Origin of the sequence: Arthrobacter gyeryongensis (genome assembly GCF_039543785.1) — a bacterium.
GTDB lineage: Bacteria > Actinomycetota > Actinomycetes > Actinomycetales > Micrococcaceae > Arthrobacter > Arthrobacter gyeryongensis.
Map to the genome: position 1 here is coordinate 1 of NZ_BAABKK010000035.1, position 56,899 is coordinate 56,899.

The 56,899-nt window shown below is 63.6% G+C and carries 52 protein-coding genes and 1 tRNA gene (1 of these 53 cut by a window edge); 34 read left to right on the top strand and 19 right to left on the bottom strand.

Translation table 11 applies throughout. The annotated features are described in order from the left end of the window. The first annotated feature begins 366 nt into the window (after positions 1-366). From ABEA18_RS22300 to ABEA18_RS22330, 7 genes are all read left to right on the top strand, one after another. Positions 367-443: transfer RNA gene (locus ABEA18_RS22300), tRNA-Met, on the top strand. 365 nt (positions 444-808) lie between these two features. Further along, entirely contained in the window at positions 809-1,084 is a 276-nt protein-coding gene (locus tag ABEA18_RS22305) for a hypothetical protein (RefSeq protein WP_345452875.1), read from the top strand. 111 nt (positions 1,085-1,195) lie between these two features. After that, positions 1,196-1,567, top strand: coding sequence for a VOC family protein (locus ABEA18_RS22310; protein WP_059387516.1), 372 nt, complete (start codon positions 1,196-1,198; stop codon positions 1,565-1,567). 184 nt (positions 1,568-1,751) lie between these two features. Continuing rightward, the gene (locus tag ABEA18_RS22315; RefSeq protein ID WP_345452877.1) at positions 1,752-2,519 is read left to right on the top strand and encodes an electron transfer flavoprotein subunit beta/FixA family protein; all 768 of its coding nucleotides are present in this window, start codon (positions 1,752-1,754) and stop codon (positions 2,517-2,519) included. 13 nt (positions 2,520-2,532) lie between these two features. Then, positions 2,533-3,504, top strand: a complete 972-nt coding sequence (locus ABEA18_RS22320) for an electron transfer flavoprotein subunit alpha/FixB family protein (protein ID WP_345452879.1) — start codon at positions 2,533-2,535, stop codon at positions 3,502-3,504. 90 nt (positions 3,505-3,594) lie between these two features. Then, a complete protein-coding gene (locus ABEA18_RS22325) occupies positions 3,595-4,527 on the top strand; it encodes a cytochrome b/b6 domain-containing protein (RefSeq protein ID WP_345452881.1) in 933 nt (310 codons plus the stop codon). 64 nt (positions 4,528-4,591) lie between these two features. Then, a complete protein-coding gene (locus ABEA18_RS22330) occupies positions 4,592-5,728 on the top strand; it encodes an acyl-CoA dehydrogenase family protein (protein WP_345452883.1) in 1,137 nt (378 codons plus the stop codon). Between the two features lie 58 nt (positions 5,729-5,786). Here the strand turns inward: ABEA18_RS22330 and ABEA18_RS22335 are convergent, their stop codons facing one another. Together ABEA18_RS22335 and ABEA18_RS22340 are read right to left on the bottom strand one after the other, a co-directional pair. After that, positions 5,787-6,575 carry a PspA/IM30 family protein gene (locus ABEA18_RS22335; RefSeq protein ID WP_236811951.1) on the bottom strand — a complete coding sequence of 263 codons (789 nt, stop codon included), beginning with the start codon at positions 6,573-6,575 and terminating at the stop codon, positions 5,787-5,789. A 101-nt stretch (positions 6,576-6,676) separates the two neighbouring features. Further along, on the bottom strand, positions 6,677-8,761 hold the full coding sequence (locus ABEA18_RS22340) for a TPM domain-containing protein (protein ID WP_345452886.1): 2,085 nt from the start codon (positions 8,759-8,761) through the stop codon (positions 6,677-6,679). A gap of 331 nt (positions 8,762-9,092) precedes the next feature. Here ABEA18_RS22340 and ABEA18_RS22345 point away from each other — a divergent pair, with 331 nt between their 5' ends. The 6 genes from ABEA18_RS22345 to ABEA18_RS22370 all read left to right on the top strand — a co-directional run bounded on the left by ABEA18_RS22345 (position 9,093) and on the right by ABEA18_RS22370 (position 15,586). Further along, positions 9,093-10,766, top strand: a complete 1,674-nt coding sequence (locus ABEA18_RS22345) for a S1C family serine protease (protein ID WP_345452888.1) — start codon at positions 9,093-9,095, stop codon at positions 10,764-10,766. A 276-nt stretch (positions 10,767-11,042) separates the two neighbouring features. Then, complete coding sequence (locus ABEA18_RS22350; RefSeq protein ID WP_345452890.1) at positions 11,043-11,843, top strand: electron transfer flavoprotein subunit beta/FixA family protein; 801 nt, start codon at positions 11,043-11,045, stop codon at positions 11,841-11,843. A 14-nt stretch (positions 11,844-11,857) separates the two neighbouring features. Next, positions 11,858-12,811 carry an electron transfer flavoprotein subunit alpha/FixB family protein gene (locus ABEA18_RS22355; protein WP_345452892.1) on the top strand — a complete coding sequence of 318 codons (954 nt, stop codon included), beginning with the start codon at positions 11,858-11,860 and terminating at the stop codon, positions 12,809-12,811. Positions 12,812-12,816: 5 nt separating this feature from the next. Continuing rightward, entirely contained in the window at positions 12,817-13,596 is a 780-nt protein-coding gene (locus tag ABEA18_RS22360) for a PIG-L deacetylase family protein (RefSeq protein WP_345452894.1), read from the top strand. Positions 13,597-13,670: 74 nt separating this feature from the next. Next, entirely contained in the window at positions 13,671-14,216 is a 546-nt protein-coding gene (locus ABEA18_RS22365; protein WP_345452896.1) for a gluconokinase, read from the top strand. Continuing rightward, the gene (locus ABEA18_RS22370; protein ID WP_345452897.1) at positions 14,213-15,586 is read left to right on the top strand and encodes a GntT/GntP/DsdX family permease; all 1,374 of its coding nucleotides are present in this window, start codon (positions 14,213-14,215) and stop codon (positions 15,584-15,586) included. Before ABEA18_RS22365 ends, ABEA18_RS22370 begins: the two co-directional genes overlap by 4 nt. 90 nt (positions 15,587-15,676) lie before the next feature. Here ABEA18_RS22370 and ABEA18_RS22375 read toward each other — a convergent pair whose 3' ends face one another. The 5 genes from ABEA18_RS22375 to ABEA18_RS22395 form a co-directional block, all read right to left on the bottom strand. Continuing rightward, on the bottom strand, positions 15,677-16,438 hold the full coding sequence (locus ABEA18_RS22375; RefSeq protein ID WP_345452898.1) for a MerR family transcriptional regulator: 762 nt from the start codon (positions 16,436-16,438) through the stop codon (positions 15,677-15,679). 79 nt (positions 16,439-16,517) lie between these two features. Then, entirely contained in the window at positions 16,518-17,396 is an 879-nt protein-coding gene (locus tag ABEA18_RS22380; protein WP_345452899.1) for an anti-sigma factor, read from the bottom strand. Position 17,397: 1 nt separating this feature from the next. Beyond that, positions 17,398-17,994: an ECF RNA polymerase sigma factor SigK gene (gene sigK, locus ABEA18_RS22385; RefSeq protein ID WP_345453091.1), complete on the bottom strand. Its 597-nt coding sequence runs from the start codon at positions 17,992-17,994 to the stop codon at positions 17,398-17,400. 232 nt (positions 17,995-18,226) lie between these two features. Further along, the gene (locus tag ABEA18_RS22390) at positions 18,227-18,694 is read right to left on the bottom strand and encodes a tRNA (cytidine(34)-2'-O)-methyltransferase (protein WP_345452900.1); all 468 of its coding nucleotides are present in this window, start codon (positions 18,692-18,694) and stop codon (positions 18,227-18,229) included. A gap of 44 nt (positions 18,695-18,738) precedes the next feature. Continuing rightward, a complete protein-coding gene (locus tag ABEA18_RS22395) occupies positions 18,739-19,698 on the bottom strand; it encodes a J domain-containing protein (protein WP_345453094.1) in 960 nt (319 codons plus the stop codon). A 150-nt stretch (positions 19,699-19,848) separates the two neighbouring features. On the opposite strand from ABEA18_RS22395, the gene ABEA18_RS22400 reads away from it, so the two are divergent. Continuing rightward, the gene (locus ABEA18_RS22400; RefSeq protein ID WP_345452901.1) at positions 19,849-20,814 is read left to right on the top strand and encodes a diacylglycerol/lipid kinase family protein; all 966 of its coding nucleotides are present in this window, start codon (positions 19,849-19,851) and stop codon (positions 20,812-20,814) included. Here the strand turns inward: ABEA18_RS22400 and ABEA18_RS22405 are convergent. Beyond that, on the bottom strand, positions 20,811-21,242 hold the full coding sequence (locus ABEA18_RS22405; RefSeq protein WP_345452903.1) for a hypothetical protein: 432 nt from the start codon (positions 21,240-21,242) through the stop codon (positions 20,811-20,813). The two genes, ABEA18_RS22400 and ABEA18_RS22405, sit on opposite strands and share 4 nt — an antisense overlap. Before the next feature lie 90 nt (positions 21,243-21,332). On the opposite strand from ABEA18_RS22405, the gene ABEA18_RS22410 reads away from it, so the two are divergent. Further along, the gene (locus ABEA18_RS22410; protein WP_345452905.1) at positions 21,333-21,998 is read left to right on the top strand and encodes a helix-turn-helix transcriptional regulator; all 666 of its coding nucleotides are present in this window, start codon (positions 21,333-21,335) and stop codon (positions 21,996-21,998) included. An 81-nt stretch (positions 21,999-22,079) separates the two neighbouring features. Further along, positions 22,080-23,348, top strand: coding sequence for a cysteine desulfurase family protein (locus tag ABEA18_RS22415; protein WP_345452907.1), 1,269 nt, complete (start codon positions 22,080-22,082; stop codon positions 23,346-23,348). Here ABEA18_RS22415 and ABEA18_RS22420 read toward each other — a convergent pair. Then, positions 23,327-24,565, bottom strand: coding sequence for an NAD(P)/FAD-dependent oxidoreductase (locus ABEA18_RS22420; protein WP_345452909.1), 1,239 nt, complete (start codon positions 24,563-24,565; stop codon positions 23,327-23,329). The two genes, ABEA18_RS22415 and ABEA18_RS22420, sit on opposite strands and share 22 nt — an antisense overlap. A 235-nt stretch (positions 24,566-24,800) precedes the next feature. Here ABEA18_RS22420 and mnmA point away from each other — a divergent pair, with 235 nt between their 5' ends. The 5 genes from mnmA (at position 24,801) to ABEA18_RS22445 (ending at position 31,754) form a co-directional block, all read left to right on the top strand. Continuing rightward, positions 24,801-25,922, top strand: a complete 1,122-nt coding sequence (gene mnmA, locus ABEA18_RS22425; RefSeq protein ID WP_425550567.1) for a tRNA 2-thiouridine(34) synthase MnmA — start codon at positions 24,801-24,803, stop codon at positions 25,920-25,922. A gap of 257 nt (positions 25,923-26,179) precedes the next feature. Next, positions 26,180-27,808: an ABC transporter substrate-binding protein gene (locus tag ABEA18_RS22430; protein ID WP_234748171.1), complete on the top strand. Its 1,629-nt coding sequence runs from the start codon at positions 26,180-26,182 to the stop codon at positions 27,806-27,808. 115 nt (positions 27,809-27,923) lie between these two features. Beyond that, on the top strand, positions 27,924-29,012 hold the full coding sequence (locus tag ABEA18_RS22435) for an ABC transporter permease (protein ID WP_306961067.1): 1,089 nt from the start codon (positions 27,924-27,926) through the stop codon (positions 29,010-29,012). A gap of 1 nt (position 29,013) precedes the next feature. Further along, the gene (locus ABEA18_RS22440; RefSeq protein ID WP_345452916.1) at positions 29,014-30,048 is read left to right on the top strand and encodes an ABC transporter permease; all 1,035 of its coding nucleotides are present in this window, start codon (positions 29,014-29,016) and stop codon (positions 30,046-30,048) included. Then, on the top strand, positions 30,045-31,754 hold the full coding sequence (locus tag ABEA18_RS22445) for an ABC transporter ATP-binding protein (RefSeq protein ID WP_345452918.1): 1,710 nt from the start codon (positions 30,045-30,047) through the stop codon (positions 31,752-31,754). Before ABEA18_RS22440 ends, ABEA18_RS22445 begins: the two co-directional genes overlap by 4 nt. An 81-nt stretch (positions 31,755-31,835) precedes the next feature. On the opposite strand, the gene ABEA18_RS22450 is transcribed toward ABEA18_RS22445, so the two are convergent. Next, the gene (locus tag ABEA18_RS22450; protein ID WP_345452920.1) at positions 31,836-32,495 is read right to left on the bottom strand and encodes an NADPH-dependent F420 reductase; all 660 of its coding nucleotides are present in this window, start codon (positions 32,493-32,495) and stop codon (positions 31,836-31,838) included. A 78-nt stretch (positions 32,496-32,573) separates the two neighbouring features. Here ABEA18_RS22450 and ABEA18_RS22455 point away from each other — a divergent pair, with 78 nt between their 5' ends. Together ABEA18_RS22455 and ABEA18_RS22460 are read left to right on the top strand one after the other, a co-directional pair. Beyond that, the gene (locus ABEA18_RS22455; protein WP_284754749.1) at positions 32,574-32,960 is read left to right on the top strand and encodes a chorismate mutase; all 387 of its coding nucleotides are present in this window, start codon (positions 32,574-32,576) and stop codon (positions 32,958-32,960) included. A 4-nt stretch (positions 32,961-32,964) separates the two neighbouring features. Continuing rightward, positions 32,965-34,002, top strand: coding sequence for a uroporphyrinogen decarboxylase/cobalamine-independent methonine synthase family protein (locus ABEA18_RS22460; RefSeq protein ID WP_345452923.1), 1,038 nt, complete (start codon positions 32,965-32,967; stop codon positions 34,000-34,002). A gap of 15 nt (positions 34,003-34,017) precedes the next feature. Here the strand turns inward: ABEA18_RS22460 and ABEA18_RS22465 are convergent, their stop codons facing one another. From ABEA18_RS22465 to ABEA18_RS22490, 6 genes are read right to left on the bottom strand one after another with little or no spacing between them, the layout of a single operon-like run. Next, positions 34,018-34,752, bottom strand: a complete 735-nt coding sequence (locus tag ABEA18_RS22465; protein WP_345452925.1) for a DUF4166 domain-containing protein — start codon at positions 34,750-34,752, stop codon at positions 34,018-34,020. Between the two features lie 56 nt (positions 34,753-34,808). Continuing rightward, positions 34,809-36,101 (bottom strand): DUF58 domain-containing protein, encoded by a 1,293-nt coding sequence (locus ABEA18_RS22470; protein WP_345452927.1) that lies wholly within the window; start codon positions 36,099-36,101, stop codon positions 34,809-34,811. Between the two features lie 55 nt (positions 36,102-36,156). Beyond that, positions 36,157-37,200: an AAA family ATPase gene (locus ABEA18_RS22475; RefSeq protein ID WP_345452930.1), complete on the bottom strand. Its 1,044-nt coding sequence runs from the start codon at positions 37,198-37,200 to the stop codon at positions 36,157-36,159. Between the two features lie 26 nt (positions 37,201-37,226). Further along, entirely contained in the window at positions 37,227-38,396 is a 1,170-nt protein-coding gene (locus ABEA18_RS22480) for a DUF4350 domain-containing protein (protein WP_345452933.1), read from the bottom strand. Next, positions 38,393-39,079, bottom strand: a complete 687-nt coding sequence (locus tag ABEA18_RS22485; protein WP_345452936.1) for a DUF4129 domain-containing protein — start codon at positions 39,077-39,079, stop codon at positions 38,393-38,395. The genes ABEA18_RS22480 and ABEA18_RS22485 overlap by 4 nt, the downstream gene beginning before the upstream one ends. After that, a complete protein-coding gene (locus ABEA18_RS22490) occupies positions 39,076-40,125 on the bottom strand; it encodes a DUF7847 domain-containing protein (RefSeq protein WP_345452939.1) in 1,050 nt (349 codons plus the stop codon). The genes ABEA18_RS22485 and ABEA18_RS22490 overlap by 4 nt, the downstream gene beginning before the upstream one ends. 392 nt (positions 40,126-40,517) lie before the next feature. Between ABEA18_RS22490 and mtrA the strand changes: the two genes are divergently transcribed. From mtrA to secA, 7 genes are all read left to right on the top strand, one after another. Then, positions 40,518-41,192, top strand: a complete 675-nt coding sequence (gene mtrA, locus ABEA18_RS22495) for an MtrAB system response regulator MtrA (protein ID WP_236811907.1) — start codon at positions 40,518-40,520, stop codon at positions 41,190-41,192. 103 nt (positions 41,193-41,295) lie between these two features. Then, positions 41,296-43,203, top strand: a complete 1,908-nt coding sequence (gene mtrB, locus ABEA18_RS22500) for an MtrAB system histidine kinase MtrB (RefSeq protein ID WP_425550568.1) — start codon at positions 41,296-41,298, stop codon at positions 43,201-43,203. Beyond that, positions 43,200-44,936, top strand: a complete 1,737-nt coding sequence (locus ABEA18_RS22505) for an LpqB family beta-propeller domain-containing protein (RefSeq protein WP_345452949.1) — start codon at positions 43,200-43,202, stop codon at positions 44,934-44,936. The genes mtrB and ABEA18_RS22505 overlap by 4 nt, the downstream gene beginning before the upstream one ends. Before the next feature lie 96 nt (positions 44,937-45,032). Beyond that, positions 45,033-45,974, top strand: coding sequence for a ComF family protein (locus ABEA18_RS22510; RefSeq protein WP_345452952.1), 942 nt, complete (start codon positions 45,033-45,035; stop codon positions 45,972-45,974). Positions 45,975-46,099: 125 nt separating this feature from the next. Beyond that, positions 46,100-46,825, top strand: coding sequence for a ribosome hibernation-promoting factor, HPF/YfiA family (hpf, locus tag ABEA18_RS22515; RefSeq protein WP_234748144.1), 726 nt, complete (start codon positions 46,100-46,102; stop codon positions 46,823-46,825). Positions 46,826-46,857: 32 nt separating this feature from the next. Then, positions 46,858-48,099, top strand: a complete 1,242-nt coding sequence (locus tag ABEA18_RS22520; protein WP_345452956.1) for a winged helix-turn-helix domain-containing protein — start codon at positions 46,858-46,860, stop codon at positions 48,097-48,099. Between the two features lie 134 nt (positions 48,100-48,233). Next, positions 48,234-50,978 carry a preprotein translocase subunit SecA gene (secA, locus tag ABEA18_RS22525; RefSeq protein ID WP_345452959.1) on the top strand — a complete coding sequence of 915 codons (2,745 nt, stop codon included), beginning with the start codon at positions 48,234-48,236 and terminating at the stop codon, positions 50,976-50,978. A 139-nt stretch (positions 50,979-51,117) separates the two neighbouring features. On the opposite strand, the gene ABEA18_RS22530 is transcribed toward secA, so the two are convergent. Beyond that, the gene (locus ABEA18_RS22530; protein WP_345452962.1) at positions 51,118-51,627 is read right to left on the bottom strand and encodes an Rv3235 family protein; all 510 of its coding nucleotides are present in this window, start codon (positions 51,625-51,627) and stop codon (positions 51,118-51,120) included. A gap of 68 nt (positions 51,628-51,695) precedes the next feature. Continuing rightward, positions 51,696-52,442, bottom strand: coding sequence for a LysM peptidoglycan-binding domain-containing protein (locus ABEA18_RS22535; RefSeq protein ID WP_345452965.1), 747 nt, complete (start codon positions 52,440-52,442; stop codon positions 51,696-51,698). Between the two features lie 182 nt (positions 52,443-52,624). Here ABEA18_RS22535 and ABEA18_RS22540 point away from each other — a divergent pair, with 182 nt between their 5' ends. Next, positions 52,625-53,197, top strand: a complete 573-nt coding sequence (locus ABEA18_RS22540; protein ID WP_345452967.1) for a hypothetical protein — start codon at positions 52,625-52,627, stop codon at positions 53,195-53,197. A 45-nt stretch (positions 53,198-53,242) separates the two neighbouring features. Here the strand turns inward: ABEA18_RS22540 and ABEA18_RS22545 are convergent, their stop codons facing one another. Beyond that, positions 53,243-53,458: a helix-turn-helix domain-containing protein gene (locus tag ABEA18_RS22545; RefSeq protein WP_059387549.1), complete on the bottom strand. Its 216-nt coding sequence runs from the start codon at positions 53,456-53,458 to the stop codon at positions 53,243-53,245. A gap of 153 nt (positions 53,459-53,611) precedes the next feature. On the opposite strand from ABEA18_RS22545, the gene ABEA18_RS22550 reads away from it, so the two are divergent. The 3 genes in view from ABEA18_RS22550 to ABEA18_RS22560 are tightly spaced (at most 57 nt apart) and all read left to right on the top strand, a layout consistent with a single transcriptional unit that may run on beyond the window. Continuing rightward, positions 53,612-54,256: an SAF domain-containing protein gene (locus ABEA18_RS22550; protein WP_345452971.1), complete on the top strand. Its 645-nt coding sequence runs from the start codon at positions 53,612-53,614 to the stop codon at positions 54,254-54,256. After that, on the top strand, positions 54,253-55,566 hold the full coding sequence (locus ABEA18_RS22555) for a CpaE/TadZ family protein (RefSeq protein WP_345452974.1): 1,314 nt from the start codon (positions 54,253-54,255) through the stop codon (positions 55,564-55,566). The genes ABEA18_RS22550 and ABEA18_RS22555 overlap by 4 nt, the downstream gene beginning before the upstream one ends. A 57-nt stretch (positions 55,567-55,623) precedes the next feature. Next, on the top strand, positions 55,624-56,899 hold the 5' end (the start) of the coding sequence (locus ABEA18_RS22560) for an NAD-glutamate dehydrogenase (protein ID WP_345452977.1). 3,578 nt of this gene lie beyond the right edge of the window; 1,276 of the gene's 4,854 nt are visible here — the first part of the coding sequence; it begins with the start codon at positions 55,624-55,626; its stop codon lies beyond the right edge, outside the window.

Below are 56,899 nucleotides of genomic sequence, written 5' to 3' on the forward strand. Positions count from 1 at the left end.
CCGTATGCGAGGCCCGCACGTACGGTGGTGTGAGAGGAGGGCCGGGAAACCCGGCCCTCCTACTCGATTTTCCGTCGATTCGTGGGTGGGGGGAGTGCGGGATCGATAGGGCGTGTGCCGGGTACGGCCGTGCCAGCTCCGTCCTGACCTTCTTTGAGCCTCCTCGGCGCCAGAATGACGCGACTCGCCGTGTCGTAAGCGCTTTCCGAAATCAAAGAAGGTCAGGACGGCGCCAAGTCCACGGGAGGATAACCACCCTCAAGGGCTGTTGCTCCTGCCCAAAGGTCCTGCAGAACCCAACGTGCCGCAGCCCACAGCCAAGTGGTCAGAGGCGCCCGTGAATGTGCGGTAGAGTTGATTTTGCGACGCGGGGTGGAGCAGTTCGGTAGCTCGCTGGGCTCATAACCCAGAGGTCACAGGTTCAAATCCTGTCCCCGCAACCAAATAAAAGAAAGAGTCCGCCCGACTGGGCGGACTCTTTCGTTTAACCCTATTTTCCAGCCTTGTCGGTCGTGAAGTAGGCGCAGCGGGAGACAGTCGCTACCACTTCCCCAGGGAGGTATTGGATGCGGACCTAGACGGGCCTATGCGGGCCGATCCGGGTGAATCGTTTTCCACACGTAGAAGCGCCGAGATCCACACTGAGATTGCCCAAAAACACACTGATTTTTGGCAAATCTGTACGGATTTTGACCACTTCGACCCCCGAGAGGCGAAATGTCGGGCTAGTTTCTTGGGCGAGGGAACAAAGCTTGATCGCCGGAATTCAGGCTGCGCTCGGCGTCGACCGACTTGAGGAGGAGCTTCGATGAACAAGACATCGAAAATAGCTGGGGCGGCCATGGGCGGAATCGCCTTGGGATTGGCACTTTCGTTCATCCTGTGCGTGGCTACTAGCGTGATCGCCATTTCGACGGACTCGCGTGCGACGCTGCCGGGTCTTTTTACCGCGACCGCCGGAACCGAAAACGGGGCGCTGGCCTTGGAATTCCAGCCCAACTTCGCCGGAATCCTTGTGGTCACAGCGTTGTCGGTGCTTGTCCGCGTGGTGATGGCCGTGCGCCACAGCAACGCCTCCCCGTGACCCATTCGATCCGAGCCCTTAAAGCGTTGACAGTCCAGCTCCTGGAGGAAGACACTTGGGCCGAATGGCCCGTTCATCCTGACGGAATGGGCCGCCCTGAGGAGGCCCGAGATGATCAGTGCGACGATGGTAGTGGCGACGATTCCGGTCACCGATCTGGAGCGGGCGAAAGAATTCTATGGCGGCATCCTGGGGTTGACCTTCCTCTGGGAGACTCCGGTCGGCGTGCGGTACCGTTGCGGATCCGTCAGCGAGATCTCAGTCTTCAAGCGTCCGCCTACCGCTACAGAGCACACCCTTGCCCACTTCGAAGTGGACGACATTGAGGCCGTGGTCGGCGACTTGGCCGCCAAGGGCGTGGAGTTCCTCGACTACACAGAGGGTCCCCTTGCCACAACAGGGCACATCGCTCAGCTCGGCCCCGCCCGTGGCGCATGGTTCCGTGATCCCGACGGGAACACCCTCGGCATTCGCCAGGGCTAGATCGATCGCTTCGAAAGAAGGCCTGCAACCTGCCGCCGGCCCGAATCCCCATGCCCGGCGCGAAAAATCCCGGCAGAATCAATAGGAGTTCCAAGTATTCCTTCCTTCGCTCCATGGTAAATACTAGGAGTTCCTAGTATTCTCGATTCCAAGCGTCAGCCATTTGCATCGAGGGAGCTGTTGAATGAAGATCGTCGTGCTCGTCAAACAAGTGCCGGATACGGCCGAGGAACGGAAGCTCGACCTGGCAACGGGCCGGCTCGACCGTGAGGCTGCCGACTCCGTGGTCGATGAAATCAACGAGCGCGCCCTCGAAGCCGCGCTGCGCATCAAGGATGCCAACAAAGGCACCGAGGTAGTGGCAATGACCATGGGTCCTGACGACGCCACGCAGTCCTTGCGCAAGGCCCTCTCCATGGGAGCCGATTCAGGGGTTCACATTGTGGATGATTCCCTGGCCGGCGCCGACACCGGTCGAACGGCCGCAACGCTGGCGGCTGCACTGAGGTCTACTGGGTTCGACGTGGTGATGGCCGGCAACGAATCGACGGATGGCCGCGCCGGCGTCGTGCCCGCCATGATTGCCGAACATCTCCAACTGCCACTGTTGGGTTCATTGATCTCCGCGGAAATCGCCGACGACGGCGTGAGCGGCGTTCGCCAGGGTGAGGGTGGAACCCTCAATGTCCGTGCCGGACTGCCCGCCATCATCACTGTGACCGAGCGTTTCCCGGAGGCCCGGTTTCCCAACTTCAAGGGCATCCTGACAGCCAAGCGCAAACCCGTCACCACGTTGTCCGCCGCCGAGCTTGGCGTCCCGACGGGCGCCAGCCACACCGTAGTGGTCTCCACCGTTGAGCGGCCGCCGCGCGCGGCCGGACGAAAACTCATAGATGACGGGACCGCGGCCGACGAGCTGGCCGAGTTCCTCGTTGCGAACCGCCTGGTCTGACGGAGGAAAAGAAATGTCGAACGTCTTGGTGCTCATTGAAATTTCCCACCGCGGCGGGATTGCCGCTTCCGCCCGCGGGCTGCTGGCTGCCGCAGCCACGCTGGGCTCACCGGTCGCCGTCGCCGTGTCCTCGGCACCGCTGGCGGGCGACGACGTCGCGCGCCTGGGTGAGCTCGGCGCGGCAAGGATCTACTCGGCTGTGACAGCTGCCGCCGGCACTGTTTTGGTGGCACCCGCCGTGGATGCCCTGAGCGCGGCCGTCGACGCCTATGGGCCGGCCGCCGTACTCACGGCAAATTCGGTGGACGGCCGCGAAGCTGCCGCCCGGCTTGCCGTGCGGCTCGGCGGGAGCGTGCTCGCCGACGTCGTGCGGGTGCGCGGCGACAACGGAACCGTTGTTGCCAAGCATTCGGTGTTTGGCGGGGCCTACACCGTCGAGTCCGTGGTGGAAGGCGGGCTGCCCATCCTCACCATCCGGCAGGGGGCGATCGAAGGCCAGGCTCCCGCAGCCGCGGCAGACCTGCAGACGGTGTCCCTCGATGCCAGAGAAGAAGGCGCCGCCATCATTGACCAGTTCAATGACGATGCCGCCGTCTCGGCCCGGCCCGAGCTTCGGACCGCAGCGACGGTGGTTTCCGGCGGACGGGGTTTGGGCTCGTCCGAGAACTTTGTGCTGGTTGAACAGCTCGCCGACACCTTGGGCGCGGCGATCGGTGCGTCACGCGCAGCCGTCGACGCCGGGTACATTGCCCAGACGGCCCAGGTGGGCCAGACCGGTGTGAGCGTGTCCCCGCAGCTGTACATCGCATTGGGAATATCCGGAGCCATCCAGCACCGCGCAGGCATGCAGACCGCCAAGACCATTGTGGCCATCAACAAAGACGAGGACGCGCCCATTTTTGAGGTGGCCGACTTCGGAATTGTGGGCGATATTTTCACGGTGGTTCCGAAACTCATCGAGGCCGTCAAGGCCCGTTCAAACTGACGGCGTAACAGGCTTTGGCCGCTTCGGTCCAAAGCCTGTTAGCTTGATGCGTCCCTGATTGCAAAGTTCTTCCGAGAGGTGTCTGAGAAGATGTCCACCCCCGCCAAAAAGTCGACAGCAGCCAAAAACAAATGGTCCCAACCCCGTTGGGTGGTTCCAGGCGTGCTGCTCGTACTTTTGCTCATCGTCTTGTTTGCCAAATGGTTGACGGGCCTGTCGGGTGTGCAGTCGTTCTTGCACGAGTTCCCAGGCGCATCCAGTCTCCCGGAGAACGCTCCCGTAGGTTTCCCGGCATGGCTCGGATGGCAGCACTTCCTGAACGTCTTCTTCATGGTGCTCATCGTCCGATCCGGTTGGCAGGTTCGCACAGCCAAGAGGCCTCCGGCCCAATGGACCCGAAACAACAAAGGATTCATCCGGACCAAAAACGCGCCAACCAAGATCAGCCTGGACCTGTGGTTCCACCTGACCCTGGATGCACTGTGGGTGTTGAACGGCATCGTCTTCATCATCGTGATCTTTGCCACCGGGCAATGGATGCGGATCATCCCCACCAGATGGGATGTATTCCCGAACGCCCTTTCCGCCGCCCTCCAGTACGCCTCGTTGAACTGGCCCACTGAAGACGGCTGGGTGAACTACAACGCCTTGCAATTGCTGACCTACTTCGTCACGGTCTTTATCGCCGCCCCGCTTGCCATCATCACCGGCCTGCGCACGTCCTCTGCCTGGCCCAAGAAGGCCGGCACGGTGAACAAGATCTATCCCATCGAACTGGCCCGGGCCGTGCATTTCCCGGTGATGGTGTACTTCGTGCTCTTCACGATCGTGCACGTCACTTTGGTCCTCGCCACCGGAGCACTGCGCAACCTGAACCATATGTATGGCAGCAGCGACGATATCAACTGGGTTGGATTCGGCATTTTCGCCGTATCCCTCCTGGTGATTGTGGGCGCGTGGTTCCTCGCGAGGCCGCTGTTCCTTCGCCCTGTCGCTTCGCTGATGGGCAAAGTCAGCAAGTAAAGCACCGAATAGCCAGTAAAACCGGACAACCCGGAGAACTGGGAAGAACTGCAAAGGAGTGCCAATGTTTGAGCTCACAGAGGACCAACAAGCGGTGGTGGAGATGGTGCGCGACTTCGCCAAAACGGCTATTGCGCCGCACGCCGCAGAATGGGACGAGACCAAGCATTTCCCTGTGGATGTCCTGCGTGAAGCGGGCACCCTCGGCATGGGAGGCATCTATGTCCGCGAAGAGTTCGGCGGCTCGGGGCTCTCCCGCACGGATGCGGCGCTGATCTTTGAAGAGCTGTCCAAGGCAGACCCCACCATCGCGGCTTACATCTCGATCCACAACATGGTGGTGTGGATGATCGATGCTTTCGGCAACGATGAGCAGCGGGCCCAATGGGTGCCGCAGCTTGCGTCCATGGAGGCTTTGGGCAGCTATTGCCTCACGGAGCCGGGAGCCGGATCGGACGCCGCCGCCTTGAGCACCAAAGCAGTGCTCGACGGCGACAGTTACGTTCTTAACGGAACCAAACAGTTCATTTCGGGCGCAGGAGTTTCCAGCATCTATGTGGTCATGGCACGGACTGCGGACGCGGGCAGCCAGGGCATCACCGCTATCGTTGTGCCCGCGGACGCGCCGGGCCTGTCCTTCGGTCCGAATGAGAAGAAGATGGGATGGAATGCCCAGCCCACGCGTCAGGTCATCTTCGAGGACGTACGGGTCCCGGTGGCGAATCGGCTTGGCGAGGAAGGCAGCGGATTCGGCATCGCCATGAAGGGCCTCAATGGAGGCCGGGTCAATATGGGCGCTTGTTCCCTGGGAGGCGGCCAGGCGGCCTTGGAGAAGTCCATCGCCTACCTCAAGTCACGCTCGGCTTTCGGTGGCCCGCTCATCAACCAGCAGTCCCTGCTGTTTGACATCGCCGATATGGATACGGAACTCGAAACGGCCAGGACCTTGATCCTCCGGGCCGCCGACGCCTTGGATCGCGGCGCCCCGGACACCGTGAGATTGTGCGCAATGGCGAAGCGCGTCGCCACGGACGCCGGGTTCAATGTCGCAAACAAGGCCATCCAACTGCACGGCGGCTACGGATACCTGTCGGAATACGGCCTCGAGAAGATTGCCAGGGACCTGCGCGTCCACCAGATCCTGGAAGGCAGCAACGAAATCATGAGACTCATCGTTGGGCGGCTCGCCGTAGGGGCATAAAGCACGCAGCAAGCACGAAGGGCCGGACCTCACGAGGTCCGGCCCTTCGTTGGTGGGACTAGAGCTTGTCGAAGTCGGCTTCGTCCACAGTGTCATCTGCCGGAGCGGTGGCGCCGGCTCCGATCGCAGCCTTCGAACCGCCCGACTTCAACGCCGCCAGGCGGGCCTCGATTTCCGTCTGCTCTCCGAGGTCCTCAAGCTGGTTGAACTGTGCGTCCAGGCTGGAGGCCGCAAGTTCCTGCTGGCCCAGGACTTTGGCCTCTTCGCGGCGGATCTTCTCTTCGAAGCGGCCCACCTCGCTGGTGGGGTCCATGATGTCGATGCTCTTGAGGGCGTCATGCACCTGGGTCTGGGCAGCAACCGTCTTGGAGCGGGCAACCAGCTCATTGCGCTTGCTGGTGAGCTCGTTGAGCTTGCCCTTCATCTGGTCGAGACCGCTCTTGAGCTTGTCCACGACCTCCGACTGGGACGAGATGTTGGGCTCGGCGGCCTTGGCCTCGTTCTCGGCCGACATCTGGCGCTGGATGGCCACCTTGGCAAGGTTGTCGAACTTCACGGCGTCGGCGGCGTTGCCGGCCGCGCGGTACTCGTCCGCCTTACGGGAGGCTGCGAGGGCCTTGTTGCCCCAGTCCTGGGCGTTCTTGATGTCCTCGTTGTAGTCGGCCTGCAGCATGCGGAGGTTGCCGATGGTCTGCGCCACAGCGGACTCGGCCTCGGCGATGTTGTTCGAGTAGTCGCGGACCATCTGGTCCAGCATCTTCTGCGGGTCCTCAGCCTGGTCGAGCAAGGCATTGATATTCGCCTTGGCGAGCTGTGCGATCCGCCCGAAAATGGACTGCTTAACCATGGTGTTGCCTTTCGTCCTGCTCAGTGATTCCCACTGAATCCAGTGATCAGTTTTTGTACCGCTTCTAGGTGGGGGACCGGCCCCCACCTAGTGTTTGAGTGCTAGAAGCTGCCAGAGTCGCCGCCGCCGAAGTCGCCTCCGCCGCCGCCGAAGTCGCCTCCACCTCCACCGTCGCCGCCGAAGAAGCCGCCGCCGCCACCGCCGTCGCCGCCGAAGAAGCCTCCGCCTCCGCCGTTGTTGTTTCCACCGCCCCAGCCGCCTCCGCCGCCGTGGAGGATGGAATTGATGAGGATGCCGCCGAGGATCGCTCCGCCGAGGCCGCCACCGCTGCCTCCGCCACCGAACATGCCGCCACGACCGTAGCCTTGGTTGGCGAAGCCGCCGAACTGGTCGACGTCGGACTGGGCCAGTTGCGCGGCTTGTGCTGCGAGCGACTGGGCCTGCTGGGCATACGTCAGCGCGGTGACCGGGTCGTTGCGGGAAATGGACAGGGCGTAGTCGAGATTCCGTTGGGCTTCGGCCAGCCGAGTACGCGCCTCGGTGCCCACGCCGCCCCGTCGCGCCGCGATGTAATCCGAGGTAGCGCTGATCTGGGACTGGGCAGCCATGATGGTCTGCTGGAGCGCGGCCTGTGCACGCCTCGCCTGTTCCTGCTGGTCACGGATTCCCGAGAGGGACTGGTCCAAGGCCTGGTGGGCCTTCTCCACGCGGTCCAAGGTGGCAAGGGGATCGATCTTTCCGCCCTGGATTTCAACCTTGACCTGTGCCAGTGCGGCTTCGACTCCGGCCACCGGGCCAGCCAGCTCCGGGTGTTCGCCGGACTGGATCATCGCTTTGGCCTGTGCCAGGTCCTGGCTGGTCTCCACCACGGCGCCCTCCAACGAGTTCCGGGCTTCGTCGAGGCTGCCCGCCACCTTGGAGATCGCGTCGATCAGCACGTTGGTCTGGTGAAGGCCTTCTTCCGCGGCGCGGACGGCAACAGCGGCGAGGCTGCTCTCACCTTCCGCGAGCTTTTCCTGCGCCGTAGTTGTTGCGTTGTGAACGAAGGCGAGCCGGTCCTTGGCCTGGGTGATGTTGTCGCTCACGTGACCAAGTGCGCTGTCTGCATACTTCTCGCGCAGTCCGTTGAGCGATTGCTCCGCGCTGCTGATCTTTGCCTCGGCTTCGTTGGCGCCGGCGGCAACAGTGGCCAAAGCCTGCGGCGCGTTCTTCTCGAGTTCGCGAAGGGAATCGAAATCGGCCTTTTGCTCGCGCAACGACTCGAGGGCAGCCTCCGAGCGTCGGATGATTTCGCCGAGCCAACTGCGCTGCTGCTCTTCGGTGTCCGGGATGTGATCATCGAGTTGTTGCTGCAGCTTGAAGGATTCAGTCATGTGGTTCTTGGCTTCCAGCAATGCCTTGGTGAAGTTCCCGACGGCGGCATCGCCGTATTGCGCCTGGGCGAAGCCTAGTTCCTGTTCGCTGGATTTGATGGTGTCATCCGCTTCGATGAGCAGGGAACCCGCTTTTCGCCGCAAGTCCGGGATGCTCAACGAGGCCAGGGGATCGAGCTGTTCTCCCTGCGGGCCGTAGCTCGTTCCGGATGCCTGGCCCTTCTTGCGGCGGTTACGGAAGTACAAGTACGTGCCCACACCGCCCGCCGCAACAACACCCGCGCCGATCAAAACGGCTGCACCCGAGTTGCCGCTCGGAACCGTGCCGCTGCCCCCGCCGGCGGCGTCGCCGACGGCGGCCGCAGTGTCGATGGCTGCCTGGGCAAAGTCCCGCTTGCCTGCGCCCAGGTTGGCCGCGATGGCATTGGACGAAATGGTTGACCTCTTGGAATAGATTGCGCTTGCAGAGTTGGGTGCGAAATAGTACTGACCGGCCGTGGAGATGGCCAGAATGACGTCAGCCTTGCCCATACCCTTCTTGCTGGCCACTGCCATGGCCCAGTCTGCGGGCGATGAGGGGTTTTCGAAAGAATTCACCGTGACCACGTACAAGTTGTATTTGTGGTCCTTCAGGAGCTTCTGGATGGCGTCCTGGACCTCGCCCTTGCGGTTGCCCAGAACATTCGCGTTGTCCACGATGTTCTGGCCGGACGGGATGGTCACCGGGCTCTCGGCCCAGGCTGCGGTTGCCGGGAGGACCAGCATTCCGGCCAGGCCGATGACGGCGAGTACACGTTTCAACATTGACCGCATGTGCAACCCTTCAGCACGTCTGCGATTGGTCCGGGCCGGAGCAATCGAAACAGAATGCGTCAGCGCCCCCACGCATGGTTGTCAAGCGGCAGGTCGCTGTGGCAATTCCACTTGATACTATGGTGCACCTTTTGGAGCGTCCACAGCGGCAAATATGCCGCCAGCGAAACGGGGAGAGATCCTTCCTTCTCCAACGTTGAGGGGCTAGTCGGCGCCATTCGAGGGCACAGGGCCATTCCGGTGACGGCGTTCAGCAAGCTCCCAGCGAACGTCGACTCTTGATCCAGCAAGAGCGACGATAGTTAAGGGGACGAGGAAGAAAGGAAGTCCCATGACGGAGAACCCAGCACAGGGCGCCGCGCCTGAGAACAATGGCCCCGAGAACCATGGTCCTGAGGACGCCGGCCAGGCGGAGGCGGACAAGCAGGCCAATTCCCAGCCTACGGCCCCGCTGCCGGCATACCAGCCGGGTCAGGATTTCACTGCGAAGCCCGAAAACACTGCGAAGCCCGAATACCCGGCGCAGCCGGATCACACGGCGCAGCCGGCTCACACAGCGCAGACTCCCGCAGCCCCGGCACCCTGGGCCCAGGGTCCGGCTGAAAACGCCACCGAGCAGATCCAGGCTCAGCACAGCGTTCCCCAGAACGGCGCGCCCCAACACGAAGCGCCACAGCACAGCGCGGGACCGCAGCACCCGTACCCGCAGCACCAGCCTTTCTATGGCGGACCGAACCCTGCGCAGCACTATCCCACGCAGCAGTTCCCTGCCCACCCGGGCGGCCCGGCGGCCAGCCCGAAGCGTAAGCCGGTCTTCGGCGTCGGGACCTTGGTGGCCTGCATCCTGGCAGCCGGTCTCGTCGGCGGAGGCGTTGTGGCAGCCAGTGATCAATTGCTAAGCAGCCGGACCCCGGTGGCGGCCACTAGCGGCCAGACGGGAACCGTGATTGTCAACAACACGGATAACGTCAATGCGATTACCGCCGCCGCGGCCAAGGCTTCACCGAGCGTCGTAACCATCATGGCTTCGAGCGGAAGCCAGGGCGGCACCGGTTCGGGTATCATCCTCGACGACCAGGGCCACATCCTGACGAACACCCACGTGGTGACCCTTGACGGTGCCAGCGCCAACGCCGCGATTGAAGTGCGGCTGAGCGATGGACGCGTCCTGAAGGCGACGGTAGTGGGAACGGACCCGCTTTCTGACCTTGCCATCATCAAGGTGGACAACGCCTCCGGCCTCGTGCCGGCTACCCTGGGTGATTCCAGCAAGATCAACGTCGGGGACAACGCAATCGCCATCGGCGCTCCGCTCGGCCTGCCCGGCACGGTCACCGACGGCATCGTGTCCACGCTCAACCGCACCATCAGCGTGGCGTCCTCGGCTGTTCCCAACGGTGGCTCGGACAATTCGCAAAACGGCGGCCAGGGCGGATTCCAATTCGCCCCTCCAGGCGGTGGCCAGAGCCAGAGCAGTGCGGGCCAGGGCACCGTTTCGCTCAACGTGATCCAGACCGACGCGCCGATCAACCCGGGCAACTCCGGTGGAGCGCTCGTGAACACCAAGGGCGAGATCATCGGCGTCAACGTGGCAATCGCTTCTGCCGGCAGCAGCGGTTCTTCGTCTTCGTCCAGCGGCAACATTGGTGTGGGCTTTAGCATTCCGATCAACAACGCGAAGCGTATTGCGCAGGAACTTATCAAGAACGGCAAAGCCACCCACGGTCAGTTCGGCGTCAGCGTGCAGCCTAAGTCGGCAACAGGCAGCAGCTCCGGGTTCTCGGTGGGCGCGCAAGTTGCGGCTGTTACCAAGGGCTCGGCAGCCGAGAAGGCCGGACTCAAGGTGGGCGACGTCGTGACAAAGTTCGCCGGCATAGACATCACCGATCCAGAGCAGCTCACTGCGGCTGTCCGGGAGCAGCCGGCAGGCGCAACGGTCAAGGTGACCATCCAGCGCAGCGGCCAGTCGCAGGAGCTCGACGTGACCCTGGATGCTGCACCGTAACAGCTGCGCTGTAGCAGCGGATTCCAGCACGGAAACCAACAATCAGTCGACGACGGCGGGCAGCACCACAAGCGGTGCGGCCCGCCGTCGTCGTGTGCGCTTGCCGCCGTAAGCGGGGCGATCCACGAAACAGGAGTTAACGCGGCGCCGTTGTCCGACTTGTTCCGCAATATGCTTAGCTAGGACGAGCCCGTACGCAGGGCACTCTTGGCCATGCGCCTAGTTGCTGGCCATCCCCGAGTATGGAAGGCTGCCTCGAACACAGTGGGAGATACATTGAAGATTGTTGTTCTGGTCAAGCACGTCCCGGACGCGCAGTTCGACCGACACCTCACCGGCCCAGGCAACACCACGGACCGCGACGAGAGCATTCTGTCCGAACTGGACGAATATGCGCTTGAAGCCGCGCTGCAGCTGAGCGAAGCGCGCGGAGGTGCCAAGGCCGGCAACGAGGTGATCGCCTTGAGCATGGGTCCCGCCGGTGCCGTGAACGCCGTCAAGAAGTCCTTGCAGATCGGTGCCTCCTCGGGAGCGCATTTGAGCGATGACGCGTTGGCCGGTTCCGATGCCGCCGCCACCTCGCTGGCTCTCGCCGCGGCGATCCGGTATCTTGGCGCCGATTCGCCCGTGGACCTCGTCCTGACGGGCATGGCCTCGACCGACGGCGAAACGTCCTTGGTTCCGGCCCAGCTCGCTGAGCGGCTCGGACTCCCGCAAGTCACGTTCGCTTCCTCCCTGGAGGTCAACGGCGAACGCATCGTAGCGCGCCGTGACGGTGACGCCCACGCGGACACCGTGGAGGCAAGCTTGCCCGCTCTGGTGTCCGTGACGGACCAGATCAACGAGCCGCGATACCCCAACTTCAAGGGCATCCTTGCAGCCAAGAAGAAGAAAATCACCGCACTCACGCTGGCGGATATCGGCGTCGATGCCGCGCAGGTGGGCGCCGCGGGTTCACTGACCGCCGTCGAGACCGCTGAGGCGCGGCCGCCGCGCACTGCCGGCACCATCATCACCGACGAAGGCGACGCCGGCATCAAGCTGGTTGAGTTCCTGGCCGCCCAGAAGCTGCTCTAAGAGGATTCCGACACATGGCAAAAGCACTTGTATTCATTGACAACCCGGGCGCGGCGCTCAAGAAGAGCAGCCTGGAACTCCTGACGATCGCGCGTTCCCTCGGAGAGACTGTGGTCGCCGTCAACGGCGAACTGAACGACGACGTCGTGGCCGCCCTCGGTGCTCAAGGAGCCTCGGCTCTCTACCGCCCGTCCGCCACAGACCTGGACGATTACCTGGTTGCGCCGAAAGCCGCGTATCTTGCTGCGGCCGTTGCGGCCTCCGGAGCCGGGACCGTCCTGCTGGAGAACACCGCCGACGGCAAGGAAATCGCGGCCCGTCTTGGCGTGAAGCTCAACGCCGGGGTCATCACCGATGTCGTGGGCGTCGACGCCGACGGCACGGCCCACAAGTCGGTCCTGGCAGGCTCGTACACCACCACGGCCAAGGCGCGCACTGCCGTCGCCGTGCTCACAGTCAAGCCGAACAGCGTCGACGTCGGAGCCCCGGCCGCGGCAAGCACGCCCGAAACCGTCACTATCGACGTCCCGGCCGATGCCACCGCGAATGCCGCACGGGTCACCGGGCGTGCAGAAAAGCCGGTCAGCGGCCGTCCCGAGCTCACCGAAGCCCGGATCGTGGTTGCCGGCGGACGCGGAGTCGACGGCGACTTCGGTCCTTTGGAAGAACTGGCCGACGCGCTGGGCGGCGCACTCGGGGCTTCCCGCGCCGCCACGGATGCAGGCTGGATCGGTCATGACTACCAGGTTGGCCAGACGGGCAAGACCGTGTCCCCGCAGCTCTACATTTCCGCGGGCATCTCCGGAGCGATCCAGCAGAAGGCCGGTATGCAGACCTCCAAGGTCATCGTCGCGATCAACAAGGATGCTGAATCGCCGATCTTCGAAATCGCGGACTTCGGCATCATCGGTGACCTCTTCAAGGTTGTTCCGCAGGCCACCGAAGAGATCAAAAAGCGGAAAGGCTGATCCCTTTGTCTTCTGACGCCACGTCAGCAAAGAGCCCGTTCAACGCCTCCACGGAGCGCGTCGAGCGGGTGCTTTGTTTTACCGCCCATCCGGACGACATTGACTTCGGCGCGGCCGGCACCATCGCTGCCTGGACCGCTGCCGGCGTCGAGGTCAGCTACTGCGTCATGACCGACGGCGACGCCGGAGGCTTCGATCCTGCGCACCGCGAAGAGATCATTTCCATGCGCGCAGAGGAACAGAGACAAGCCGCTGCCCTCGTCGGCGTGACGGATGTGCACTACCTCCATGAGCGCGATGGCTACCTGGAACCCACGCATGGGGTCATCAAGCAAGTTGTGAAGCTCATCCGCGAAATCCGCCCCGACGTCGTCCTTGCCATGCACCCGGAACGCAATTGGGACAGGATCCAGAAGAGCCATCCCGACCACCTCGCCGTGGGGGAGATCGTGACCCGGGCAGTGTACCCCGCGGTGGAGAACCCCTTCGCCTACCCGGAGCTGGCGGAAGCCGGCCTTGAGGCCTTCAAACTGCCATGGCTGTGGCTCTTCGCCGGTCCCGAATCCCGTGAGAACTATTTCGTGGATGTCACCGACCACATCGACGCGAAACTGGCGGCGATCCGGATCCACGCGAGCCAGCACCCCGATCTGGAAGGCATGGAACAGGGTGTCCGGGACATGCTCCGGCACAACGCATCGCGCGCCGGAATGGCCGGCGGGCGCAGCGCCGAGGCGTTCCATGTGGTGGAAGTCAACGGGTCCCAAACCATCGCCGGTTTCTGAAATTGCTGATGTGTAACCTGTGTCATATGCTTAGTCTCGTTTAAATCATATTTAATTGAGAGAGGCAGACTTTGATGGCGAAGACTGCACAACAACCGGTATTGGTGATCATGGGTGTCTCCGGTTCCGGTAAATCGACAGTGGCCGGCGTATTGGCCGGGCGCCTGGGCTGGGACCTCGCCGAAGGCGACGACCTGCACCCGGAAGCGAACGTGGCAAAGATGCAGACGGGGCACGCACTCAGTGATGAGGACCGTTGGCCGTGGCTGGACATCATTGCCGATTGGATCAAGGAGCGTACGGCAGTTGGAAAGCCGGGCATCATCACGTGCTCGGCCTTGAAGAAGCGTTACCGGGATGTCCTGCGCGGCGAGGGCGTTGTGTTCGTCTTCCTCCAAGGGAGCAAGGACAAGATTTCCGACAGGCTGGCTTCGCGCCACGGGCACTTCATGCCTGCCTCGCTGCTGGAATCCCAGTTCGATGCACTGGAAGCGCCCACCGAGGACGAGAACCACATCTCGCTGTGCGTCTCCGCTTCTCCTGCTGAAGAGGCAGACGAAATCATCGAACGGCTTGGCCTTGAGGCACAGACCGCACACACAACCGGAGATGCAGCGTGAACTGGACCGGGCACGATACCCAACTCCTGGTGGTCGCGGCTATCGGCATTGCGCTGATCGTCGTGCTGATCGCCAAATTCAAGGTCCACCCGTTCCTTTCCCTCGTGCTAGGTTCGGCCTTCGTTGGCCTGGCATCGGGAGTCGGGCTCGACAAGGTGGTCAGCAACTTCGAAGACGGCGTGGGAGGAGTCCTCAAGGAGGTCGGCCTCCTGATTGCCCTCGGGGCCATGCTCGGTAAGCTCCTCGCGGACTCCGGCGGCGCAAACCGCGTGGTGGACACCTTGCTGGAGAAAGCCAGCGGCAACAAGGTGGTCTGGATGATTACCCTGGTTGCTGTCATCATCGGCCTCCCGATGTTCTTCGAGATTGGCCTCGTCCTGCTCCTTCCGGTGATCGTCCTGGTCACCCAGCGCTCGCAGATGAAGCTTATGCGCATTGCCATTCCGGCGCTCGCGGGTTTGTCCGTGTTGCACGGCCTGGTCCCGCCGCACCCCGGCCCACTCATCGCCATCAGCGCTGTGAAGGCTGAACTAGGAACCACCCTGGCTCTTGGGCTCCTGGTGGCCGTCCCCACAGTGATCATTTGTGGACCGTTGTTTTCCCGTTTGGCCGCGCGTTGGGTTCCCGTGGATGCCCCCGCGGTGGCAGGCGGTATCGACACCAAGCACGCCGTCGACCTCAGCGAAGTGAAGCGTCAGCCCAGCTTCCTCGTCACCCTGCTGACCATCATTTTCCCGGTGGTGCTCATGCTGTTGAAGGCCGTCGCGGACATCGTCTGGGCCGATCCCAAGACGGCACCCATGATCCGCACCGTCCTGGACTTCATTGGCCAGCCCCTCGTCGCGATGACCCTGGCCGTGCTCGCCGCAATGGTGACCTTCGGCTACGCCGTCGGTTTCACCGGAAGCAAGATCACCTCCAAGCTCGGCAGCAGCCTCGGACCGATTGCCGCGATCCTGCTGATCGTTGGCGCGGGCGGCGGTTTCAAGCAGACCCTCATCGGTGCCGGCGTCGGTGACGCGGTCAAGAAATGGGCTGAAGGCGCCAACATGTCCGTGCTGGTCCTGGGCTTCCTGGTTGCGGTGGCGCTTCGCCTGGCCACGGGCTCGGCGACAGTTGCCACTGTCACGGCTGCGGGCATCGTGGCTCCGTTGGCAAGCAGCCTGAGCCCGACCCACGCGGCACTCCTTGCCTTGGCCATCGGTGCCGGCTCGCTCTTCCTGTCCCACGTCAACGACGCCGGGTTCTGGCTCGTGAAGGAACTCTTCGGCCTGACGGTCGGGCAGACGTTCAAGACGTGGTCGGTGATGGAGACGCTCATCTCGGTGGTCGGCTTCGGCTTCATCATGGTGCTCTCGCTGATCATTTAACGGGGCTGCTTTGCAGCCAGTACGACGGCGGCCCGTCCCCTGTGTTTCCTACGGGGACGGGCCGCCGTCGTACTTTTCTTGGGGAATGCCCTAACTGAGCATTTCTGCCGCGTAGACCTTGATGCCTTCCAGTAGGTAGGGCGCCAGGCCGACCCGGACCTTGTCGTAATTGGCGGTGAACCGGGGGTCGTCCACATACATCTGACCCAGGCCTACATAGGATTCCGCGTTGGGGGTCCAACTCTCGCAGATCCACTTGTAGTGCCGGTCGACAGCTGCCTGGACGTCCGGGTGATCCGGCGGAAGGGCGGCGTCGAAACAACGGGCGAGATCCTGGTTCAGGGCCGAGTACTCCTCCATGAAGGCCTGTTTCTGGGCCGTTGTCATTGCTGAGTGCCGGGCCTTGCTCGCGTCGACGGCGCGATCGCCCCAGCGCTCGCGCGCCTCGGCTTCGTAGGGGTTGTTGTCGAAATCCTTGAAGATGTTCTCCGCGGTCATGGTTTCTCCTTGACGTAGTGCTGCGATAGTTGCGTCGACCGTCCGGGACATCCGGTCCAGCCGGTCCCGCTCGGCCAGCAGCCAGTTCCTGTGCACGGCAAGTGCCTCCACGGGATCGGCCTGGCCATCCAGAACTTCGCCGATGGTCTCGAGCCCAAGGCCAAGTTCACGAAGCAGGAGGATCCGCTGCAGTCGCAGCAGCTCAGGCTGGCCGTAGTACCGGTAGCCGTTGTGTCCAGTGTGGGCAGGTTCCAATAGTCCGAGTTGGTCATAGTGGCGCAAGGTCCGCGAGGAAACGTTGCTGGCCTTGGCCAGTTCGGAAATGGTCCAGGTACCTGCCTTGTCCTGCTTCATGTGTCCAGCGTAGAAGTTGACGCTACGTCAAGGTCAAGCCCCGCCGTTAAGAGCCCACGGCGGGGCAGGGCCCCTCGCTTTAGGTGAGGGGCGCTGCTGCGACCGTCGGGAGTGTCGGCTTCTTGGAGCCGCCCACGGGCTCAACCGTGATGCCGATGGACGCCGCGCTGGCAATGCCCGAGACAACCGCCGGATGGCTCAAGGCCTGGGCGTCCATGAGTCCCTGGGAGACAGGGGCGGAGCCATCCTTGGGAATAAGCCACATCTGATAAACCTTGCCGGCCGGGGGGGCGGGAACTCCGTTCATCCGGACCACCACGGCGTTCTTCGAGCTGGAGATGGACACCGTGGCCGTGCCGCCGCCGTTGACGTCGACCGTGGCTTGGCGGACATCGCCGGCTTGCAGTACTTGGTTCACGGGATCGTTCTGCCCGGCCACGTAGACGCCTACGCCGATACCGCCAAGCGCAATAACCGCGGCCGCCGCAGCGGCTGCCACCCAACCACGGACGCCGCCGAAGCGTCGGCGATCACGCCGGTTCCGGGCGGCGGCGAGGTCGACGACGTCGGGAGAAACGTGCGCTGCGGGGCCAGCCGGCACTTCAGGAACCGACGACGCCGCGGAAGCTGTGCCGGTTTGTATAGTGCGTGGTTGCTGCGGGAGCTGCCGCAGAATGTCCTCCAAGAGCCCGGGCCGGGGTTCGGCCTCGTCCGCGAAAGAGGCCGCAAGGGTTTCGCGTGACTGCCTGACGCGCTCAAGGAACGCTGAGCGAACAGGTGCTGTCGCAATGTAGTTGTCGATTTCCGCACGCTCGGTGTCGCTCAAGGCGTCGAGGGCATAGATCTCGGCAAGCTCCAGGACTCGGCCCTCGGCAAGATCAGTGGCTATATCGCTGGCGAACATCCTGCGGAGGCCTTCCTTCCCGGCATTCTGCTTGTTGTCATCGTGTTCGGTCATGTCAGCTCACCCCCAGGCAAGTCTTGAGTCGGAGAAGTCCATCGCGGATGCGGGACTTGATGGTCGGAATCGCGGCACCGAGTTGTTCAGCGACCTCCCGGTACGTGAGCCCGCCATAGTAGGCGAGCCGCACGGATTCCAATTGCGTTTCCGTCAGGGTGCCGAGGCAACGTGTGACGGCCTCGGCTTCAAGCCTGCTGCTCGCCTCTTCCTCCACTGAATCGTGGTCAAGGAGTTGGCTCGCGGCACCATATTTCGCTTCGCGGTCCGTGGCGGACTGGGCCGAGCGGACACGGTCGATGGCGCGCCGGTGGGTGATGGTCATGAGCCACGCGAGGGGACTGCCTGCCTCGGGATTGAACTTGCCCGCGTTCTGCCAGACCTGGATGAAGACTTCCTGGGTGGTATCTTCGCTCAGGCCCGCATCCACCAAGACGCGCTTGGCCATGCCGAAGACCCTCCGGGCCGTAAGGCGGTAAAACTCGCTGAAGGCGGCCCGGTCGCCGTCGGCCATCAACCCCAGCAATTCCGCAAGCTGCGCATTTGAGCCGGCAATCACGCTGGGGGCCTCGGGGCCTGGCACATTCGGTGTATCCATCACCGTCCAGCATAGATTGCTCGTGACCCTGGCAGTACCGGAAGCACTGCGGGTCTTGAGGGTAGTCACCTGAGCCCCTTCCGCGGCCGTCGCTTCACCGGCACCTTGCCACGCAGGCCAGCTGCCTGCCCAGGCTGTAGGTGCCTGCACAGGGTATTCGGCGCAGGGGGAGCTTTGGATGGGTGACCCGCCGACGCGACTTTGCGAATGTCCGGGCGGCCAGGCCGGCAGACTAGAGTTTCGCCCCCGCAAAACCGTGTTGGCGCCAGGCCTCGTACACCGCGATGGAGGCGGCATTGGCAAGGTTCAGCGAGCGGAGGGACGGCAGCATGGGGAGCCGGACGCGGGCCGTGACGTGCGGGTCCTGCTTCAGCCAGTCCGGAAGTCCGACGGACTCGGGGCCGAACATCAACACATCGCCCTCCTGGTAGGCAACGTCCGTATAGGAGGATTCGCCGTCGGAGGTGAAAGCGAAGACGCGCTCGGGCTGCAAAGCTGCCCATGCAGCCTCGATGTCCTTGTGGACCGTGACCACCGCGAGGTCGTGGTAGTCCAGTCCGGCGCGGCGCAGCTTGGCGTCGGAGAAGTCGAAGCCCAGCGGCTCCACGAGGTGGAGCTCAGCGCCGGTGATCGCGGCGAGCCGGATGGCGTTTCCCGTGTTGCCCGGGATTTCAGGGGTGTGGAAGAGGATGCGGAACACGTATCAATCCTAGCCAGCGAAAATGCGGGGTTGTTCCTGCAGGCTCAGTGCATGCCGCGCAGCAGCCGGGCCAGGACCGGGACAACCACGGTGTTGGGCAAAGGACCCGAACTAAGGAACTGCTTGAGGCCGCGGGCCAGCCCGGAAGCGTTGACGATTTGCACCGATCCGAAGTCTCCGTCCGTGCGCCGGTAGTGGTCGATGACTGGTTCGTGCGGGTTGCCGTCCGGGCTGTGGACGACTACCCAACCGGTCACATTCAGTTCCGGGAAGATCTCCTGCATGTGGCGAACGATCAGCTCGAGCTGCGGCGGAGGCACCGAACGCCCGCCGTGCTTGAGCGCAACCCCGTCCCAGGCATAGGCGCCTTTGGGCAGCAGCATGGAACCAATGAGCGCCAGGCGGTAGCCGGCAAGCAGGGCATGATCGATGTGGCTGTCGTCCGAGGGGGAGCGGAGCCCGTTGACGAGCCGTGCTGACGGGATGGCAGGCAGAATCTGGCGGCTGATGAGCTGGACTGTCCGCATTTCGCGCTGAATGCGGGCTTCGGCGCCGAAGATTCCACGCTTCCGGGGAATCCCGTGGATCTGCAGGGCGGCCTCGCCCTTGGAGAGCAGGGGCACCTCGTGGGGATCATCGAAGGGCGGGACGTAGACGGGGGCGTCGCCGGCTGTGTTCCGCGGCGCATTCGGCCGGTGGACACCGGCGGTGGTGCGCGGTTCCGGTCCGGGAGCCCGCGTGGCGCCGTAGTCCGGTCTTTGCGCCGGGAAGGTGCTCGCCCTGCCGGATGTGCCGCTCGCGTAACGGCGGTCGTACTCCGCGCGTCGTTTGGGATCAATCAGCGTCTCGTACGCGAGCGTGACCTGTCGAAAGACCTCAGGATCCCCGCCATGGTCCGGGTGGGCGTTCCTCGCGGCCTTCCGGTAGGCCACTTTGATCTCCTTGTCCGTCGCGGTGACGGGAACCCGGAGGATCTGATAGTGGGAACTGCTGCCCTGAGCCAACCACGGGCCTTTCTCTGGAATTCTGAAGTTTCCCGCCGTCCCGGTGCGGAGCGGCGATCTTGGCAAGTCTAGCCAGCCCACCTTGAGAACGACGGCGGCCCGGGCTTTAGTTCCCCGGATCCCGCCCCTGCCGGTGGCATGATTCATGCTGTGAACTCCCCGGCCGGCCCCGATCATCCCGTTGACCAACCACGTGCCGGCACGGATGGGCTGAACGGGTCTGACCGCCGAAGGATCGTGCTGGCGGTCAATCCAACCGCGGCGTTTGGTCGGCACGCCCCTGCCGGGGACGAGGCCGCCAGCTGCCTCCGCGAGGCGGGTCTTGACGTCGTCGTGCTTCGGCGCGACAGCATGGACGCCTTGCGGGAAGCTGTAGACGAAGCGCTTCGGGCAGACGCAGATGCCTTGGTGGTGGTGGGCGGCGACGGCATGGTCCATTTGGGCGTCAACTCACTGAGCGGGACCGGGTTGCCGCTCGGGATTGTTCCGGTGGGCACAGGAAACGACGTAGCCCGGATGCTTGGACTGCCTTTGCAAGATGTCGTGGGGTCGTGCGCCCGCGTGGTTTCTGCGCTCGCTGACGGCGGACGGGTGCTCGACGCCGGCCGCATCACCACCGGCGGACGGACCATGTGGTTTGCCGGGGCGGTTTCCGCGGGGTTCGACGCGGCGGTCAATGAACGGGCCAACTCTTGGAGGTGGCCCCGCGGAGCGCTCCGCTACACCCTGGCGATGCTCCGGGAGCTCGGATCGTTCCGGGCCATCAACTACACCGTGACTGCCGACGGCGCCGCATCGACGGAAGGCGCCATGCTGATTTCGGTGGCCAATGCCCAATCGATCGGCGGCGGCATGCGCATCGTTCCGGAGGCCGCGCCCGACGACGGGTTGCTGGATCTGTTTATCGTCAGGCCGCTGTCCCGGCTAGCGCTTCTCGCGGTCTTCCCGAAGGTCTTCTCCGGGCGGCACACCTCGCACCCGGCGGTGGAAATCCGCCGGGTACGCTCGGTGCGGCTTGCCGCCGAGAACGTGGTGGCCTACGCCGACGGTGAGCGGATCGGCCTCCTTCCCTTGGACATCGAGGTGGTTCCGGGCGCCCTGCGGGTATTGGCCTAAGCCTGGCCGTCAGCTCGCGAGGCGACGGCCAAGCGGTTGAGGGCGAGTGCACCCACAAGCAGTCCGAAGTCGCGGAGGGCAACGTCGAAGAAGTTGCCGAGCACCACCAGGTTCACGATGATGCCCAGCAGCCACACCGCCACCAGGAGCGAGCCAAAGCGCGGCCGGACCGCCACAGCAATGCCGGCCACAATCTCCACGACGCCCACGATGTACATGAAGGTCTGGGCCGGGACCGGAATAACGGAGGTGGCCACGGGCGCCAGGTAGAGCGTCCAGTGAGTGAGCAGGTTGGTGAACTTGTCCAGGCCGAAAATGATCGGCGCCACGGTGAACACGGTCCGAAGGAGCAGGAAAGCCTGCCGTTGCGGATCCATGGACATCAGCGATCCGGTTTTCGCCTGGGCCGGGGATGATGCGGTGTTCATGATGCCTTCTTTCTAAAAATGGATAATTAGATTTTAGAAAGTTCCGAAGGATTAAGCAATGAGTGTTGATTTTAGAGTTAAGCTGGATCCATGACCGGACTTCCGTGGCTGCGTCGGCTCTCTGCTTTAGCGTCCCTCGACGACGGCAACCGTCGTCGGCTGTACGAGCACGTCTGCAGCGCAGGCGATGCAGTCAGTCGCGACGACGCCGCGATGGCCATGGGGCTTCCCCGCAGCACGGCCTCCTTCCACCTCGACCGGCTGGTCCGTGACGGGCTCCTGAATGTTGAGTTCCGCAAGCTCGGCGGGAAGGTCGGTCCGGGTTCCGGGCGGCCTGCGAAGCTGTACACGCCCGTCATTGAAGAGATCGGCGTCTCGGTTCCGGAGCGCCACTATGACCTCGCCGGGGAAGTGATGGCCTCTGCCATCCAGGACCTGATGGCGAAGGGTGGTTCCCCCCGCGAAGCTCTCCTCGAAACCGCCTACGCCCGGGGCCGCGAGGCCGGCAGCACGGAGCCCCGTTTCGAGGATGTCTTGGCGAACTACGGTTACAGGCCGGAAGCTGACGACGACGGCGGGTACTCGCTGGTCAATTGCCCGTTCCACCGGCTGGCCGAAAGCCACACGAGCGTCGTCTGCGCCATGAACGGCGCCTTCCTGAGCGGAGCGGCGGGCGCCTGCGGAATTGCCGAGGACCGGATCGCCGACGACAACCGCGAAGGCCATTGCTGCGCAAGGATCCTCCCCGCGGATTAGTCCCGCCGATTAGGGAAGCGGCACTGAAAGGCTCCTTTTACCGCCGAAGCCCGGATCCGCCTGCCTCGATAGACTGGGGTGGTGCCTGTTTACTTGGACCATGCCGCCACCACGCCCCTTGCCGCCGTCGCCCTCGCTGCCATGACCCGCGAGCTGGCACGGACCGGCAATCCGTCATCGTTGCACGCTTCAGGTCGGCGTGCCCGGCGATCCGTGGAAGAGGCGCGGGAGGCCATTGCGGCAGCGGCCGGGGCGCATCCCTCCGAGCTCATCTTCACGTCGGGAGGCACCGAAGCAGACAACCTCGCCGTCAAGGGGATGTACTGGGCCCGCCACGACGAAGACGGCCGCCGCAAGCGGATCCTTTGCTCCGCCGTCGAGCACCACGCGGTGCAGGACACGGTCGAATGGCTGGAACGGCACGAAGGGGCAGAAGCAGTGTGGCTCCCCGTCGATTCCCAGGGCGTCGTGCGGCTGGAAGCTGTACGGGCAGAGATCGAGCGTGATCCGGGATCGGTAGCCCTGGTCACCGTCATGTGGGCAAATAACGAGGTGGGCAGCATCCAGCCGGTCAAGGAGATCGTGGAGATCGCTGCCGCACACGGCATCCCGGTGCACTCGGACGCAGTCCAGGCTTTCGGCTCGATTCCCCTGAGCTTCCGCGACTCAGGGCTCGCCGCAATGTCGGTTTCCAGCCACAAAATCGGCGGGCCGGTGGGCGTGGGTGCCCTCTTCCTGGGGCGGTCCACCAAGGTCACTCCAGTCCAGCATGGGGGAGGGCAGGAACGCGACGTCCGCTCGGGAACCCTGGACACGGCGTCGATCGCGGCATTCGCCGCCGCGGCGGAGTCGGTGGCTCAAAACCTGGCAGCAGAGCGCGAGCGGATCAGCGCCTTGCGGGACCGGATCATCGACGGTGTCCGGGCTGCAATTCCCGAGGCGGTGTTGCGTGGAGCGCCCGGAGACGCCCGTCTCCCCGGCAACGCGCATTTCACGTTCCCTGGCTGTGAAGGCGATTCCTTGCTGTTCCTCCTGGACCTCGCGGGCATCGAATCATCCACCGGATCCGCCTGCACCGCGGGAGTCCCCAGGCCCTCGCACGTCTTGCTTGCCATGGGTTTGGACGAGGACACCGCCCGCGGGGCACAGCGGTTCAGCCTGGGCCACTCTTCAAACGACGCCGACGTCGACGCCCTGCTCAAGGCCCTTCCGGACGCGTATGCCCGGGCGAAGCTTGCCGGAATGGCAGGGCACGAGTCCAGCATCCAGACTGCAGCCACTGTGGCCCGGGGCTACGACAGCGGCTCTGCCGGCGGTTCGGCCGCCCATCAGGTTCCGGGCAACAACTGATCCAGCGGAACGGCCGGATCAGTCAGGCGGTCCATGTCTACCGGAATGCGCCCCGAAATGAGTGCCTTGACCGGCTTCTGTACCCGTTGCTGGTTGACGCTCATGCCGGCCACGACGGCACCGTCCCTTAGCCAGAAGGCGAGGAAGCTGTTGTCCTCCATCGCGCCGCGGATGACGGGTACGGACCCTGCCGCGAGCGTGGGATATCCCCAGTACTCCATCGAGACATCGAACTGGTCCGTATAGAAGTACGGGACCACGTCGAGCATCGCGTCCTGGCCCAGCATCGCTTTGGCGGCGACCTTCCCGCCGTTGAGGGCGTTGGACCAGTGCTCGCTGCGGTGATGATCGCCGGTAAAAGGGTGGAGGGCATTGGCAACGTCTCCGGCCGCGAACACGTCCGGACTGCTGGACCGGAGCGAAGAATCCACCAGGATCCCGTTGCGGATATCCAGCCCTGCGGCTTCGGCCAGCCCCGTGTCCGGAACGACGCCGACGGCCATCACCACGAGGTCGGCGGGAAGGACTTCGGCGGAGTTGGTGACAACGGCGCTCGCCTTGCCCCCGGTGCCCGTGATTTCCGCCGCGCTCGCGGGGAGCCGGAACTGTACGCCGTGCTTTTCGTGAAGGCTGCGGAAGAAACCGCCCAGTTTCGGGCCGATGGCCATGCTGAGCGGCACGTCTTCCAGTCCCAGCAGGGTCACTGTGTTGCCGTAGCTGCTCGCCGCGGCGGCAAGCTCCATGCCGATCCAACCGGAGCCGATCATCACCACATTCCGGCCTCCGCCGGCCAGCTCTTCCTTGAGCCGGCGCGAATCATTGAACGTCCGGAACGTCATCACACCGGCAAGATCGGAACCGGGGAGCGGAATCCGGCGCGGCTGCGCCCCTGTGGCGATCAGGAGCTTGCTGAACCGAAGCTCGGTTCCTGATTCCAGTTGTACCGTGTGGGCGGCAGGATCGGCAGAAGCAACAGGGTCGCCAAGGAGGAGTTCGACGTCGTTCTCCCCGTACCAGCCGGCTACCAGCACCGGGACGGCATCCTCGCCGGCTTTGCCCAGGAGGAACTCCTTGGAGAGGGGAGGCCGCAAGTAGGGCTGTTCATTCTCGGCGCAGGCCACGGTGATGCGGCCCTCGAAGCCTTCGGATCGGAGGGTCTTGGCCGCCGTGGCGCCGGCCAACCCGCCGCCTGCAATAACGATGTGTTCAGTGTCCATGGTGACTCGATTCGCGGGGCGTGGGCGGTTAGCGTGGGCAGTCCGGGTGCGCGTGAACGCGCAAACAGCCTCATCTAAAACTGCTAGTTTTGACTTTAGAATCGTCCGCGACGGTGGTCAAGGCATTTTTGGGGCGGATTCCCGCGGGCGCTAGAATAGTTGGGCGCTTGCTCTCTTTAGCGCAATTCTTCTCCCCACACATCAACAGAAAGCCAGCATGCGAGTTCTTGCAGCCATGAGCGGCGGAGTCGACTCCGCCGTTGCCGCCGCCCGCGCCGTCGAGGCGGGGCACGACGTCGTCGGCGTCCACTTGGCGCTGTCCCGCATGCCCGGAACACTGCGCACGGGCAGCCGCGGCTGCTGCACCATTGAAGACTCCCGCGACGCCTGGCGCGCCTGTGACGTACTGGGGATTCCTTATTATGTTTGGGATTTCTCGGAGCGCTTCAAGGAAGACGTTGTCCAGGACTTCATCGATGAATACGCCGCGGGCCGAACTCCTAATCCCTGCATGCGCTGCAACGAGCGGATCAAGTTCGCCGCCTTGCTGGAGAAGGCCATCGCCCTGGGCTTCGACGCGGTCTGCACTGGACACTACGCCAAGGTCATCCAGGACGCCGACGGCAATCCCGAACTCCACCGTGCCGCCGATTGGGCCAAGGACCAAAGCTACGTACTCGGTGTCCTGACCCACGAACAGCTCAAGCACTCCATGTTCCCGCTGGCAGAGACTCCCTCCAAGGCCGAGGTCCGCGCAGAGGCGGAGCGCCGCGGCCTGTCCGTCGCGAACAAGCCGGACAGCCATGACATCTGCTTCATTCCGGACGGCGATACCGCCGGCTGGCTCGCCGAGAAGATCGACATGACCACGGGCGACATCGTGGACGAAGCGGGAACCAAGGTAGGGGAGCACCCGGGAGCAAACGCATTCACCGTAGGCCAGCGCCGTGGGCTCAAGCTGGGCACCCCTGCCGCCGACGGCAAGCCGCGCTTCGTGCTGGAAATCCGGCCCAAGGAAAACAAGGTGGTCGTCGGGCCCGAAGCGCTACTGGCCATCGATGAGATCCGTGGAATCAAGGTGTCCTGGGCCGGCCTGCCCATCGCCGAGGTGGCTACCGGAGCCGAGTTCGACTGCTATGCCCAGGTCCGCGCCCATGGAGATCCCGTTCCCGCCAAGGCATCTGTCGAGCGGCACGTCGACGACGCCGGGGTAGAGCGCGAAGGCCTCGTGGTGACTCTCGTCGATCCCCTCCGAGGGGTGGCCCCCGGGCAGACCATCGTGCTGTACCAAGGCACCCGCGTCCTGGGCCAGGCAACCATCGACGCCGCCCGGTCCCTTCAGCGCGCGGAGCTCTAGACCTCGTAACGCACTGCAGTGGGAAAGGCGCCGACAATATTGTGAGCGCTAACCACGGATCATTCCAACATCAGGAGCGCATGTGGCGGTCCGCCTAGCCGACTTCGCGCCAAAAGAAAAGTAAATTTTGTGTCTCAACTCACAAAATCAAACGTTTCACCAAAAAAGCTTCTGATTGAATCGTGGAGTCAGGAGTATGCGCTCCTAAGAAATTACCGACGGCGGTTCGCCGTATCCATCGAACAGAAAGTTCACTGATGGCATTGAACAAAAAAGCCTTGCGAAGCGCTATCGCGTTCGCGGGCATCTCCGTATTCGCTTTGACGGCCTGCACGGGCCCGGCGGGCGGCGGCGGTTCAGCTTCCTCAGCTGCCAGCGGTCCGATCGCTTATGGCACCACCGATAAGGTGACCGCACTCGATCCCGCAGGCTCGTACGACAACGGTTCCTTCATGGTGATGAACCAGGTCTATTCCTTCCTCCTCAACTCGAAGCCAGGAAGCGCCGACCCGGTTCCGGACCTGGCAGCGTCGGCGTCGTTCACGTCGCCCACCGAGTACACCGTCAAGCTGAAGCCCGGACTCAAGTGGGCCAACGGCCACACGCTGGACTCCACCGACGTCAAGTTTTCGTTTGACCGGCAGCTCAAGATCAACGACCCCGCTGGTCCCGCAAGCCTGCTCGAAAACCTGGACAGCGTCACCACCCCGGACGCCAACACCGCCGTTTTCAAGCTGAAGCTCGCGAACGACCAGACGTTCCCGCAGATCCTCAGCAGCCCGGCCGCGCCGATTGTGGACCACCAGGTCTTCCCGGCCGACAAACTTCTTTCAGATGACGACATCATCAAGGCCAAGGCGTTCTATGGCCAGTACACGATCGACAGCTACAAGAAGAACGAGCTCATCAGCCTCAAGGCCTACCCTGACTACCAGGGTGTCCTGGGCAAGCCGGCCAACGACGCCGCCACGATCAAGTACTACGCCGAGCCGACCAACATGAAGCTGGACATCCAGCAGGGCAACATCGACGTTGCGAACCGAAGCCTCAGCGCCACCGACGTCGACGACCTCAAGAAGGACTCCAAGGTCAAGGTCAACGTTGGTCCCGGCGGCGAGATCCGCTACATCACGTTCAACTTCAACACCATGCCGTTCGGCGCCAAGGCAGCCGGAGCCGACCCGGCCAAGGCACTTGCCGTGCGCCAGGCCATCGCCAACCTCGTTGACCGCCAGGCAATCGCGGACCAGGTCTACAAGGGCACTTACCTGCCGCTGTACTCCAATGTCCCCAGCGGCTTCCTGGGCGCCAACGAGTCGTTCAAGGATGCCTACGGCGACAACGGAAAGCCGAGCCTGGACAAAGCCAAGAAGGTTCTTTCCGATGCCGGTGTCAAGGACGTCGTCACGCTGAACCTCCAGTACAACCCGGACCACTACGGCAAGTCCTCGGGCGACGAGTACGCCATGATCAAGGACCAGCTTGAGAAGTCGGGCCTCTTCAAGGTGAACCTGCAGTCCACCGAATGGGTGACCTACAGCAAGGCCAGCCGCGCCGACGAGTACCCGCTGTTCCAGTTCGGCTGGTTCCCTGACTTCAGCGACCCCGACAACTACCTGACCCCGTTCTTCCCGAACGGTGGCTTCCTGAAGAACCACTTCAACGACCAGGCCGTGACCGACCTGATCAACAAGCAGCTGACCACTACGGACAAGTCGGCTCGCGAATCCACCATCAAGGACGCCCAGAACGCCCTGGCAAAGGACATTTCCACTTTGCCGCTGCTCCAGGGTGCCCAGGTTGCCATCTCGGCGAAGGGCGTGAACGGCGTCGACAAGACGCTTGACGCTTCCTTCAAGTTCCGACTGGGAACTATTTCAAAGTAAGCAGCCGGTAGGGGGAGGCGGGTGCCAACAGGTGCTTTGCCTCCCCTTATTGCTGATTGCCTCACATTTTGAGCAAAACCCCGCGCGATCCGCGGGCAATGAACTTTAGGTAGCAATGACAACACTTATAGAGGTGCCCGACGTCGAACCGGACGCGGTCGCTCCCAAGAGTAAATCAGCGGGCGGGGGTCTCGGCAGGTACATCGTGGTCAGGTTCTTCCTGATCATTCCCACGATCTTCATCCTCGTCACTCTGGTTTTCTTCCTCATGCGGGTCATCGGAGACCCCATCACCGCAGCCCAGGGCGGCCGGCTTCCCCCGGATGTCCTGGCGCAGCGAATCCACGACGCCGGTTACGACCGGCCGATCATCATCCAGTACTTCGAATACCTGGGCCAGTTGATCACCGGTAACTTCGGCACCACCATCACGGACCGGCGGCCCGTCGTCGAAATGCTGTCGACCTTCGGTGCGGCCACCCTTGAGCTCTCGATCAACGCGCTGATCGTGGCGCTCGCGGTCGGCATCCCGCTAGGCATGATCGCCGCGCAACGGCGCGACAAGGCGTCTGACGCTTTCCTTCGCTGCTTTGCCATCCTGTGCTACGCCACTCCGGTCTTCTTCTCCGGACTCCTGCTGAAGCTGACGTTCTCCGTTTGGCTCGGATGGCTCCCAGTGGCCGGTCGCGTATCCACCCGCACTGAGCTGACCATGGGCCAACTTGCCGCCCCCACCGGCATTTACTGGCTCGACGCCCTGCGCAGCGGCAATCTCACCGCACTCGGCGATGTCGTGTCCCACGCCGTTCTGCCGGCTATCGCCCTGGGTCTCCTGACCGCCGGCGTCTTCCTGCGACTCGTCCGGACCAACGTCATCGGGACGCTGGGCAAGGACTACGTCGAGGCCGGCCGTTCCCGCGGCGTCAGCGAGTTCCGGCTCGTGACGAAGCACGCCTACAAGCCGGCGCTTATCCCCATCATCACCGTCATGGGCTTGCAGATCGCCCTGATGCTCGGCGGAGCCGTACTCACCGAGACCACCTTCGAATGGAAGGGCCTTGGCTACCAGCTGGTCCAATACCTGAACGCCAGGGACTTCGTGGCGGTCCAGGGCATCGTGGTGCTGCTGGCCGTCATCGTCGCATTTACCAACTTCGTCGTGGACGTCGTCGCCGCGCTGATCGACCCGCGAGTGAGGTACTGACATGAGCACCGCAACAATTTCAGGACGGAAGAAGTCCTTCCTGTCCGGACTTCCTGTCATTTCCCACGTCAAAAAGAGCGTCGGCCTCCAGCGGGGCATGCTCATCACCGGGCTTGTGCTGACCGGGCTCTTCCTTCTCTCGACCGTGCTTGCGCCGTTCATCGCACCGTACGGCTATTCCCAGCTGAGCGACGCAACAGGCTCGTTCCCCACCCAGGAGGCTCCCGGCGGCAAGCACCTGCTCGGCACCACAGTCGGCGGCTATGACGTCCTCTCCCGCGTCCTGTGGGGTTCACAGACCGCGGTGACCGTGATCGTCGTCGCCGTGGTGATGTCCATCTTCCTCGGCGTGGCGCTGGGCCTCCTCAGTGGTTACTTCGGTGGCTGGCTGGACCGGGTGCTGGTAGTCATCGCCGATGCCATTTATGCCTTTCCTTCCCTGCTCCTGGCGATCGTCATGTCGATCGTCATCAGCCGTGGCCAGTCGAGTTTCTGGGGCGGCATCCTCGCTTGCTCCTTCTCGATCACTGTGGTGTTCGTTCCGCAGTACTTCCGCGTGATCCGGGCCGAAACCATCAGGCTCAAGGCCGAGCCGTTCGTGGAATCGGCCATGGTCCTGGGCGCGTCCAGCCTCCGGATCATCACCCGGCACATCTTCAAGAACGCCACCAGGACGCTTCCATTGATGTTCACCCTGAACGCCTCCGAAGCGATCCTGACCTTGGCCGGCCTCGGCTTCCTGGGCTTCGGCATCGAACCGTCCTCAGCCGCGGAGTGGGGCTTCGACCTCAACAAGGCCATGGCGGACGCTTCCTCCGGAATCTGGTGGACCGGCGTCTTCCCCGGTATCGCGATCGTCCTCACAGTGCTGGGGCTGACCTTGGTCGGCGAAAGCATCAACGATCTCAACGATCCCCGCCTCCGTGGTCGCAAGCGTGCCGGAGGCAAAGCCTCCCGCTCCAAGGCCGCAGCAGGAACCGACGGCAAGAACACAGGGGCCACCACCGCTCCTGAACCAGAAGCAGGTAAGGCATGACCACCAACATCGGCAACATTTCGGACCAGCCGCTGCCAACCGGGCAGCCCGTCCTGGACATCGAACGGCTCAAAGTCACCTTTGCCACCGACAGCGGCGACGTCTACGCGGTCAAGGACGTCAGCCTCGAGGTCAAAGCCGGCGAAGTGCTGGCGATCGTCGGGGAGTCAGGTTCCGGCAAGACCGTCACGGCCAAGACCATCCTCGGCCTCCTCCCTGAAACGGCCATCAGCTCCGGGGCCGTGCTGATCAACGGCAACAACGTCATCAGTGTCAGTGCGTCCAAACTGCGCAAGATCCGTGGCCGCGACGTGGCCATGGTCTTCCAGGAACCGTCAACGGCCCTGAACCCGGTGTTCACGGTCGGCTGGCAGATCGCCGAAGGCATCCGGGCGCACGCCTCGGACGGACACCGCATCTCGGCCAAGGAGGCCAAGAAACGGGCCACCGAAGCCCTGCGGAAGGTGGGCATCCCCGATCCGGAAACCCGCGTCAACTACTATCCCCACCAGCTTTCCGGTGGCCAGAAGCAACGCGTCGTCATCGCGGCCGCGCTTGCCTTGAACCCCGGTTTGATCGTGGCGGACGAGCCGACGACGGCCCTGGACGTCACTGTCCAGGCCGAGATCCTTCAGTTGCTCCGGGACTTGCGGGACAAGTACGGCACCTCGATTGTGCTCATTACGCACAATATGGGTGTCGTGGCCGACCTGGCAGACCGCGTCGTGGTCATGTACCAAGGTGATGTCGTCGAAGAGGCCACCGCCAGGGTGCTTTTCGCCGAGCCGAAGCAGGACTACACCAAGAAGCTGCTGGCCGCCGTGCCGCACCTCGGCCGCAACTCAGCGTCCGAAGGGGCCACCCAACGGTTGCACCAGACCGGTAAAGTCCTGGTTGAGGCCAAGAACCTCACCATCGAGTATCCGGGGCGCCTCGGCAAACCCGGGTTCAAAGCCGTGGACAACGTCAGCTTCACGGTCTCCGAGAACGAGGTCTTCGGCCTGGTGGGCGAGTCCGGTTCGGGCAAGTCCACCATCGGCCGCGCCATCGCAGGCCTGAACAGGGCAACCGGCGGCAGCCTCAAGGTCCTTGGTTACGAAATGCTGGGCTTCAAGGAGCACACCTTCAAGCCGTTGCGCAAGGACATCGGCTTCGTCTTCCAGGACCCGGCCGCTTCGTTCAATCCTCACCTGACCATCGGTGAGTGCGTGGCAGAACCGCTGCTCATCCATACCCACCCGAGCCCGGCTCAAGCACGCCTGCGCGTGGCGCAGTTGCTCGAATCGGTGCAGCTGCCGGCGTCGTACGCGGAACGCTTCCCGCACGAGCTCTCCGGCGGGCAGCGCCAGCGCGCTTCGCTGGCGCGTTCACTCGCGCTCAACCCGCGCCTCCTGATCGCCGACGAGCCGACCTCGGCCCTCGACGTTTCCGTGCAGGCAAAGGTCCTGGAACTGTTCAAGGACATCCAGGAAGAGTTCGGTTTCGCCGCGCTGTTCATCAGCCACGACCTCGCCGTCGTCGACATTCTCTCCCACTGGGTGGGCGTGTTGTACAAGGGCAAGCTCGTAGAGCAGGGGATCGGCAGCCAGATCATGGGCAATCCCCAGCACGACTACACCCGCAAGCTCATCGCCTCGCTGCCAGTGCCGGATCCTGACGAACAGGCCCGACGCCGGGAAGAGAACCGCGCGCTGCTGGGCATCTAGCCCGCCATCCAAGCAACGATCCGCAAGAACGGACATGCCCGCCCTTCTCCGCGAAGGGCGGGCATGTCCGTTCTGCGGCGGCTATTCGGACACGATGCTGATGTTGAAGAGTTTGTCCTTTGGCTGGCGCATGAAGATCCTGAGCCACAGCGGCATCCACATTTCAAGACCGCGGGCGACGTCGAGCCCGCCCAGATCGTGGATGCGTTCCGGGATCCAGCCGAACTCCCGCAGGAGCGCGACGACGGTGGCTTTCGCGTCGTCGTCGTTCCCTGCCAAGAAGACGTCATGGGCACCCTCGGCGAGCCTGAGCGGATCAACCATCAGCGGAGCCTCCAACGTGTTGAGGGCCTTGACCACGCGGGCCTTGGGGAAGGAACGCTGGATGGTTTCGGCAATGCTGTCGGTATTGCAGACGGAGAGCGACGGCGGGAAGCCGGCGGAAAAGTCCAGCGGGTTGGACACATCAACCAGGACCTTGCCCGCCAGGTTCGCCTCGCCGGCTTCACTCAACGCGGCGAGGGACACCATCCCGGGGGTTGCGTTGACCACGACCTCGGCCATTGCGGCGGCCTGCGCGAAGGAACCGGAGCTTGCTCCCGGACCCGCCTGTGCTGCCCACGCCATCCCCTTGGGATTGCCGGCCTCCCGGGAGCCCATCATGACTTCGTGGCCTAGCGCCACCAACTTGCCGGCCAGGGTATGCCCCACCATTCCGGTGCCAAGAACTGCGATTTTCATGCGTGCTCTCCTTATCATCGGGGCGGACATGCCCATTCTGCCCCTCAAGGCCCGGCCGGCACACCCTAGACTGGAGGAATGACCGAGCAGAACCACGCCCTCCCCGACGCCGACTCCTTCGATCCTTCAGCCAGCTCCCTCGCCGGCCGCGTGGACCAGGCCGTCATGGACGAGTTGCTCTCCATCCGCTCCAGCATCGACAACATCGACGCCACCCTCGTCTTCCTTCTCGCGGAGCGGTTCAAGGCCACCCAGAAAGTGGGCGTCCTCAAGGCGACCCACAAGCTTCCCGCGGGGGACCCCGGACGTGAGTCCGCCCAGATTGAGCGGCTCCGCCGGCTCGCCGAAGAAGCGCACCTCGATCCTGCCTTCGCCGAGAAGTTCCTGAATTTCATCATCAGTGAGGTCATCCGGCACCACGAGGCAATCGCCGAAGGCCACCAGGCTTCCATCGCGCAGGCCTGAACACGTGGCCGCCGAAACCGCGCAGAACCAGGTCACCGCCACGGCATTGGGCCCTTGGCCCGGAACGGATCCTGCTGAGGCCGCCCGGATCATCCGCGGCGAGCTGGGCAGCCCGCACCTGCCGTTCCTGGCCGAGCTTCCGGACCGTGGAGTCGGCTCGGACGCCCTCGGCCGGACGGCATCCCTTCTGGTTGAGTTGGCCATCGATGTGCAGCCGCACGGCTGGCGCCTGGTAGACCGCCCGGGTAAGGACCTCCGGCGTGCGAGGTCCGACCTTGCGACGGACATCAACGTCCTGGCCGACGTTGCCGGCTCGGAAGAATCCTCCGCTGAGGAACTGAAGATCCAGTTGCGCGGACCGCTGAGCCTAGCGGCGGGCCTCTACTTGCACAACGGAGAACGTGCTCTCCTTGACTATGGTGCCCGGAGGGACATTGCTGAGTCCTTGGCCGCCGGCGTCGCTGAGCACATATCCCGCGTCCGTGCTGCGGTGCCGGGCGCCGGGATAGTGGTCCAGCTTGACGAACCGGACATCTCCTCCGTGTTGGCAGGCACAATTCCCACGGCGAGCGGCTACCGTACCCTGCGCTCCATCCCGGGCGAGGAAGTTACGGGAGCCTGGCGGTTGGTGATCGACGCGCTGCGGGCCGCAGGAGCGGCGGAGACCGTGGTTTCCGTTCCGGAAATCGAAGCCCCGATCCAGCAGATCCTCTCCGCCGGAGCCGACGGCGTCGCCCTGCCGCTCAAAGCGCTCACCACGCGCCAATGGGAACAGGTTGCCACCGCGGTGGAAGCCGGCAAACGCCTGTGGGCAGGCGCTTTGCCCATCGAGAATCCGCGGGCAACCCTGCCACGCACCGCCGAGCTTGTGGACACCGTCTGGCGGCCTTGGCGCCAACTCGGCCTACCCGCGTCGAGCCTGGCGGCCGTGCGTGTCACGCCCTCGGACGGGCTGGCCGGATTCTCGCCGTCGGGAGCCAAAGACGTTCTGAACCGCTTGACCCAGATTGCGGACGGGCTGAACCAGCTCGCGCTCGGCTAGCCTGCTGCGGGTCTTCTAGACGCGCCGTTCCCAACGGTCGGGCTCGGCATAGCGGGGGAGCCCGACGGCGGCAGTGGCGGTCCGCGCGGGCGCGGCACCATCCGTCGCGGGCAGTGAAGGAGCCAAACGATAGTCGAAGGAACCGGCGTAGACCAGGACCAAGCCGACGTGTGGCTGAAGCACCTTCACCTGGATCCGATGCTTGCCTTCTGCCGGATCCCACCACTGCTCCGCGTAGGCCTTCGCATCAAGGAAAGCCGGCAAGCTGAGCCTCAGCGGACCCAGGAACAAACGCGAGGCTCGCGAGACGCCGCGAAGACGCCCTTCCGCTGTGACATCCAAATCCAATGCCGTGGCCAGCCTGCGGTACCGGCCCAAATAGTCGACCAGGCGGGTATCGCCGTCGTTGGCGGCCTCCGCAACAGTGGTGTCATGGAACAGCCGGGTGTGCCCGGGAAAGAAAATTTCACGCCGGGCCGTGAGGCTGGACCGTCCGAACGGATCAAGGTGCGCATGATTTTCGATGCGGAACGGGATGCGCTCGCCGTACTCGGGGAAGAAAGCCTCTTCCCCTGCAACCGTGGCAAGGAGGGGGCGAAGCCATTTCTGCCGGCAACCGACCACGTCGAAGACGCCCTCGCCGATTCCATAGGATCCGGAGCCTGGGGCAAGGGAGAAGTAGTCCTGGAGTTCAGGCTGCAACTGCCGGAACTTGCTGCCCAGCGCCAACTCGTAAATGGGTGTGCTCATGTGCTTTCCTCGGATTCGGGGTTGTTGATATCTGGACTCGGCGCCTGGCCAGGCTGCTACAAGCGGCCCGCTGCCTTCAGGCGAATGTACGCATCCGCCAGGAGTGGCGGCAGTTCCAACGGCTCGGCGTCGACTACCTCCGCGCCAAGCTGGCGCAATTGGGCGCTGACGGCCTCACGGTCCAGCAGGGCACGTTCGGCGGCCGAGGCACGGAAGACCTGGCTCGCCGTCGTGCGTTCTTCCTTCATTCGGCCCAGCAAAGGGTCCCGGACCGATCCGAGCAGCACCACGTGCTGCCGCACCAGTTGCGCCACCAAGGGAATCAGCCCTTCCTCGGGGGCACCGCTGTCGAGCGAGGTCAAGAGGACCACGAGGGAACGGTGCGCGGAAACGGCCCGTATTTGCGCGGGGACCTGGGCCCAGTCCATCTCGATCAGTTCCGCCTCAAGCGGAGCCATGGCCTGGACCAAGGAGCCAAGGAGATTGCCTTTGGCCGCTGAATCGGCACGCCCACGGACGCGCCTGTCGAAGGCGAAGAAGTCCACGCGGTCTCCGCCTCGCTCCGCCAACACTGCCAGCAGGAGAGCCGCTTCCATCCCGGTGTCCAGGCGGGGCTCGTCGTCGATTCGGGCTGCCGCCGTGCGCGATGTGTCGAGCATGATCACGACGCGGCGGTCCCGTTCGGGTCGCCAGGTCCGGACGACGACGGCGGTGCGCCGGGCGGTTGCCCGCCAGTCGATGGAGCGCACGTCGTCGCCCCGCACGTAGTCGCGGAGGGAATCGAATTCCGTGCCGGCACCGCGGATCTGCACGGCCGCTTTGCCGTCGAGCTCCCGAAGTTTGCGCAGCTTGGACGGCAAATGCCGTTTGGAACGGAACGGCGGCAGGACGCGAAGACGGCCGGGGAGGGCCACGGTGCGTTGCCTGGCGGCCAGGCCAAACGGGCCGAAGGACCGCAGCGTTACGTGTGGTGCCGTCAGGTCGCCGCGCCGAGTGGGCCTCAGCTGCACGGACATCCGCCGCCGCTCACCAGCCGGTATCTCAATGCGTTGGACGGGGGCGACGGTCCCCGCGGAGGGCTGCCAGGCGTCACGCACCATCCCGCGGAAGGTCCGCCGGTTGCCGTTTTCCAGCGTCAGAACGGATTCCGTTTCCGCGTGCAGGGTGACATTCCCGGGATCCTTCCGCTTCAGGGCGATTTTGGCCGGGGATGCGGCCAGCAGGAGGTCGCACAACACCAGGGCCAGCAGCACGGCGCTGGTGAGAAGGACTGTCGCCCACGCGGGAAACAGCAGCAACGGGGCCAATGCGGCGAAAACCAGCAGCACAAAGCGGCCCGTGATCGCCATTCAATGCCGCCCGAAGTGGAGGGTCCAGAGGTGGAAAGTCATGAGGCGAGGCCAATCAGCGCGGCACGGGAACAGAGGCCAGGATGCTGCCAAGGACATCATCGACGTTCACGCCGTCCATTTGGGCTTCGGGTCGAAGACCTACACGGTGCCTCAAACACGGCAGGGAGAGTGCTTTGACATCGTCGGGGGTGACGAAGTTGCGTCCGGTCAACCATGCCCAGGCACGCGAGGTGTTGAGCAGCGCTGTGGCGCCACGCGGGGAGACTCCCAGCTGGAACGACGGCGCCGCCCGCGTCGCTCGCACGACATCGACAATGTAGCCGAGGATCTCGGGGGCCACTGTCACTTCGGCCACCGCGTCGCGGGCATTCTGGAGTTCGGTGACGCCCGCTACTGCCCGGACTCCCGCAGCCAGCAAATTCCGCGGATCAAAACCTTCCGAATGCCTGCGGACCACTTCGATCTCTTCGGCACGTCCGGGCAGCGGCATGGAGAGCTTGAGCAGGAAGCGGTCCAGCTGTGCCTCGGGCAGGGGATAGGTGCCTTCATACTCGACAGGGTTCTGCGTGGCGGCAACAATGAACGGCGACGGCAAGGGCCGGGAGACTCCGTCCACCGATACTTGGCGCTCCTCCATGGCTTCCAGCAACGACGCCTGGGTCTTGGGCGGCGTTCGGTTTATCTCGTCCGCCAGCATGATGTTGGTGAATACCGGTCCTTCGCGGAAGGTGAATTCCGAGGTGTGCGAGTCGTAGACCAGGGAGCCGGTGACGTCACCCGGCATGAGGTCCGGAGTGAACTGGACGCGCTTCGTATCCAGGCTCAACGCAGTGGACAAGGCCCGTACCAGCAGCGTTTTGGCGACCCCCGGAACACCCTCAAGCAGTACATGGCCCCCGCAGAGCAGCGCGATGAGCATTCCGGTCACTGTTGCATCCTGCCCGACGACGGCCTTGCCCACTTCGTGACGGACGTCCAACAAGGCTTTGCGGGCAGGGTCGGACCGCGTAGCTGCCTGGGCTGGCTGCCCCTGCGACGCCGGGCCCCCCGAGTAGCCATAGCTGCCGTCGGTGTAGCTGTCTGCTTGATTGCTCATTGCCTGATTGCTCTGTGCTGGATTGCTCATGCGGCCGTTGCCTCCTGCTCGAGTTTTTCGATGCTTTGTGCCCATTGGACAAGTTCCGGTTCGGTGCGCGGCCGGTGGTCCAGCAGTAGCGTCCGCAGTTCCTGTGCCGGCCGTTTCATCTTTCGGGACACGGCATCGAGGATGGCATCTTTGCCGGCCTCGGGGCCGAGCCGGAAATGCTTGGCAAGCCTGGTCAAAGTGCCGGCCCGGAGATTGTCGGCCGCCTGGCCGACAGCGCGGGAATCCTGGTAGAGACGGGCGCGGCCTTCGGCGGTCTCTACAGCCTTGACCACTACGGGCAGCGGCTCGAACACGAGTGGCCCAAGCCGCCTGCCCCGCCACAGCACAGCGAGCAACGCGACCACCGCCAACCACAAACCCAGGAAACCAACCCACGGTGGCGCCAATTCATCCAGCGTGGGCGGTGTGCCATCATTCGGTACGTCACCGAGGCCCGGGAGATACCAGACGAGATCCGATGTTGGACCGAGGGTCCGGAGGGCCAATGCGGCGTTGCCCTCCACCTGCAGGAGATCGTTGCTGAGCAGGGCTGTGCTGCCGAGAACCACCAGCCGACCGTCCGCACTGGCAGCGTACATGCCGCCGTCGTTGCTGCTAGGCCGGTAGCACGTCACCTCGGCTCCGGTGTAAAGGAATGCGCCCTTGCTGGAGACACGCCCCGCAACAAGTGGATCCGCTTGCCCGCACCCCGCTTCCAACGTCGACGTCCCGTTGGGAACCACTCCGGCGTTATGGATCTCGCGGCCCAGCCCGGTCAGGGTTCGGAGGCCGGGAGCCACGACCACCACGCGTGTGGCCGATTGCTGCAGGCTGTGCAACTGGGCGGAATCGAGATAGCCATTGCGGTCATACAACAAGACGGTGGCGCGTGGTTTCCCGGCCAGCAACGAGGTTGTCGTCGCGAACGAATCGGACTCCGTGACCGCGACTCCGTGCCGCCGGAGGATTTCGGCCGCGGCCATGCCGCCATCCGGAGCGGCATTGCGGGCAGAGAGGGGTGCCGTGTCCGTGTTCGTGGGGGACTGGACCACGGTGACAGAGCCGAGTACCACCACGATGGCCCCGATGATGATCCAGGCCATATGGCGGTGCAACCAGCCCAGCAACTGCGCGGACCATCGAACAGTTTGAGTGTCCGCTGTCACCGCGGCACCGCCAAACCGTTGGCGGAGTGCCCGGCGAAATCAGGTTTCATGGCCGATAACCCGGTGTCCAATGCCAGCACGGCAGCATGGTCGGAAGCGGTGGCGGCGGCCTTCCCGTATTTCACGCCATCGAAAATCCGCGCCGCTTCCTCAAGGCGCGAACTGGCTGGCCCGAACGCGCGCCCCAATTGAGCAGCCGCCTCGTCCGCTGTCCGGCCAACCTGGATATCGATGACTGCCCGGTCCTCCGCAGAGCGAACCACAGCGCGGAACTGTTCGACGACGGCCGTTTGCCAGTCCTCGCGGCTTGCCGCAGCAGATGCCCGGGCGCGGAAGGCATCGGCATCAACTGTTGCCTCGCCGTCGAAAACCTCTGCTGACGTCTTCTTTCGGGCGTTGAGCCTCGGCCTGACCACAATCACGGCAACCACGATGAGGACTACGGCCAAGGCGGCGATCAACGGCATGCCGATATTTGGCCCGCTGATGGAATTGCCATTCAAAGATCGGAGCCAGTCGATGAACTGGTTCCACATCTGATCGATCCAATTGGGTTTGGCAGATGCGTACTGCGGTTTGGACAGTTCCTCAACCGCCCACCGTTGGGCTTCTCCGCGGTCCGGATCAACGGGAGGCTCGGAGGCGGCGAAAGGAAGCGCGAAGGGCGCGGATGCCGCAATCATCCTGTGGGGAAACCCTGAGCGGGGTTTGACGGCCATGGACGCGGACCGGCTTGAGGTGCCCGGCGCCGGCCCGGAACGCCGTCGGGATCTTCTCCAGACTCCAGAAGTCGGAGGAGCTCCACGTCCAGGCCGTCCCGCCGCATCCTCAGGTCCATGTAGATCAAGGCTGCCACGGAGGTCTGGAAAGCGAAGCCGACTGCACTTATGAGGACCGCTACGACCTGCGAAACCACAAGCAGGACAATCGTCGTGGTGGTCACCTGCGAGGCGCCGGCATGGGGTGCGAATACAGAGGTTACTCCACCGGACGCCATGCTCAGGGGAATCTGGATGACCGACCCGATGATACCCACCATGAAGGCCACCAGTAGCGTGATTCCGAAGATCCGCCACCAGTTCCCGGTGGTAAGCGCCCACGAGCGCCCGAGACCGGCGAAGACGCCGAGTTCTTCTACAGTGATCGCGGCGGGGGCTACCAACAGCTTGGTGTATATCCAGATGAATACGACCAAGGCACCGAATCCCAACGGAAGAAGCAAAAGAGCCCCGGCCGGTCCCAATCCGGTCAGAATGAGGGCGGCCAGCACGAACAGGACCACGAAGAACACCAACGATCCGGCAAGCAAGAGGGAGGCGAGGCCTACCAGGGGCCAGATACGCGAGCGGGCCAGGGACCACATTTGCTTGAACCCGGTGGGCCGGTTCAGCGCCGACCGGGCGACGGGGATGACCATGACGCCCTGAAGGATGGCTTCGAGCACCATGGTGAGCAAGGAAATTCCCAGAATCCCGGCAGAGGCGCTCATGATCGGGCCAAGATAGCGCATCGCCTCGTCTTGGCTCGTAAATCCTCCTACGGGAGGTCGAACCATCCCGAGCATGCCCAGCGCGGCCACCGTGCTTAGTGCACCGGTGACCGCCCGGACAATAAGGGCGGAGCCGAACATGGTTTTGGCGTTCCGGCGGATGGTCTGGAAGGCGCCGTCCATGATCTCACCGAAGAAGAGCGGCCGGAGGGGCACGATTCCGGGTTTCGGGGGAGCCACATAGCGGGGCTGGCCATAGGGCGGCGGACCGCCGCCCGGCCAACGCGGATCGATCGGCGCGCCCCACGCTTGCCCCGGATACTGTGGCGCGCCCCATTGCGGCTGACTGCCCCATTGTGGTTGGGCGCCGGGTTGCGGTGCGCCCCATTGTGGTTGGGCGCCCCACGGCGGCCGCGGTCCTTGTTCAGGCCGGTAACCCGGATCGGGTTGTGACACGTTTTCCTCCCCAAAAGATGCGTCCGCGGCAATGCACGGACCCCGAAAGGAGCCGTTCGCACCAGCCTATAGTTCCGCCGTCGTGCCTCATAGCCCATTTGCTTGCCGGCTGCGGCGCGCCATGCCGTGATTGGGCTCAACGGGACAAAGGCTTGGGGATAAGGGAATATATAACTATGAAGGCACGCATCCTGGTGGTAGACGACGACGAAGCGCTGGCCGAAATGATCGGCATCGTGCTGCGGAACGACGGCTTCGACCCGGTTTTTTGCGCGGACGGCGGGCAAGCGCTGGAGGTCTTCCGGTCCTCAAAGCCAGATCTGGTACTACTTGACGTGATGCTGCCCGGATCGGACGGTATCGAAGTGTGCCGCCAGATCCGCGGGGAGTCGGACGTCCCCATCGTCATGCTCACCGCCAAATCCGATACCTCCGACGTCGTACGCGGCCTTGAATCCGGTGCTGACGACTACGTGCCTAAGCCTTTCAAGCCGGCCGAGCTCGTTGCGCGGGTCCGTGCCCGGCTGCGCCCGGGAGACCAGAAGGCGCCCGAGACCCTGCGGATCGCCGACGTCACCATCGACGTGGCGGGCCACTTGGTGACCCGTGGCGGAGAGCGGATTTCATTGACGCCCCTGGAATTCGATCTCTTGGTCGCGCTGGCGCGAAAGCCCTGGCAGGTCTTCACCCGCGAACTGCTCCTTGAGCAGGTCTGGGGCTACCGCCACGCTGCCGACACCAGGCTGGTCAACGTCCATGTCCAGCGCCTGCGGTCCAAGATCGAGCGTGACCCGGAAGCTCCTGAAGTTGTATTGACGGTTCGTGGTGTCGGATATAAAGCAGGCGCCTGAGTCTTCCACCGGCGAGCCCGGCACTGACCAAGAGGCCCCGGCGGCCAAGGTCAAACATCCCGTTTCAGGACATCCTGTCCCGGAACATACGGACGCCCGGGCACTGAACCTCCCGTGGATCCTGGAGCGTGCCCGCATCTGGACCCGCCGCGCCCTGATCCTGGCACTGCGTGTCTCCCGCCTTGTGGTGACCGGACTTCGCCACATCCGGCCGGGAATCCGGTACTTGTGGCGCGCACTGCTGCGTCGTTGGCGCCGCTCGCTCGAATTCAGGACCGTCGCGGTGACGATTGTGCTGTCGATGGTGTCATTTGCGGTGGTCGGCGCGTACCTCTCGAACCAAATAGCGAACAACCTGTTCCAGGAACGTTTGAAGCAAGCCGAATCCGAGAGCCGCTACTACGTCAAGCAAGTCCAGGACACCTTCGACGGTTCACAGGCCAACGACCAGTCAAGCGTCATCACCCTCGTCTACGACACGCTCAAAGCGGTGGAGGGCAACGGCTCGGTCATCCAGCGGCGATACGTGTTCGAAGCGATGCCCGAACAAACCAAGCCACGCAACCGCTGGGTGGAATCGCGGGCCTCGGATCAGTTGACGGTCCGCGTCATTCCTCCGGCACTCCGCAAGTCGGTGCAGGAATCCGGCAAGGACCAATACTGGGCTTCCACTGAGTTCCCCGTCGGCAACCAGGACCACCCCGGCATCGCCGTCGGAAACAAGGTCACGTTCAACGGCACGGTCTACGAGCTCTATCTCCTCTATGACCTGGATACCGCCCAACAAACCCTGGACGAAATCCAGAACGTGCTGTGGGCGGGCGGTGCCGCGCTCATCCTGATGATCGGCGGTATCGCCTGGTATGTGACCAGGAACGTCGTGAGTCCGGTGAGCCACGCCGCCGTCGTCTCCGAAAAGCTGGCCGCGGGCCAGTTGCAGGAGCGGATGGTGGTCAAGGGCGAAGACGAGGTGGCCAGGCTGGGCGCCTCCTTCAACCACATGGCCGCGAGCCTGCAGGAACAGATTACCCAGCTCGCCACGTTGTCCCAGATGCAGCAGCGGTTCGTCTCCGATGTGTCCCATGAACTGCGGACACCGCTCACGACCGTTCGGATGGCAGCCGAAGTGTTGTTCGATGCCCGCGATGACTTCGACCCCATCAACAAGCGTTCCGCCGAACTGCTTTACAACCAGGTCGAACGTTTCCAGTCGTTGCTTTCGGACCTGCTGGAGATTTCCCGCTTCGACGCCGGGGCCGCGGTGTTGGACTCCGAACCGACGGACATCTTCCAGGTGGTTTCGCATGTCATCGACGGCGCCTCGCCCGTTGCCGCGGAGTATGGCTCCGAAGTGCGCCTTGCGTCACGCCACAAGCGCATCATCGTAGAGATGGATGCCCGCAGGATCGACCGCATCCTGCGGAACCTGCTGCTCAACGCCGTCGAACACGGCGAGGGGAAACCTGTCCACGTTTCCGTTGCCGCCAACCAGGATGCAGTCGCCATCTCGGTGCGTGACTTCGGCATAGGGATGACCGCGGCAGAAACCGCGCGGGTCTTTGATCGTTTCTGGCGCGCCGATCCCGCCCGTGCTCGGACCACGGGCGGCAGCGGACTGGGACTTTCCATCGCCGCGGAGGACACCAAGCTCCACAACGGTTGGTTGCAGGCTTGGGGGCGCAAGGGATCCGGTTCCAACTTCCGGCTGACACTGCCTCTCAAGAAGGGAGGCACAATCGTGAAGTCACCTTTGCAGCTTGAACCTGCCGACATCCATCTACCGGGCGCCGCTCCTGAGCGCCAGATGCTCGTTTTGGATGCGGGCGAGCCGCAACTCGAGCGCGATTCTGCTGAGGACCCAAGGCCTGAAGGCGCTCCGGCACTCCCGCTTGCACTGCCCCCCGTGCTGCCTCCCGTACTGCCCGCTGTACTGCCTCCCGTACTGCCTGCTGTACTGCCTCCAGCAGGAAACGACGACGCCGACAAAACCCAAGGGGGGACGGCGCCGTGAGTTCCCAACGCCCGTACCTGTCCCGGCGTCCGTACCTGTTACGGGCCGTGATCGCCGTTCTTGCCGTCCTCATGGTGGTCCTGAGTTCCTGCGCGCAGATCCCGCGGTCCGGTCCGGTCGGAAAGAGCAAGGACGAAAGCGCGGGGAACCCGAACGCTCCCGTCTTCTTCCCGCCGCCGCCACACCCCGGCGCCACCCCGGAGTCCATCATCGAAGACTTCTATGGCGCAGGCAGCGGTTACGAAGGCGACTACGCCGTGGCCCGGCAGTACCTCACGCAGGCGCTGTCCGTCAGCTGGAAGTCCGACAAACGCACGCTCGTTTTCCGGAAGGCGACCGTCGTCAAGACCGGTGTGGAAAACGAGTTCAAGTACCAGCTGGACCTCGCCTACTCGGTCGACGCCGACGGCGTTGCGACGCAGTTCCCGGAAGGAACCACCGAGACAATTCCGGTGACCCTGGAACAGGTTGACGGCGAATGGCGGATCTCGGCCGTCCCGGACGGCACCGCGATCCCGGAAGAGACGTTCAAAGTCATCTACGCGGCCCAGCCCATCTATTTCTACGACCCCTCGTTCACGTATGCGGTTCCGGACGTCCGGTGGTTCATCAAGAAGAACACTGTCAAGGCGATGACCAGCGCTTTGCTTGACGGTCCTGCGCCCTACCTCCAAGGTGCGGTCGTCAGTGCCTTTCCTTCGGGCATGAAGCTGGCCCGGGAGTCGGTGCCGGTAGTGTCGGGAGCCGCCCAAGTGGACCTTTCCGCGAAGGAGCTCGTGGATGCTTCTGCCGAGGACCGGCAGCGCATGCAAAACCAACTGACCCTGACCTTCCGAAGCCAGCCCGACGTGGTGAACGTCCAGTTGCGGGCTGACCAGGATCTTGTCCGGGTGGAGGACAACGGTTCGGTCCTGCCGCCCGTGCTTGAAAAGAATGCTCCTGCACGCCAAATCGCCGTCAGCAACGAAGAACTCGTGCGCTACGAGAACAACAGGGTCTCGGCCCTCCCGGACATGCAGCCTGTAGCCGGACTGAACCCGAGCGCTCCCGCGGAGTCCCCGACGTCCCAGGCCGTGGCTTTCCTCAACGGTGCCGGAACCACCCTGTATTCGATGATTCCGGGCCAACCCGCCCGTCAACTGACAACCCGGACCACGCTGAGCCATCCCTCCTTCAGCCCGCAGGACTGGGTCTGGACGGCAGGTCCGGGAGCCAACGGCGCCACCGAGGTCGCGGCGTTCAAACCATCCAACGTTCCTCAAGGCCAGCCCGTCCCCACGGTGACGATGACGCCGCCGTGGTTGGCAGGTCGGGTGGTGAGGGACTTCCGGATATCCCGTGAAGGGACGCGCGCGCTGGTGATTTCCGAGATGAACGGCAAGTCATCGGTGCAGGTGACCGGTATTGTCCGCAATCCTGACGGCACCCCCAAGGATTTGACTTCACCGATAACCTTGTTCGCTTCCGCTCCTGTTGATCAAGGGGTTTGGGTCAATTCCACTACAGTCGCGGTGATGAAAGCCTCGTCAACCGAGAACGTGGTTCCCGAGCTGTTGTCCTTGACATCGAGCCAGCCGCAGCTGTTGCCTGCATGGCCGAACCTGACGACTATCAGCGCGGGCAATGGGCCGGAGCAGATTTTCGGACAGTCGGGCGCAGGCGTGTTCCAACGAGTGGGCAACGGCTGGGAATTGCAACTCAAGGGCCCGGTGGACCCTTCTTTCCCGGGCTAAGCCTTCTTCGCGAAGCGCGCTCTCCGCGATGCGAGGTTTTCCACATGGCGCGTTTCGGGAGTGTCGGCCGTAGGCGAGGAGCTGGATGCTTGGAGCATGGGTGCTGAGAGCCGTCGCCCGGTGCGTGACCCTGATTTCACTGTCCTCCCCGGTGATGGTGCGCGCCATCGGGGAGTCCATCCTGCCCGACTGGCGAGGCTCGCGCTGGGCACTGGCGAAGCCTTCGTCGAGTTGCTGGCTGTTCTGGCCCCGGTGGAATGTGTCTGCTGTGGTTCCGAGGATTCGGCGCTGTGCGGCACCTGTGCACGGCGCCTACGCCTGCTGTGCAACAGTCCATTCCGTGCCGAAGGACAGGCGCCAGCCTTGCTCACGGTGCAAGGGGACGTGATATTGCCCGTCGTCGCGGGAGGACACTACCGGGACGAACTGGCCCAGGCCCTGCTTTCTTTCAAGCACCTAGGCCAGGGACGGCTGGCCTCGGTGCTCGCGCCTGCACTGGGCAAGGCCATCCGGTCTGCCGTAGGAGACAGGGCAGGCATCTGCCTCGTGCCCGTTCCCAGCAGCAACGCGGCCTTCCGGCGCCGCGGCTTCAGTCCGGTCCATCTCTTGCTCGGCCGCCTGCGGTGCCTGGACGCCTTGCCTGGTCTGCACATGACGGATGCGTTGAAGAAGGCGCCCGGGTTTGGAATCCGAGGCTCCGGAAACCGGGGTCCGGGAAACGGGCAAAAGGGATTGGGTCGCGGAGAGCGTGCGCGCCGTGTCCGCGACTCCATGACCGTCCGCCTGTTCCGCAAAGGTTCTTTGGAGGGTAAAGCATGCGTCATCGTCGACGACGTCCTCACTACGGGTGCAACCCTCGCCGAAGCCGCCCGGGCAGTAGCGGCGGCCGGAGGCGTGGTGTGTGGTGCGGTGGTCCTTGCAGCCACCCGGCCGCCGGCCGGTAGCGATCTTCCTGCGGACGGGCCGGACGCGCCGCCAGCACCGACTCAAACAAAAAATAAGTTACGAAAGGATGAATTACCAGTGGCGATGAACTAACGTCGGTTATGGGTACCAAGAACAGATGTACCTGTCGATAGCGGCTCGGAAAGGGGCTCGACTGTCCGTCAGACCAGCCCCGAGAAGCGCCCTTATCGTGTCACCTGAGTTGTTTGGAGGGCACCATGGAGTTCATGATCAGCGGCCGTAATCTGACCGTTTCGGATCGCTTCCGCGAGTATGCCGGCGAGAAGATATCAAAGATTGAATCGCTTGGGGACAAGGTCCAGAGGGTTGACGCGAAGGTTTCAAAGGAAACCAATCCGCGCCAGACACCGGGCCAGCTCACGGTGGAAGTGACAGTTCTGGGCCGGGGCCCTGTGATCCGGGCCGAAGCGAGCGCCGCTGACAAGTTTGCCGCTTTTGATCTCGCCTATAGCAAGCTGCTGGAGCGGCTCCGCAGGGCCAAGGACCGCAAGAAGGTCCACCACGGCCGCCACACCCCCAAAGCCGTTCGTGAGGCTACTGCGACGCTTGAGCCTGCCAGCGCGAGCGAACCCATTTACGTAGAGGCCAGCAACCACCAGGAGCCAACGACGCCACCGGTGGAGACCTCGCCCTACGACGTCGACAACGACATTCCGGCCGGTGATTCCCCGGTCCTGATTCGTCGCAAGGTTTTCCCCGCCGCTTCGCTCACCCTTGATGACGCGGTGGACAACATGGAATTGGTGGGCCACAATTTCTACCTGTTCGTGGACAAGGAAACCAACACGCCGTCGGTCGTCTACCGCCGCCGTGGCTGGACATATGGAGTAATCACTCTGGACTCCACATGCGAACCAGGAGACGAACCCGTGGAGGAAAAGATCCACGCTTACCGTTCGAATGACCAGGCCGCCACAGCGTAGGCCGCATTCGTCATCCCTATGAAAGGACTGGCATGGCCGCTTCGCTGAGCCTGTTGCAGGCACGGCGGATTGCATTGGCAGCCCAAGGACTGGACAAGGAACGGCCCACCGGCCCCGTGACTTCACGGACGGTGGGCCGTACCTTTGCCCGCCTACGGGTGGTGCAGATCGACTCCGTCAATGTCCTCTCACGCAGTCATTACCTTCCATTCTTCTCAAGGCTTGGCAACTACGACCGAAGCATCCTTCATGCGATGGCCGGGCGAAGTCCGCGGCGCATGATGGAGTACTGGGCGCACGAGGCGAGCTTCATCCGCCCGGAACACTTCCAGGATCTGCTGCTGTGGCAAAACCGTTCGTGGGTAGGCGCGGCCCACTTGGAACGCGGAATCCGGGAGGACATGGCTAACCGGATCCTCGACGCCCTCGCAACCGGGCGGCCCATGACTGCCGCGCAATTGACGGCGCACCTGGGGCACCAAGAGGACCGGCAGCACGATAACTGGGGCTGGAACTGGAACCTGGTCAAAAGGGTTTTGGAGCACTTGTTTGAAGAGGGGCTAGTGACGGCCGCGTCGCGGACGGAGCAGTTCGAGCGCCGGTACACGCTGACCTCGCGGGTTCTGCCGCCGGGATTGCCTGCCGTGATCGCTCGCTCAGGAGCACTCCAGGATGGCGGCTCGGACGAGTCGACCGCGGCCATGGACCGGCTGATCGACGCGGCAGCCCAGGCTCATGGCATCGGAACAATCCGATGCTTCGCCGATTACTTTCGGACTCCAGTGAAGGCCGCTGCGGCATCGATCGACAGGCTCGTTGCCGCCGGCCGCCTGGAGCCGGCCACGGTGCGTGGATGGGACCGGGCTTTGTACCGGCATGTGGACGCCCGGCTTCCCCGGTCCGCCACGGGCCGCGCGCTGCTCAGCCCGTTTGATTCACTGGTCTTCGAGCGTAGAAGGCTCGAGGAGTTGTTCGGCTTCCATTACCGGATCGAAATCTACACGCCCGCGGAGAAGCGCAAGTTCGGCTATTACGTGCTGCCTTTCCTCCTCCGCGACGCCGTGGTCGCGCGCGTGGATCTCAAGGCCGACCGCTCGGCCAAGCAGCTTCTGGTGCGTGCCGCCCACGCCGAGCCGGACGCCCCGGCCGACACCGCCGTCGAGCTTTCCGCAGAGCTGCGGCTTATGGCCGAGTGGCTGGGGCTCGACGACGTCGTCGTGTCACCGATGGGCGATCTCTCGTCGGAACTTACTGCGGCAGTGGCCCGCAGCTGAGGTCCAGGGGTCTCCGGCAGCGGCCCGCAGGCGCCGGCGCTCCGCTCTCAGGGAAACGGGGCCGCGTGGCGTTGGTCTCTCCCGTAGACTGAAACCGCCAGAATTCGGCAGCTTGAGACTGGGAGCAACTTTACGTGGCATCACTTATCGAAAAACTTCTCCGCACGGGTGACAAAAAAACCCTGAGGCAACTGCGGACCTACGCCGATTCCATCAACGCCCTCGAAGACTCCTTCAAGACCTTCTCCGACGCAGAATTGCGCGAGGAGACGGACAGGCTGCGCGCCCGTCACGAGGACGGCGAGAAGCTGGACGATCTCTTGCCGGAGGCTTTCGCAGCCGTGCGTGAAGCTTCCTCCCGCACCTTGGGGATGCGCCACTTCGACGTCCAGCTCATGGGTGGGGCCGCTCTTCACCTCGGCAATATCGCCGAAATGAAGACCGGTGAAGGAAAGACCCTTGTGGCCACCGCTCCGGCCTTCCTGAATGCCCTGACCGGCAAAGGCGTGCACGTCGTTACAGTCAACGACTACCTCGCCGAATACCAGTCCGAACTCATGGGCCGTGTCTATCGCTTCCTTGGCCTGAGCAGCGGTTGCATCCTTTCGAACCAGGATCCCGAAGTGCGCCGTCAGATGTACGCGGCAGATATCACCTATGGCACCAACAACGAATTCGGCTTCGATTACTTGCGCGACAACATGGCGTGGGACAAATCCGAGCTCGTGCAGCGCGGCCACAACTACGCGATTGTCGACGAAGTGGACTCCATCCTCATCGATGAAGCCCGTACCCCGCTCATTATTTCCGGTCCGGCCCAGGGCGACACCAACCGCTGGTACAGCGAATTCGCCAAAGTCGTGCAGCGTCTCCAGGCTGAAATCGACTACGAGGTCGACGAAAAGAAGCGGACGGTCGGTGTTCTCGAAGCCGGTATCGAGAAGGTCGAGGACTACCTCGGCATCCAGAACCTGTACGAATCCGCCAATACCCCGCTCATCGGCTTCTTGAACAACGCCATCAAAGCCAAAGAGCTCTTCAAGCGGGACAAGGACTACGTCATCCTCGACGGCGAAGTCCTCATTGTTGACGAACACACCGGCCGTATCCTTGCCGGACGGCGTTACAACGAAGGCATGCACCAGGCGATCGAGGCCAAGGAAAACGTCGAGATCAAGGCTGAGAACCAGACTCTCGCCACTGTCACCCTGCAGAACTACTTCCGCATGTACTCCAAGCTCTCGGGCATGACCGGTACCGCTGAAACCGAAGCAGCTGAGTTCATGAGCACCTACAAGCTCGGCGTGGTGCCCATTCCCACCAACCGGGACATGCAGCGCCTCGACCAGTCGGACCTTGTTTACAAGAACGAAATCGTCAAGTTCGAAGCCGTGGTGAAGGACATTGCGGAACGGCACGAAAAAGGCCAACCCGTGCTCGTCGGCACCACCAGCGTGGAGAAGAGCGAATACCTCGCCAAGCTGCTGGCCAAAGAAGGCATCCGGCACGAGGTCCTGAACGCAAAGAACCACGCACGCGAGGCCGCCATTGTCGCGCAAGCAGGGCGCAAGGGCGCCGTCACGGTCGCCACCAACATGGCCGGCCGTGGTACTGACATCATGCTGGGCGGAAACGCCGAGTTCACGGCCATCGCCGAATTGGCGAAGCGGGGCCTGGACCCTGAAGAAAACTCCGAGGAGTACGAGGCCGCGTGGCCGGAAGCACTCGAAGCAGCCAAGCAGGCAGTCAAGGACGAGCATGAGGAAGTGCTCGAACTGGGCGGCCTGTATGTCCTGGGCACGGAACGCCACGAATCCCGTCGCATCGACAACCAGCTCCGTGGCCGCTCGGGCCGCCAAGGTGACCCGGGCGAGTCCCGCTTCTACCTCTCGCTGACCGATGACCTCATGAGGCTCTTCAACTCCGGTGCCGCCGAGCGCCTCATGAACAGCTCGGTGCCGGACGACATTGCCCTCGAATCCAAGCTCGTGTCCCGTGCTATCGCTTCGGCCCAGGGCCAGGTTGAAGGCCGGAACGCTGAGCAGCGCAAGAACGTCCTCAAGTACGACGACGTCCTGAACCGCCAGCGCGAAGCTATCTATGGCGACCGTCGCAGGATCCTGGAAGGCGACGATCTGCACGAAAAGGTCCAGTTCTTCCTGGAAGACACCATCAACGCCCTGATCGATGCCGCGACGGCCGAGGGAACCGGCGATGATTGGGACTTCCACCAACTGTGGACCAACCTCAAGACGCTGTACCCGGTAACCGTCACGGCCCAGGACATCATCGACGAAGCCGGCGGCAAGGCCCGCGTGTCCGTTGAATTCCTCAAAAACGAGATCCTTTCGGACGCGCAGCTCGTGTACAAAGAGCGGGAAGAAGCCATCGGCGCCGAGAACATGCGCGAGCTTGAGCGCAGGGTTGTCCTCTCGGTCCTTGGACGCAAGTGGCAGGAACACCTCTATGAGATGGACTACCTCAAAGAGGGTATTGGCCTGCGTGCCATGGCCCAAAGGGATCCCCTGGTCGAGTACCAGCGTGAAGGATTCACGATGTTCCAGAGCATGATGGAAGCCATCCGCGAAGAGAGTGTCGGCTTCCTCTACAACCTGGAAGTGGAAGTAACGCCCGCCGAAGACGTGGTGGTGGTGGACGGGAGCCCTGAAGGCGGTCACGTTGAACATCACGATCCACAGATCCGCGCGGCCGGCCTCGAAGCCCCGGAAAAGCCTGTTCAGCTTCAGTACACGGCACCTGGTGAAGACGGCGCGAGCCAGACCCGCGTTGAGGGTCGGGCCTCGGGTCGCTCAGGCAACCCCGCCAAGGCTGCCGCCGATGACAAGCAGCGCGGATCCAACAAGAAGAAGCGCCGCTGACATCGCGATTGCCGGACGGATGTAGCTGAGGCCGCAACGCCCGGACGTGTCCAACGAACGGATGCCTGCAGCGAAAACGGAGAGGGACCAGAACACCCGTTCTGGTCCCTCTCCGTTTTGCTGCTCTTGAGCCCCGCCGTCAGCCGATTTCGAGGGCGGTGACTTTCCAGGCGCCGTTGCTCTCTTCAAGCCTCATGGCTACCGCTCGGGAGCGGAGTTCTTCCGAGACAACCAAGCTGGCCTCGTACACTCCGTCGTTTACAGCGCAGACACGCACGGAGCGGACCATCGGGCTTCGGTGAACGCGGGATTGCCCGCCGTGGTTGGCAGCATGGGCTCGCGTCAGTGCTGCCCGGTGTTGCAGCGCGCCGAGGCATCCGGGGTCCAGGGTCCGTGAGAGCTGTTGCGCCGGCCGGGTGCCTGCAAGGACTTCGACCGCGGCTTGGGCGATGCTGCGGGCCAGTGCGCGGATTTCGCCGTCGAGGCTGCGGATCTGGGCCGCTTTGCGGGCAGAAGACGGCCCCCTTCCTGACGGCCCGTCCGTTCGGGATTTGGCCGGGGGCGAAGCCACGGCTGAACGGGAAGCAATCGATGAAGTCGCCTTGACGACTGCATTGGGCAGGCTGTGGACGGCTGGTGATGCGCTCATGTGCTTCCTCGGTGACGAATCGCTGGTTGGCGGCGGATGGTGTGGTTCGGGTGGTGGCGGCTCGAGTGCTAGTTGGGCGGTGGTTGCAGGACCTGACCCGGGACAAGGAAACCCGGGTCGTTTCCGATCACATGCCTGTTTGCGGCATACCACTTCGGCCAGTGGAGGGCGACGTCGACGTCGCTGGCCATAGGGCCTAGCTGCCGGGCGGAAATCGACCAAAGTGAATCTCCCCGCTTCACCACCACTTCGCCTTGATTTGGCGACGCAGGCTGTTCCGGAGCGCGCTGTGGCCCGGTACCCAGAAGCCCCGGCTCGGCGACAAACGCGCGTGGTTGCCAGTGGGGGTCGATCTCCGACGAACCTGACTCAAGCGAGGGCATGACTGGGAGATGGGGAGAAGGGCTCGAGGCGGGCGTCCAATGGACAGATATGTCGCTCGACGATGCTGCGCCGTTTGCCGGGCTCCACGCTGGTTCAAGCTGTGCCGGTGACGCATTCGCCAGCGGGATTCCCACGAGATTCAGGCCCAGAATCGCAACGGCCAGCCGGCGCATGAAGGCAGGGCTGAGTTTAGCGGTGGCACTCGCGCAGCGGTCCTTTCCCGAGTGCCGGAGAAGCGCGGCCGCCATTGCCAGGATGAACGTCGCGACCCACCAGGCTCCGATCCCCAGACCGGCGGCAGTTGCGATGAATCCCAGGAGGTCTTCAAACGTGGGTTCCTGGAGTCGTCCTGCTGCGGAGTGCCATCGGTCGACCAAGACCAGCCCAGCGACAGCGAGCAAAAGAGCGAGCACAAGGATGGTCGCCGCCATCGCAACATCGTTCCGAACGGGTCTGTTCGTCTGTTCCACGGGTTCCCCTTACCCAGTTGATGCTATTTGATGTTGTTTGATAAAGATTGACCTATTTTGACCATAAAAAGTGCTATTTGTCTAGCAGTCTGGTGTCGATGAGAAAGATTGACCATCGAGGGGTGCCCGCTTACGCTGACGCAATGCGTTGGGATGCTCTGTTTGAAGACATGGAGGCACAACTGGCCTCTGAACGATTGCTGGGACTTGAATCCGAAATTTCAGAGCGAGCCCGGGTGGAGCTGGCCGGAATCGAGGTCTCCGACAGGCTGCGTGGAGCAATCGGCCAGAAGATCCATGTGACGCTCCGGTCCGGCACGCAGGTGTCCGGGACGCTTAGCCATGTCGGCAGCGAGTCGTTGGTCCTTGACGAAGGTCGCCACCAGTGGCTGGTGCCTGTCACGGCTGCATTGGCGTATCAGGGCCTGGGCCGGCAGGTGCGGCCAGGTCAATCGAAGGCGTCGCAGCGGCTTGGCTTGGCCAGTGCTCTCCGAATGCTGGCCCGCGACAGGGCAGAACTGGCGGTTCATCTGCTTGAGGCGGCGCGGGAGGAGCGGACCCTGCGGGGCGTCATTGATCGCGTGGGCAAGGACCACTTTGATCTCGCCGTCATGGTGCCGGGCGAAGTCCGCCGGTCGCGAAACGTCGTGTCTGTAGCGACAATTCCGTTCCAGGCCCTTGCCGCGCTGCGCTCATTGCGGGGCCAGGACTTCTAGCCCGGCCAACTCCCCGCGGGCGCAGCCTGGGGCAGTGGGCAAAGATCAGGAGGACTTGGATTTGGCCTCTTGGATGATCCTGCTCGCCTCGGCGTAGCGTTCCTCGATGTACTGCTCCAGCATCTTCTCTTCGACGCGCCACTGGCCCCTGCCACCCACTTGGATCGCCTTGAGCTCTCCGCTTCGCACGAGAGCGTATGCCTGCGGCGAGTTGATCTGAAGCTGTTCGGCGACATCGGCGAGGGTGAGGAATCGGGGCATGCATCCATTTTGCCACTGTTCGACCCACTTGCCGGGGTTATCCACAGCTTGACGTAATTTGGGGCATTTAGCTTTCGGAAGGGACGCCCTTCCGGTCAGAATAAAGGCCACCGAACGTCGACGCGGACAAACTATGCAAACGGGGGAGCAAAGATGGGTGTAACTACCGCGGCCGCTGCAGCGCGGCTCAGGAAACCGTCATGGAGGGATCCGCGACTATTAGTCGGGATTCTCCTTGTCTTGGCATCGCTGGCCGGAGTCATCGCCCTCGTTGGAACCGCGGACCGTACCACTCAGGTCTATGCGGCGCGCGAGTCGATTGCCGTGGGCCAGAGAGTCAGCAAGGACGATCTTGCGGTCGTCAAAGTCCGGCTCGACGACGTTGAGTCCAGTTACGTGACTCTGGCTGACGGTCTTCCCGAAGGAAAAGTCGCCGTTCAGAGAATCGCCAAGAACCAACTCGTCCCACAGGAGAGCCTGGGGGCCGCCGACTCCCTGGACCGCAAACCGGTGGCCATCGCGATCCAGGAATCGCTGCCTTCGCAGGCTGTGGCAGGATCCCGCGTTGACGTCTGGGTAGCACCCCCCGACGCGCGCAACGGTTTCGGCACGCCGCAGCTATTGTTGCCGGGCGCGGAGATCGCCCAAGTCACGGAGGGCGCCTCCACCCTCGGAGCGTCCAAGGAGAAAGTGGTTTTGGTCCTGGTGACCGATGAGCAGATGCCGAAACTTCTCGGAGCGCAGGCGAACAAAGCGAAGATTGCCGTGGTTTGGAACCCGGGCGGTGCCGGCAAGTGAGTATCCCGGTTGTCACAGTCGGGCAGTCCCGGGAGGATTTGGTCGGGGGACTCGAACGGCTCCACGGGCCGGTGACGGTGGTGCGTCGGTGTGGCGAACTCGCGGAGCTTCTGGCCGCTTGCCAAAGCGGTCTCGCGCGCGCGGCGGTCATCGCCGAAGGCGCTCAGGAACTGACGGCGTCGCTGGTCGACCGGCTGGCCGCTGTCGGAGTCTCCGTTGTTGCACTGAGCGACGACCCGGAGGAGTCGGGCCGCCTGTGGAGCATCGGCGTCGTGACCGCGTCGCTGGATGTAGATTCGGCAACGCTGGCTTCCAGAATCTCCGATGCAGTAGGCGAGATGCCCGGACATGGACGGCGACGTTCGGAGTCCCGGGATTCCGGGTTTGCGGACACTGCCGCAGAACTCCGTCCCACCGATGCGCCGGAAGAACCGGAGCATGCCCCCGTAGGGGCTGGCCGGATCATCGCAGTCTGGGGGCCCACCGGGGCGCCGGGCAGGACTCTTGTGGCAGTCAACATTGCCGCAGAACTGGCGGCTGAAGGCAAATCAGTGATCCTTCTCGATGCAGACAACTACGGGGCCAGTGTCGCAGCATCGCTTGGTTTGCTGGACGAATCCGCCGGACTGGCGCAATCTTGTCGACTGGCGGACCAGGGATTGCTGGATGCTGAATCCCTCAAGCGGATCGCCGCGCCGGTCTTCGCCAAAGCCACGAGTTTCAGGGTTCTTACCGGCATTACCCGCCCGGACCGGTGGCCGGAGCTCCGGGCCGCCGCGCTTTCGTCGGTACTTGAACTCTCCAAGGCGATCGCGGACGTCGTCGTGGTCGATGCAGGTTTCTGCCTTGAAGCGGACGAGGAACTCAGCTTCGACACCATGGCCCCTCGGCGCAATGCGGCAACCCTCCGCAGCATCGAACTGGCGGATACCGTTTACGCCGTCGGCGCGGCCGATGCCGTCGGGGTTCCGCGACTCGTACGTGGCCTCGCTGAGCTTGAACGGGCAGTCCCGCATGCGGCTCCCCGCGTGGTATTGAACAAGGTCCGGGCAGCATCGGCTGGCCGCTCACCCGAACGCGAACTCCGCGAGGCATGGGAGCGCTACGGCCCCGGTCATGGCATCGAGGTATTCCTTCCGTCCGATCCTGAAGCTTGCGACGCTGCCTTGTTGTCCGGCGCTGTCCTCTTCGAAGCTGCGCCCGAATCTGGGTTGCGGCTCGCGATCGCAAAAATGGTCTGTGCACCCGTCCAGCAAAATGGCAAATCCTCTGTCATTTATTCCAGAGCAAGGCGTCGTCTAAAGCGTTAGGCTCGCCATGTGGGCTGCAAGGACGCAGCAATTGAGATGTGATGGAGGCGTTTGTCGATGTCGTCAGGATCCAGCGTGGAGGATCGTTCTAAACCTGCAGTAGTCCGGGAAGGGTTCTTCGGGGACTACTACGAGCATCTCGCAGAGGAGGACGCCCGCGGATACGCTGCCGAGCAATTGACCTCCAGGGCAGCCGCACACCGCGAAGCGGGGCAGAGCCGCAAGCCGGGCACTGCCAATGTCAGGATTGCCAACGAGGGTGACCGCAGCATCCTGTACATCGTCACGGATGACATGCCGTTCCTGGTGGACTCGGTGAACGCCGAACTGGTTCGCCAGAACTGCGCTATCCGGCTCGTCATGCACCCACTCTTCGTGGTTTCCCGTGATCGCGTCACCGGCGATCTGTCCGACATTGCCCGGGTGCCGTCGAACATCGGCATCTCAAGCGGTGACACCGCGGCGATGCCGGATATCGCCCATCTGATCTCGCAAGGTGACAACGTCTCCCACATGGAGTCGTGGATCGCCGTCGAGGTTGACAGGGTGGCCGACGACTTCCAGAAGGAGCTCGTGGACGGAATCCACCGCGTCCTGAACGACGTCCGCGCCGCCGTCGAAGACTGGCCCAAAATGCGCACGAAGGCGCTTGAGCTGGCATCGTCCCTGGACAAGGTGGCCCACCCGGAAGACATCGCGGAGCTCAGGCAAGCGCAGGACCTCCTGCGCTGGTTGGACAACGGCAACTTCACGTTCCTGGGTTACAGGGAATACGACCTCATCACCGAGAACGGCGAGGACGTCCTTGAGTTGCGCGAAGAGAGCGGTCTGGGGCTCTTGAGGGCGGGGGACCACCCGCACCAAATCCAGCACCTTACCGACGCCGGACGCCGGAAGGCGCGCGAGAAGCGTGCCTTGGTGATCACTAAGGCCAACTCGCGGTCCACCGTGCACCGCCCCGCGTACCTGGACTACATCGGTGTCAAGAGCTTCGATGTTGCGGGCAACGTGAACGGTGAGCGCCGCTTCATCGGCCTGTTCGCCACGAGCGCGTACACCGGTTCCGTAAGGAACATCCCCATCGTCCGGGAAAAGGTCGACGCCGTGCTCCGCTCGGCCGGGTTCCCGCAGGACTCCCACTCCGGCAAGGACCTCGTCGGTATTCTCGAGACCTACCCCCGTGACGAACTCTTCCAGATCGAGACCGAGGACCTGGCAGCGACGGCTTTGGGCATCCAGCGTCTGCAGGAGCGGCGCCGCACGAAGCTCTTCCTGCGCCCGGACATCTACGGGCGGTTCATGTCGGCACTGGTCTACCTGCCCCGTGACCGCT

Excerpts from the sequence above, each read along its gene's own strand:
- ABEA18_RS22305 (WP_345452875.1), top strand. The coding sequence starts at position 809 with ATGAACAAGACATCGAAAATAGCTGGGGCGGCCATGGGCGGAATCGCC.
- ABEA18_RS22310 (WP_059387516.1), top strand. The coding sequence starts at position 1,196 with ATGATCAGTGCGACGATGGTAGTGGCGACGATTCCGGTCACCGATCTG.
- ABEA18_RS22315 (WP_345452877.1), top strand. The coding sequence starts at position 1,752 with ATGAAGATCGTCGTGCTCGTCAAACAAGTGCCGGATACGGCCGAGGAA.
- ABEA18_RS22320 (WP_345452879.1), top strand. The coding sequence starts at position 2,533 with ATGTCGAACGTCTTGGTGCTCATTGAAATTTCCCACCGCGGCGGGATT.
- ABEA18_RS22325 (WP_345452881.1), top strand. The coding sequence starts at position 3,595 with ATGTCCACCCCCGCCAAAAAGTCGACAGCAGCCAAAAACAAATGGTCC.
- ABEA18_RS22330 (WP_345452883.1), top strand. The coding sequence starts at position 4,592 with ATGTTTGAGCTCACAGAGGACCAACAAGCGGTGGTGGAGATGGTGCGC.
- ABEA18_RS22335 (WP_236811951.1), bottom strand. The coding sequence starts at position 6,575 with ATGGTTAAGCAGTCCATTTTCGGGCGGATCGCACAGCTCGCCAAGGCG.
- ABEA18_RS22340 (WP_345452886.1), bottom strand. The coding sequence starts at position 8,761 with ATGCGGTCAATGTTGAAACGTGTACTCGCCGTCATCGGCCTGGCCGGA.
- ABEA18_RS22345 (WP_345452888.1), top strand. The coding sequence starts at position 9,093 with ATGACGGAGAACCCAGCACAGGGCGCCGCGCCTGAGAACAATGGCCCC.
- ABEA18_RS22355 (WP_345452892.1), top strand. The coding sequence starts at position 11,858 with ATGGCAAAAGCACTTGTATTCATTGACAACCCGGGCGCGGCGCTCAAG.
- ABEA18_RS22365 (WP_345452896.1), top strand. The coding sequence starts at position 13,671 with ATGGCGAAGACTGCACAACAACCGGTATTGGTGATCATGGGTGTCTCC.
- ABEA18_RS22375 (WP_345452898.1), bottom strand. The coding sequence starts at position 16,438 with ATGAAGCAGGACAAGGCAGGTACCTGGACCATTTCCGAACTGGCCAAG.
- ABEA18_RS22380 (WP_345452899.1), bottom strand. The coding sequence starts at position 17,396 with ATGACCGAACACGATGACAACAAGCAGAATGCCGGGAAGGAAGGCCTC.
- sigK (WP_345453091.1), bottom strand. The coding sequence starts at position 17,994 with ATGGATACACCGAATGTGCCAGGCCCCGAGGCCCCCAGCGTGATTGCC.
- ABEA18_RS22405 (WP_345452903.1), bottom strand. The coding sequence starts at position 21,242 with ATGAACACCGCATCATCCCCGGCCCAGGCGAAAACCGGATCGCTGATG.
- ABEA18_RS22410 (WP_345452905.1), top strand. The coding sequence starts at position 21,333 with ATGACCGGACTTCCGTGGCTGCGTCGGCTCTCTGCTTTAGCGTCCCTC.
- ABEA18_RS22420 (WP_345452909.1), bottom strand. The coding sequence starts at position 24,565 with ATGGACACTGAACACATCGTTATTGCAGGCGGCGGGTTGGCCGGCGCC.
- mnmA (WP_425550567.1), top strand. The coding sequence starts at position 24,801 with ATGAGCGGCGGAGTCGACTCCGCCGTTGCCGCCGCCCGCGCCGTCGAG.
- ABEA18_RS22430 (WP_234748171.1), top strand. The coding sequence starts at position 26,180 with ATGGCATTGAACAAAAAAGCCTTGCGAAGCGCTATCGCGTTCGCGGGC.
- ABEA18_RS22435 (WP_306961067.1), top strand. The coding sequence starts at position 27,924 with ATGACAACACTTATAGAGGTGCCCGACGTCGAACCGGACGCGGTCGCT.
- ABEA18_RS22440 (WP_345452916.1), top strand. The coding sequence starts at position 29,014 with ATGAGCACCGCAACAATTTCAGGACGGAAGAAGTCCTTCCTGTCCGGA.
- ABEA18_RS22445 (WP_345452918.1), top strand. The coding sequence starts at position 30,045 with ATGACCACCAACATCGGCAACATTTCGGACCAGCCGCTGCCAACCGGG.
- ABEA18_RS22450 (WP_345452920.1), bottom strand. The coding sequence starts at position 32,495 with ATGAAAATCGCAGTTCTTGGCACCGGAATGGTGGGGCATACCCTGGCC.
- ABEA18_RS22455 (WP_284754749.1), top strand. The coding sequence starts at position 32,574 with ATGACCGAGCAGAACCACGCCCTCCCCGACGCCGACTCCTTCGATCCT.
- ABEA18_RS22465 (WP_345452925.1), bottom strand. The coding sequence starts at position 34,752 with ATGAGCACACCCATTTACGAGTTGGCGCTGGGCAGCAAGTTCCGGCAG.
- ABEA18_RS22470 (WP_345452927.1), bottom strand. The coding sequence starts at position 36,101 with ATGGCGATCACGGGCCGCTTTGTGCTGCTGGTTTTCGCCGCATTGGCC.
- ABEA18_RS22475 (WP_345452930.1), bottom strand. The coding sequence starts at position 37,200 with ATGAGCAATCAAGCAGACAGCTACACCGACGGCAGCTATGGCTACTCG.
- ABEA18_RS22485 (WP_345452936.1), bottom strand. The coding sequence starts at position 39,079 with ATGATTGCGGCATCCGCGCCCTTCGCGCTTCCTTTCGCCGCCTCCGAG.
- mtrA (WP_236811907.1), top strand. The coding sequence starts at position 40,518 with ATGAAGGCACGCATCCTGGTGGTAGACGACGACGAAGCGCTGGCCGAA.
- ABEA18_RS22510 (WP_345452952.1), top strand. The coding sequence starts at position 45,033 with ATGGGTGCTGAGAGCCGTCGCCCGGTGCGTGACCCTGATTTCACTGTC.
- hpf (WP_234748144.1), top strand. The coding sequence starts at position 46,100 with ATGGAGTTCATGATCAGCGGCCGTAATCTGACCGTTTCGGATCGCTTC.
- ABEA18_RS22520 (WP_345452956.1), top strand. The coding sequence starts at position 46,858 with ATGGCCGCTTCGCTGAGCCTGTTGCAGGCACGGCGGATTGCATTGGCA.
- ABEA18_RS22530 (WP_345452962.1), bottom strand. The coding sequence starts at position 51,627 with ATGAGCGCATCACCAGCCGTCCACAGCCTGCCCAATGCAGTCGTCAAG.
- ABEA18_RS22535 (WP_345452965.1), bottom strand. The coding sequence starts at position 52,442 with ATGGCGGCGACCATCCTTGTGCTCGCTCTTTTGCTCGCTGTCGCTGGG.
- ABEA18_RS22540 (WP_345452967.1), top strand. The coding sequence starts at position 52,625 with ATGCGTTGGGATGCTCTGTTTGAAGACATGGAGGCACAACTGGCCTCT.
- ABEA18_RS22545 (WP_059387549.1), bottom strand. The coding sequence starts at position 53,458 with ATGCCCCGATTCCTCACCCTCGCCGATGTCGCCGAACAGCTTCAGATC.
- ABEA18_RS22550 (WP_345452971.1), top strand. The coding sequence starts at position 53,612 with ATGGGTGTAACTACCGCGGCCGCTGCAGCGCGGCTCAGGAAACCGTCA.